The organism is Paenibacillus sp. JGP012, assembly GCF_014203995.1.
Lineage (GTDB): Bacteria > Bacillota > Bacilli > Paenibacillales > Paenibacillaceae > Paenibacillus > Paenibacillus silvae.
In genome coordinates, this window is record NZ_JACHKG010000007.1 from 1 (window position 1) to 53,820 (window position 53,820).

Genomic DNA, 53,820 nt, shown 5'->3' on the forward strand with positions numbered 1-53,820 from the left:
TTGCCAGGGCAACCTGCTTGAAGGTCTGCAAACCTTTCATCGGCAGCACCATACGCACCAGGCTCGTTGGATTTATGAGCAGGGACGGATGGGAGCTTCTTTTGAATGGGTCCAGCAGCAACTACGATTAGCCTAAACTTTGTTATTCTACTGTAAATAAATTGGAAGCAGTTTTTGGCAAGTACAGTATATAAGTTGAACTAAAAAATTTACACAATCCACTACGATTACAGAACAACCTTCCAATCGCTGTTATCCCCAGATTTTTTTGATTCCCTTTTTAAAGGGGAAAATCCGGTGATAAAGGCGACCGCTTCGCTTCTCCAGGTTTTTTCTGTCCTCTCCGTTCTCGTGTAAATGAATAGTTAACTTATCTATAAGTAACGTAATCCAAAGCGAACCGCTATTCATATTAATGCTGGTCACGGTACTCTTGCGGTGTCACGCCGAATTGCCGTTTGAACACTTTGATAAAATACGCCGGGTCCATATAGCCGATCTCCAGGCTGATCTCATATACTTTCTTGGTGGTTGTGACCAGCTTGTGGCAGGCCCGATCCATACGCAGGCGGGCGATATATTCACTGATGCCTTCACCAGTCTCGATCTTGTAAATCTTGGACAGATGCGTTGGATGCAGGTTCACATGATCTGCAAGCACACGTAAAGATACATCCAGATGAAGGTTTTTATCGGTAAACTCCTGGATCTTTTTCACGTACTCTGACCGGGTATCTTTGACCTCGTTGGACGTGCCTTCCTTGAGTTTGGCGAGTACGCCGAGCGACCATTTGCGCAGCTTGCCGATGGTGGAGAAAACTTCGCCGCTCTGTAGCTGCTCAATATCACTGCCCATTAGAACTGCCAGGGTGAGCTTGTTCCGATGAGCCAGGTTCGTGAAAGCAGCGGTGATGAGAAAACCGGCCTCCATACAGTGTTCCCATGATTCAGACCATTTCTCATCCAGTTCGGCGCAGACAGCGAGTATTTTGTCCTCAGCTGCATCCCATTGGCCGCTTTCGAGCAGTTGAATGAAGGTAGGCGGAGTGTACAGCACATCCAGCGGCCCTTGTGCCGCAGGTGCCTCGACATCCGTCACCCGCATGACGAATTCATGCTCATCCCCGACGATCTGGCGGAAATAGGCGGAAGCCTGACGAAAGCGATCGTAGATCTGTTCCGGGAAGGTGAACCACTCGGTCATGACGATGGAGAGGGAGCCTTTCAGAAACTGTTTTACTTTGGATTGAAGCTGAATCGAGAGCTTTTCCAGAATGGTTTCTTTTCCAATATCGCCGTTCGTCTCTTTCAATTGCAGTAAAAACACAACATACCCGTGATCTTCCTTCACACCCCACACGTGCATAAACTCACCCATAATCTCCTCCGCCATGTTGATAATGGCATATTCGATCAGGGTCTGATCATGGCTGTCGTAGTGGCCGAACTCCTCCTCCATACGAACCAGCATCAGCGCGGCATCTCCGGTGTGGAAGGGCAGGTCATAGTTGTCCAGTTTACGTTCCCATTCGCTGGCGGAGAACCGACGTCCTTGTAATGTCTCCAACAAAAGGCGTCCTCGCAAATGCGGCAAATTCTCGCGCAGGGTAAACTGCGTCCGTGATAGGGAGCTGACAAGCGCCCATTCATTGTTCAACTGATCGATGGCTTTCTGCACCGCGCCGATCAGTTCGTCATCGGTTGGTGGTTTGAGCAGGTAGTCTACGGCTTCATACTGGATGGCTTTCTTGGCATAATCAAATTCGGAGTAGCCGGATAAGAGGATGCATTTTATTTTTTTGTCCCGGACGCGGATGCGTTCTATGAGTTCTATACCTGTCATTTCCGGCATCTGAATGTCCGAGATCACGATATCAATCGGATGGGTTTCAATGAGTTGCAGGGCTTCGCGAGCAGAGTATGCCCGGTGAACCTGTTCGATCCCGAGCGTATGCCAGGGTTTGGTCATGGACAGGTTATCGACCCAGTGTGCTTCGTCGTCTACGATGATCATTTGCATGGTTGTTTTGTCTCCTTAACGTTGGTTGAACAAAGACGTCTGTACACTTGCCACTCCGACGCCAGAATAAGCTTAGGATCGCTGTATCCCGGATTATTTATTGAATGACTTTAATAAATGTGTAAATTCGGTGATAAAGGCGACACTTCGTTTCTACAGGTTTTTTCTGTCCTCTGCGTTATCGTGTACGTGGTCTTGTTCAAAAATTAATCGATAGATCATGTGGTGAACAGGCCGCTTCGGTATTGAAGGTTTCTTTCGATCGCTGTTCAAGCCCCATTTTCCGGATTGGATTATTGGAATGTCAAAATGGTGCTTGAAAGGCGAACACTTCGTTTCTCCAGAATTCCTTCAATCCTCCGCTAAAGTTCACATAAAAAGGGTGAAAAAAGGATGAAGACTTTACTCTAACGTAAAGCCCTCTTAATAAATCTTCAGACAGATGCATGAAGTTTTTCTATCAACTTAGACAACTACGGGTAGTATCAACTCTTACCATTATCTCCTCGTTCCTTGTCCACATCCTTGCTCGGGATTTCCCAGACAATTTCGGTTCGGAAGCCACCGAGTGGAGATGGGCCGAACAGGAGATAGGAATGGTTGCCAAAGGTGTGGATCATACGCTGATACGTATTCCAGAGCCCGCAGCCGACTTCCTCTTGCAGTGGCTCCAGCATCTCCTGATTCAACGCTTCATACTGCTCCGGCGTAAGGCCGGGACCGTCGTCATCGATATAGATTTTGCCAAAGCCATTCGCACTTTCCCCGGTAATTCGAATCTCCCCCGATGTATACGACTTTCCAATCCCATGGATCACCGAGTTCTCCACCATCGGCTGCAGCATTAATCGCGGCACCGACTGTGAAAGCATATGCTCCGGAATATCAATGTGATATTCGATACGGCCATTGCGCAGCTTCTGAATATCCAGATAGTTGATCAGCAGCTTGATTTCTTCCTGCAATGAAGAGGTTTCCCGTTCCATCCGGGTGGTGTAGCGATAATATGCACTCAGGTTATGCGCCATGGACACGACGGCTTGCTCGTCCTTCATCTGTGCCATGTTGATGATATAACCGAGACAGTTATATAGAAAATGCGGGTTAATCTGTGCCTGGAGCTGCTTCAACGTCGCTTCTCTGGCCCGGATTTTTTCCTGAAACACATTTTCAATCAAATCCTGAATCTGGTGGGACATGTCGTTGAAACGGTGAAACAGAAACGAAAACTCATTCTGGTTGTTACTGTGCAAACGCACCGAGTAATCACCTTGCTGCACGCGGCGCAGACCTTTGATCAGCTTCTGGATCGGGTACTGCACATTGCGATAAAGCAGAATGGAAGCGGAAATACCTACAACGAGCAGCAAAATCATGCAGACATAGAACAGATTCTGGCTCAGCGAGATTGGCTGCAAAATCTGATATAGCGGCACGACATCCACCAGATGCCAGTCCAGATACGTGGATTTGACGGTGCTGACAAGATAGTTTTTGCCGCCCAGCTCCACGACATCCTGTGTTGTATCTTCGAGCGAGTGATTATCCAGATAATTGATCAGTTCGCCGGATAACTGCTTGTCAGCGGTGCGGTTCAGGATCGGGGCGTTGCCTTTGTGGTACAAGATCGGATCGCCCTGGCCGCCTGCTTTGTACGTGTCGAGCATATTCTGAATGTTCTCGTAGCTGAAGCTGGCTTCAATGACCAGATTGCTGCCTGTGAGCATGCCCGGCTGTGCCAATGAATCCGTATAGAACCAGTAAAAGGATTGCATGGCGTCTTTCGCGTCGGTGGAATGATCCCCGTAGGTCCATTGTCCGCTCATGTTTTTTTTCAAATACGCCTCGTCATAGCCGGTATCCCGGTTGTAGTTCGCAATAACCTCTTTGTTCTGCTGGGAGTACACCGCGTAGCGGGTTGGCCAGAGATCGGTTACGCCCGTCTGGAGTGTCATTTTCTCCTGAATGATGTACCGCGTCTGCATCTGGTCGTACTTATCCTGCCACAGATTCAGACCGTTGAAGGCACGCACATTCGGATCACGCGAGAGAATAAGGCTGAAATCCATCATCTGATTAATGCGGGAATCGATCTGACTGGACAGGAACGTGAGCTGCTTGGTGTTCGATACCTGCAGTTCTTTGCTGACGACGTCGTAGGTGACGTTGTTCGAATAGGTGTACATGATCAGAATCGGGATGAACAGAATGACGATTAACAGGTTGATTTTGGCGAAAAGGCTGAAGCGGGATCGGATTCCTTTTTGAAAAACGTTAAAGCGCTCCCATGTATACATAAAAAGTCTCCTCTATATTCACATCTAACTATATTGATGGCCCTTTTTCTCACACGTTAACGGAGAGGACAGAAAAAACCTGGAAAAGCGAAGCGCTCGCCTTTATCACCGGATTTTCCCTTTAAAAAGGGAATCAAAAAATCTGGGGATAACAGCGATTGAAAGGTTATTCTGTCTTCGGAGTGGTTCGTGTAAATAACACGATTAGTTCACCAATATAGATCAAACTAACAAAACCCTATCGACCCTAACAATGTTATATAGTCAGACCCCGGAATGGCTTGATACTATTTATATCAGAGAAGCCCAAGACACACAAAAACTTTTTTTGGGAACAGGAGAAGGTTCATATGGAGGCTAAAATGGAGGGTCAACGGCTCCCGCAGGCGGATGTGGGACGTAAGCTGGAACAGAAGAGAAAAAAACGTTACAAACAGCCGTGGGTACTGCACTTCATGGTGCTGCCAGCGGCCATTATGGTCTTTATTTTTTCATACATTCCGATGTCGGGTATTCTAATGGCATTTCAGGATTACAAGCCCGCGTTGGGCTTCAGTGGTTCGGAGTGGGTGGGACTGAAGCATTTCGAGTATATGTGGACCAATGATTATTTCCTGCAAATTACGTGGAACACGCTATTCTTTGCCTGCTCAAAGATCATCATGAACCTGATCATTCCGTTTATCTTTGCGCTATTGCTTAATGAGGTACGGAAGATGGCATTGAAACGTACGATTCAGACACTGGTGTATCTGCCACACTTCTTGTCCTGGGTAACGCTGTCCGGTATTCTGATCGACATTCTGGCGCAAACGGGCATTTTGAATCAGTTTCTGGTGTCGGTGTTTGGCATCAAACCGATTTTCTTCCTCGGGGATGGCAACTGGTTCAGGTTCACCGTCATTATCAGTGATGTGTGGAAAGAGTTTGGTTTTAACACGATCATCTTCCTCGCGGCACTGGCGGGCATTAACCCGTCTCTGTATGAAGCAGCCGAAGTGGATGGAGCGGGGCGCTGGAAGCAGACGATGTATATCACCATTCCGGCTCTCATTCCCATCGGGATCGTTATTGCTACACTGGCGCTGGGCAACGTGCTGAACGCCAACTTTGACCAAATCTTCAACTTGTACAGCCCATTAATCTATCAACAAGCGGATATCATCGATACGTTTGTGTATCGCGAAGGTCTGCTGAGCGGACAGTTCAGCTTTGCTACGGCGGTCAATCTGTTCAAATCGGTTATCAGTCTGATCCTCATCGTGATCTCGTACCGACTGGCGTACCGTTTTGCCGGATACCGAATTTTCTAAGAAAGGATGATGATGAACCATGTATCATAAAACGCTGCCATATCGCATTTTCAGCATCTTCAACAATGTGTTTCTGACCATCCTTTCGGTGCTCTGCTTGCTGCCGCTGTATCACTTGTTAATGGTATCACTGAGTTCGTCCGCTCCTGCGAATGCGGGGCTCGTGACATTCTGGCCGATTGGGTTTACGTTCGAAGCGTACGCCAAGACGTTTGATAACGCCAACTTTCTGTCCTCGCTGTGGGTATCCGTGGAGCGGACGGTGCTGGGTACAGGGCTTGCGCTGATCGTTAACACACTTGCGGCGTATGCACTATCCAAGGAAACACGTGTGTTCCGTGCACGGAATATCTACCTGTGGTATTTTGTCATCACGATGCTGTTCAGTGGGGGGCTTATTCCGGGGTATATCCTCATTCTGAAACTGGGCCTGATGAATACATTGTGGGCATTGATCTTGCCGGGGCTGGTGGCGGTGTTCAACATCATTCTGCTGCTGAATTTCTTCCGCACGGTGCCGAAGGATCTGGAAGAGGCTGCATTTATCGATGGCGCAGGTCATTTCCAGTCGTTTATCAAAATTTATCTGCCCGTGTCCGTGCCGGTTATTGCTACCGTTTCCCTGTTTATGATGGTGGGGCACTGGAATGCATATTTCGATGGCATCATCTATATCCGTGATTCGGAAAAGCTGCCGCTGGCGACGTTTATGCAGACGATCATCGTGCAGGCCGATATGACCAAGCTTGATCCCGAAGCGATTGCGAACCTGTCCCAACGAACCATCCGGGCGTCGCAAATTTTCATCAGCGCACTGCCGATCTTGCTGGTGTATCCGTTCCTCCAACGTTACTTTGTAAGCGGGATAGTTGTGGGGGCTGTGAAGGAGTAGGGTGTATGAGTAATTAGTAAGGTAATAACACGATTGTAAAAGGAAGCTGCCAACCTGGGGAAGGCCAGGGAGGTGGCTTCTTTTTTCATTGAATGTCATATTTGATAGTGGTTGCTTAGGGTACTTCAAAATCGTTGGTTAACGAGGTCGTAAACTGTGTAAACATATAATTTTTTAAAAGATAAGTGTTATATTGTCGCCATAAATCATGCAAGTGCAACAAAAATCTAGGCACTAGTATGTTGTCAATGTATGTCTTCTTTGCGTTTTAAAATAAATATTCTTATGCAACTGTAGATTATTACTATAATATTCATCAATAATAGACCTAAGTATCCATCCGTAAATTTGGTTCTCTCAATCCACTTGTTCACTAGCTCTCCAGTAAGAGCTTGTTTCGCTAAATAATTATTGATATCATTTTGATTTATCTCATCGATGTATATAAGTGGGAACTCCACGCTATTGGAGGAAGCTAGCGGCAGATAAAATTCTACCCATTTCTGCCCTGTCCATCGATCATATTTATAGTTAAAATTTACACTAGATTGGGTTTCAAGATTGTCCCATCTAAGAAAACCTAAAATGAGCAGAATAAAAAGTGTAACAACGCTAACAATTATCTTCTTATTTTTCAATATAATTCACATCCTTATTATGCACTAAGTATATCCATTCATATTATTCAGATACACTTAGTGCTAATGAGCCTGTATATCCTACGTACTTACTCCATAGAATTATTTAGTTCCTCTTTAATTTCTTCAACGAACTCTGTTGCATCTGTATTTTTGAATCCTTTAAGCATTTTAGATTCTGTGCTGGAACTAACAATTCCGTTATCAACTTGCCATACACCATCATTAAAATTGTAGGACCAATAGAAGTTATCTGATGTCCGGTTTAACATTAGAACAACTTCATTATTCGTTTTTAATTTATCAGTACTTTCTTTTCTCTGTAAGTATATTATTTCATTCTCAATTAAGTTTCCTGAAATGACTTCTTCAACTTTAACTTTCACCGGAGTAACTAAATATGAAGTATCAACTTTTGGATTATAAATACCAGTTTCTCGGCGTACTTCGGGTAACTCTTCGATTACAATTCCTTTCACGATCAACTCAGGAATTGATAATTCCTCAGCAATAGAGTCACTTTGTATAGTAGCACCTAAATGATTATGGACATCGTGTGTATGTAATGATGAGGAATAAACATAACCAAAACCAATACTAGACGAAATACAAAATAATGAAATTAGAATTTTTTTCATTTTTTCCACTCCTATTTATATACTCTATTAAAATCATTAATGTCCGTTGACGTTGGTGTCGTAGAAAAATTACTTTCATGCCACATGCTTGTTCTCATGACTGAAGTTGCACCGATTAAGCTGTTATGGTGAATGGTTAGAGCGTGGCCAATTTCATGAGCAATAACACCTCTTCTTCTATCTTGCTTTGTAGATGATAAAAGCCCTCCAGTATCCTTACCTGTATTTATATAAATAGCAGCATAATCAATACTATTAGATGAAGTACAATTATTTGTTAATAAACTAGTAGCACAAGCATACGCACCATCAAATGGTTGTGTCCATCCATACGTATTTGATCCCCAGCCATTATTATTCCATGTTTGTGCACTAACTGCTCTAATATCAACATTAGATGAAGCAAACGAAGCTGAAGATAGGTTTATGTTTGCACTTGTGTTCTTCCATCTATTAATTCCTTCTGTTATATCTGTAGAAGTGTAATCTCCACCGGCAGCGTATTCAGTACTAATTTTCAGATTCAATTTCCCTGATTTAATAAAAGAACTCTTCCACATATACGCTTCCATTTGAGCAAAAACATTTGAACTAATAAAAAAAGTAATAAAGCAAGCTAGCAATAGACCGATTGCAAATTTCAAATTATTCTTCATAATAACAAACCTCCATTTTGTAAATTACTGGCCAATTTTTACATACTATCACACTTCATATGAATTTAACATACTTAAATGTTAAAATTTATATTTATTAGAATATTAATGTTTTTTAGATCTAGTTTGCTGTATTTTATTTTTTGTGAATATGATGATGTGTTCATTTTGATCATAATTTTCTAGGTTCATGTATAGTGCAGTGTTTAGCATAAAGTTAAGGAGGGAAGAGAGCGGATGATTTCAGATTCAAATTCCTGGTCTGTATGTATATCTAGCGATGTTGAATTGAACTTTCTGGTTTATGTCGCGAGAGCGTACAGCATCTGTGATGAATACTTCGATAAGCACGGTGCGTGGCCTAACAGACAGGTTGTATTACCAGATCAGCTTCATCAGGAGCTTGAGACACAATGGCATGATTTCTGGAATGGCAGTATTCAACAAAAAGCGGAAGCGAAGATTCGGCAAAAGGCTGCATTAGAGTCTCAAACACCGGATCTAGCTGTGTCTCATACCATGTTTGCACACCTTAACCATAACTATGTATCTCCTTTTGTTCTGGAGCCTCCCGATTTCGCAGCCATCCAGCACCATGGGTTGAGGGAAGCTTTGACAGTACAATGGCCGTCCTTCATCCAATGGTGGAACATGCCTGCAGGCGGACAGGCTGCGATGCACTACTGGGAACACATCACGGATGTAATTCGTTATGTTCGAGAGTTCGAGATCGAAGCGGGCAGACCTATTCAGTCCTTCCATTTAGATGTGGAGCTAATCTATAACGGCCCATGTAAGCCGATTGAGGTTACGGACGAATACGTCATTATGCCGATCAGAACGGCTTACTTAATGAAGCCGGACTGGTGGAACGAACGCTTCAAAGAGAGGTATTGAGAGCGGCAGTTTTACTATGGCCTAATTACAGGGTTTGCAGTTAACTCTAAATCAGGAGGGAATCAAATGGAATTCAGAAAGATTACTTGGCATAATTTTATTGAATGTATCGAACTTAAAGTCTCTCCAGAACAGCAACAATTCATCTCTTCGAATCAGCATGCACTTGCAGAAGCGTACATAGCCTCGGATGAGGGGCAGATCATCATTACCTTTGCGGTATACAAGGAAGAACGAATGGTCGGATTTATTTCGATGTATTATGACGATGGGGACGGGAATTTCGATTACAGCAGCTATGGTATTTTCAAAATGATGATCGATCATCGGTACCAGGGCCAGGGATACGGCAGAGAAATGGTAGAGAAAGCGGTAGCGTATGCACAATCAGCCCCTCGCGGAAAAGCCAAAGTGGTAGAGTTGACGTATAAACCAGAAAATGTGGCAGCCAAGAAAATCTACGACTCGCTTGGTTTTCGTCTTACGGGTGATGTACTAGCGTGTGGTGAGGTACAGGCGACACTAACGTTGTAGCAGACAGGCATGTACCAATTAACAACAGTTTATAATAAAAAACTTGTTAGAATTAATGAGGAGGGAAGGTATGAAATGGCATGAAGTCCAGCAGATATTTCCGAATCAATTCGTGAAATTTGAAATCCTCCATTCAGAAGAGTCAGAGAGCCAAGAAGTAAGATTAAATGGTTAAGAGACAACTGAATAATTAACAATGGACGATCACCTACTGTGAGCATCCATTGTTAATTAATGATCTAAATCAAAGTTACTCATTCGTAATATTTATCGTTTTATCAGTGATCGTTTTTCCATCACTCCCTAATGCTTGAACCACTAGACGATTGTGTAATGACTTACCCGCAATATTCCATGTTATTTTCCAACCATCGCTCCCACTGGTATCATACCCAATTAGTTCTCTTTCTCCCCACGTCTCTGTCCCGGTTGGAACGGACCAGAAAAGAAGTGTTTCCGCGTTGGTTGCCTCTACAGTGACCGTCAAATCAGAACTGTTTGCAGGGACTACGACCCAACCTTCTTTTTCAGGGAAGTTAGTCTTAATACTCGTTATCACAGGTGCAGACTCTTTTCTTAGGACATTTTCAGTCTCAAGATTTTTTCCAGAGTCTTCTGAAGTACATGCAGTGAGAAGAAGAAGGAAAAAAAGAAGCAGGTAAAATGCTTTTTTTTGTCATAATTATCACCTCCTTCTATAATTTTCAATGAATAATCTATATTATAGAAAAAACTGAATTAAAATTCCAAAAAAACGCCAAACTTTACGTTTGACGTTTTTAAACTGAAGTATATGATTAATAGTTCCCAGTTTGGATGTATCCACTACTTTTATCAGAAAAACTGTAATAATAGCTTAGTATAGTGTAGTAGTCATACTCTGGGTAATTTTGTGCAATATATTGTGTGCCCCATTGACTTAACACTCCACCCCAAGCTGTACCAATAACCCCTTCTGATCCTGCTCTATACTGAGCGTCAAAAACTTTACCAATTGTATAGCTTCACTGAACTAACAATCTATATTAACGGAAAGAAAAAGGATTGGATTAATAATATAGTGTACTGGAACGAAGCTCGTTGCCTACACGATGCTGCCCTGCTATAATTCCCGTATATCGACTGCATTGGGGGTTATGACGTGGCAATATGGATGATGCCGGATTGCTCGTTCGCTAGAAAGCCTTACGCAAAGCCTGAATAGGGGCGGACTTTGTGTAGGGCGCGACAAAATGAGATCGTATGCCCTGGAAAAGCAACATCAACATAATGGTTCAACCCGCAGGCTTTGCACCTTATTTGCTTGACCACTATAAATAAGGGGCTGAAGGCCATGCAAACACCATTTATTCATAATCATCAATATAACTACATTTATAAACAAGCCGAATTTCTGCTGAAAACGCTGCGCTCGGTCGTGGACCCCAAAGTATTGGATACGGTCCGCTACACCGTCAGTACGAATGCCGTAGGCATCTTCGAGGATCTGACGCTGGAACAGAAGCAGCTGCTGGAGCAGCTATCCACGTATGCGACGCCGCATGACGTGCAGACCTACTTGAATCAGCTTGAGGAATATCTGATTCCATATCCGCAGGTCACAGCTAAGCAGATTCAAAAGCTGTTTCCCAAGGCCAAAAAGCTCAAGCTGCCCGATCTGGAATCCATCGACTACGCACACACAACCTACCTGAGATGGATCGACATAGCGACAAGCCGCTTGTTCATCGTCTACCCACTTGAAGGCAAGTTCCTTGGGATCGAGGGACGAATCACGCCTACGAACAAGAAGGGGTACTGTATGTTCTGTCATCGCCATCAGGAGCTTGGATTTTTCAACGTGAAGACGAAGGCACACTCGGCGGACAATTTTGCATCGGTTGGTCAGTATGTGTGTATGGATGATAAGGCGTGCAACGAGAGCATTACGGATACTAGCATGCTGGAGAAATTCTTGCTTGCAGCTGTAAAATAAAGCAGAAGAGTCGTGTACAGCGAATATAGCGAAACCAAAGTAGTATCGTAAAACAGCACAAAATACAGATCGTAAAGCAACACAAAACACACACAAGGTCGCTCAGTTGAGCGGCCTTTTTTGGTGTGTGATGCGGAGATTTTCACTTACCATAACCGCTCATGCAAGGCGGGAACGGGTGGTTTATTTTTCAAAAGGCGGAGCGGCAAGTAAGGTGTTTAGTTTTTTTTATTGTGAAAGTCACGAATGCACCCTAAGTATTTAGGTTGTTAGTGACTTGGCAGAATGGCTGGCATAGTTAACGCCCAACTCGTATGCCTGATTCAGCAGTTCCTGATAATGCTCCGGCGGGGCATCAACGGTATTGTACAGAAACTCAACCTTTGAATTAGCCACGCCGCAGTAATCGGCGATTCCGATATTAAGCAGATTACGAATTGAATCACCGTAGCCCCGTTTGTTCATCTGTTCTTCGGTCACACCGGCAAGGGCAATCCACAAAATTTGCTCATGATGCAGCTTGTTCGTGCCATAGGCAAAACTGTTGTTCATGACACGGTCAATGTAACCTTTCAGCATTGCAGGCAGATGCCACCACCATAGGGGGAAGACAAAAGCAATGGCATCGTGTTTCCTGAGCCGCGTGATCTCGGCTTCAATCTGAGGAGAGAAGCGCTGAATTTCTTGCGTATAGTCAGGTTCATCTTCTGCGCGTAGAATCGGATCGAAACCTATCTCATGTAAATCCACGATTTCTGCTTGATGCCCCGCTTCTGCCAGTCCTTGAATAAAACGATCGGTGACCTGAAAGGTCAGAGAATCTTTACGGGAATGGGATACGACAACTAAAACGTTCATTAACAATCACAGCCTTTCTGGAGCGTGGTTAGGTAGCCATGTCTCCTTGGATGATGCTATTATAAACAGGGTTGAGAACATCTGGAAGTACGCACTTTGATGTTCTATAGGGAGATGAAAGTGCCCTAAGAACATGAATGTACCTTGATTGGAAGACCGCAATATGTCCTCGGCATGCAGATGAAAGGTGCAGGAAGGTTGTTCTAGTCAAGAAATGTCGGTGTACATTATGTTGGTTCAACGGATAGGGAATATGGAGGAATGCGCGGTGACGGAACAAGACAAGACAAAAACGGGTGCGAATGCTCCCAAGAAATATAGGGTTGGCGTTGAAGCAGCTTTGGAAGTGATGGGTGGGAAGTGGAAGCCGCTCATTATTTATCATTTATTCACAGGGCGCAAACGGACCTCGGAGCTGCGGCGGCTGATCCCGGACATTACACAGAAAATGCTGACGACCCAGCTTAGAGGATTGGAAAAAGACGAGATTGTACAGCGCAAAGTTTACTCCGAAGTGCCTCCCAAGGTGGAGTATGAGCTTACGGAATACGGATGGGGACTCAAGCCTGCGCTGGATCTTCTGTGCTATTGGGGGGAAGAGCATCTGGACAAAGTGTATGGAGATCGGTCGAAGGTGCTGGAGGACTTTACAGCTTCAGAAACGTGAAGAACGGGAGGGCAAAACAAATGGACGATACCGTAAATGCTCAAGGCGTAAACCAAGCGAATCAAACGAATCAAGCGGATCAATTAGGCCATTCTCACCAAAATACGCAAGCCATTAAGGCTGCACAAGCTGATCAGTCCACAAAGGATACTCCGGCACACTCAACCGATCCATCTAAACAGACCGTGCCGATCCGTTGTGAAGGAGTTGCTGCTGTGCTGATGAAAAAGTATCTGGACCAGTACCATGTGCTGATGCTCAAGCGAGCTGGCCGGATGCTGCATAACGAATGGTGTTATATCGGTGGCGGTATAGAGTATGGTGAGAAGGCATGGGAAGCCGCGCTTCGCGAAATCCGGGAGGAAACGGGCATCACGGAGGTACGTTTATATAGTTCGAATCAGTTCGAGCAGTTCTATTCACCGACAGAGGATTATATTTATATGGCTCCTGTCTTTGTAGGGTATGTGCGTGAGGATCAGCCTGTCCAGTTAAATCATGAGCATAGCGAGCACCGTTGGATGACGTTTGAAGAAGCGAAGCAGCACGCAGCCTTGCCCGGCATTGATGATATTCTGGACTTTGTCGAAAAGCATTTTGCCAAAAAGGCTCCTTCCAAGTGGTTGAAGATTAATGGAGATTGAATAGAGTAGGAGGGATATCTCATCACATTTAATACGTTTTATCCAAGAGCATTGTTAAACTTGATGTGTATGCTGATGATTGAGGTCATTTTATCCAGAAGTGTTTTTTTTAGTGGAAATGGTGTATTAAAATACTTTGGTTTATTCTTATTTGTTTATATTTTAGTTTATATTGTTTTTCTCATTCGGCGTGTGCTGTTCTCCAAACCGAACATTACGCTGGAAGCAGATCATGTGATCTCTACCAAACTACAGAAATACGACGCGTCTCAGATTGAATGCATTTATATGAATTACAGACGAATCGGGTTTAAACTCTATGGCAAACGGATTGTGCCAATGGATTTATGCTTTTATTTTAAGAGAGATCAAGAGACTGCAGGCGTAGAAGCCGTCCATGAATGGGCCGCGCGGAACGACAAAGAGATAAAGCATAAATTTTTCCAAACCTTGGCGTAGCAGAATACGTCTGTTGAATATAAGCAGTGTTTAGACTGGAGATTCTGGAGGAATGGCGATGAAAACCATAGAGCAATTTCTAACCAGCGATTGGTATCAAAATAGGATAGCTGAACTCGTTCAGCTTAAACCTCAGGTGAAATTTGTTGAACATGCCAGTTATGAAGCACCTATCCTGATGGATTCTTTTAGAGAATGGAAGTATGTTCTGGAGGGCTCTGAGGGCAATGTTCCAACGGAAGAGGAATGTGTACAGTGGATTATGGGGCAGATCGCCGAGGATAAGGCGTCCATTATGTCATATGTGGTTGCCAGGTTAACGTTTAGTGAAGAGTTGCATGATGATCCGGATGGAGAATTCGCAGCGGGCGAGGAACTGGAAGCAGGGGATCGGTCGGAAGTGGTGGAGATTTTGGGATTCACAAGATCAGTCGTCGCCCACACGGTCATCGAATATGATATGGTCAAAAATCATCCGAAGCAGTTAACGGCGTATTTTAAACGGACACATATCCCTGGTGCAGCCAAATTTGCATCACAGATTAAAAAGCTGTACGAGCAGGAGAGGTGCCTATGAAAATTTTAACAAAAGAGTGGTACGAGACTTGTCAGCAGACAGGGCTTCATTTTGGCATGAGAGTACATAAAGGAGCGGCTTCACTGGACGAAGCTCTTTATGAGCGGCTGTATAAACGGAAGGAAAAAGAGCATGTAAAGCTCCAGCGCGATGTATACAATACCGATCCACGTTTCATGCTGGAGCATGATGGTCAGGTCATGACCCGGGTAGACAAAGCATTTAGCGGGGAAGAGGTGACGGAGGAAGATCAACTTGTGTATCAGATGCCTCCCGAAGAGCGTGCCCATATCGAGAAGCTGATTGCCGAGTACGATGCTCGTCCTGATTTTGATGAGAAGCAGTGTAAAGAAGACTACAAGGAAGCCATGGAATGGAATTACAAGAACCATGCGGAGCGCTTGCCCGCGGAGATTGTAGAGCAGATTGCGGATATTCGTGTATTCTCCTTGGGTTATTGCACACGCGAGGTCAAGCAGCAGCTCAAGAAAAAGAGTGAAGAAAATATGAAAGAGATGGAACGTGTATTGCAGGAGTACCGGGAGGACGTAGAGAAGCAGGGGATTCCAGTTGATGTTCGCCGTCAGTTGCAATTTCATGATTGTATTGTGACAACGTTGTTGAACGGCGATGATCTTGTTCTGCAGTTCGACTCAAGAGGCGGCTTTACTGAATTCAGTAAACTAACGCTGAAAGCAGCCAAAATTCTCAAGCAAGAAGGCGCGGTTGTCGGCAAATACTGGCTCTATGAAGAGCTCTACCAAATCGACAATGAATATGAGTTGCATGTTTTGTTAAACGGAGAACCAATGTCGGAATTAATTGTACGCTGCACTGATATTGTTGCCGAGATAGAGTAATCCGAAATGTGATCAGCATGGTGTTTACCTTTTGTGTTTCGGCTGCGTTTATTGTAATTCTTGTATGTAAGAAAAGAGGTCATACCTGTTCAGAGGAGGTATGATCTCTTTTCCAATTAAAGGTTGTTATTCTATTCCCAATTCCATATCTCTACCCGATTCAAATGGAAATGATGAAATTCCGGATTTTTAGCGATTTTTTGCAGTTCACGTACAGGCCCCGTTACAACGGCACCGTATACTTGCACACCGTTCTTTTTCAAGTAGGCCAGACGCCTCTGATCCAGCTCCACTCCGCTGTAATCGAGATGGCTGGACATCCATTCCAGATCAGAAAGCATGAATTCGATTTGTTCCTTCATGGTTCCTTGTGACTGCTCTTGCTCTTTGGATTCTGTAGGAAAATAGTTAAACCATCTGCCACTATCGTCTTTGATTTCATAGAGTGGTTTCAAGCTAAGATGTGGGATATTGTAGTCAAACATGCCTGCTCTCGAATAGGAAAGATTTTTCTCCTTCAATTCACCTGAATAGATGGGCATGGCCGTTACGCCGATATCGTATTTGGACAGAAGCTGCATCAGTTGCTCGGGAGATTTCAGATTCTTCAAAGAGATGGACATTTCGGCAACATGACCGTCATCCAGATTACGAAGCTGCTTGAGACTGCCATTTTCCTCAGAGTCATCAGATGAAGGCTTGCCATCCACCAAAGCGTAGGGAAGGTAGAACGGGCCAATATTATTGCCATTCAGATACGCACCTGTATTGGTGATCTTATAGCTGAATTTCCCCGTAATACTGAGCTCGGCTTGAATCTCGCCAGTAATCACTTCCCATGAGCCAACGAGACGATACACTTTAAGATTTGTCTTTTGTGTTAGAAAGGGAGTCACTTCAAACGGTAATTGAATTTTTTTTTCCACGCGAAGTCCGTCACCGTTCATCTCCACCACCGAAATGATGGATCGCATGAACTCATTACGTACCTTGGATTGATCAAAATAAATATGCAGAACCGAGATATAAACATGATAGAGCATAAATAAGAGAAACAGAGCTCCCCCTGCATTGAGAAACAGCTTTAACCTTGTTTTCCATATCATTCGTTTGAACTGCTTATGACTCCATTCAGGGCGTTGGTTTTCATAATCATCTTGATGGAGCGCATGCAGATCATCTGGTACATCTGGTTTGGACATTATTCATTCTCTCCTTTCATCTGTCTCATCTCTTCTCTAAAACGTGCTCTGGCGCGGAACAGGGAAACTTTAACCTGGCTCATCGTCATATCCAGAATTTCGCAAAGTTCCTTGTAAGAAAGCTCATTCATCTCGCGAAGCAGCAGTACAGTTCGATACTGTTCGGGAAGTTTCTTTATTACCTTCTCAATGAGCTTCATTTGTTCATGAGCAACGAGTACCTCCTCGGGCGAACGGTATGTATTTTCTATACATTGTTTCTCCAGTTCCCTATTCATCTCCATTTCCCCGCGATGCTTTCGATACCAATCAATAAATAAATGCCGGGCTACTTTGTACAACCATGCTCTGGCATAGTCAGCATGTTCCGTTTTCATGGATATCATAGCTCTGTAAAAGGTTTCCTGAACTAACTCCTCGGCGATTTCCTGTGATCCACACATTCGATAAAGATAGAGATACAGGGAGGATTGGTACTGTTTGAATAGTTCTGCATATAAATCACTCCTCATTCCAGGTTTCATCCTCCTTCACTAAGACAACGGGTGGATTTGAAAAATGTTACAATAAAATTAAAAGATTAGGAATTACATGCATTGCATTGCGCTTATGTCAGATATATGAGCTAATAGTCAGCAAGGAGATGATTATGGAATTGTTTACAGCATTAATCTGGATTCTCGTAAGTATTATTTTCATTCTGTTAATTGTCGGGATCGCGCGTTATGCTGTGGACTCGTCTCAAACGTCAGGAAAACTGGATACGCTGATGAAGGAAGTACGTGACCTGCGAGCCGAAGTCAGGAGACTTGAGCAGTCCAAGCAGCACAGCCAACATATTATTGATGAAAAGGTGTAACGGTAGAAAATGCATATGTTGATTGGACAGTAGGCTCGGACCATAACTTGAGCGGGAGTGAATGAATATGATGTATGCAAATGGAGACATTCAAGCTGTTTTTATTGACAGAGATGGCACCATCGGAGGTACGGGACATTTTATTCATCCGAGAGATTTTCAGTTGTATCCGAATGCACAGGAAGCGATTATGCTCTTAAAGCAAAACGGAATGAAGGTATTTGCCCTTACCAACCAACATCGAATTTCACGCGGACAAGCGACAGTTCAGGAATTTGAGCAGCAGTTTCAGGAATATGGCTTCGATCAGGCCTATATTTGCTCTCATGAGGAAGAATGCAGCTGTCGAAAACCTAAACCAGGCATGCTGCTTCAGGCCGCAGCGCAGCATGGTTTGGATCTGACGAAGTGCATCGTTATTGGTGACGTAGGCGAGACGGATATGCTTGCTGCTCATGCTGTAGGAGCGACCAAGATTATGGTGAGAACAGGCTGGGGCGAATCTTCATTAACGAGATTCAGAGATAAATGGGCGGAGACTGAGCCGGAATATATTGCCGCAGATATTTTGGAAGCAGTACATTGGATTGTTGGAAATAAAGGGTAAATTGTACAGCCGGTTTATTGCACATGTTACAATGAAAAATGGACCGAGTTTGAGGTTAGGAGTGGTTGTATGATCGCCAGAACATGGCATGGAGCGGTGCCGCTGGAGAATAAGGAAGCTTTTCTCGAATATGAGTATGAAACAGGGGTAAAAGATACGTTGGCGGTAGAAGGAAATCGCGGAGCGTATTTAAAAGTGGTAGAGCAGGGGGCCTATGCTCATTTTTTCCTGTGCACGATGTGGGAGGATATGGAGTCGATGATGGCATTTGCCGGGCCTGAACCTACTATTGCAGTAACGTATCCCAAGGATGACGAGTTAGGCTTGATCTCCGATCCAATCGTAATTATACAGGAAGTGACCAGTGCGGATAATCCGTTCGAGAAGGGCTAGATATCAGCCTATGATTTCAGAGTATAAAAGAAAACAGGAGTATATATGCATAATAACAACCAACACATGCAAGATATCAACAAGCTGTTTCAGGAACATCGGATTGATGAAGCAATTGTAGAAGCTGAAATGATGTCGGGCACGACGGCAGGACGGGTGCTCAGGCTGCGTGCAAGCTCGGGTGAGCAGTATATTTTGAAGTGGGATGATCCAGAACAAATCCACATTGCCCGGCAGTTTCTGGAGACGTACAGTGATGTACGGCTGCTGCCTAGCCTTCTCTTTACTGGCTCGGACAGCACCTGTTTTGTATACAGCTATATGACGGGTGAAACTCATTACAATCGGGGACCAAAGAAGATCTGGTTAACCCGGCTGGTCAAAGAACTGTTTAATACATATGTGCGTGTGGCAGATACAGCGTCATGGGGAAGAATGGAGCTTCCGCGCAGGACGTGGAGGGAATTCAACCTGATTAGTATTGAAGAGGCCAGAGAGAATCTGGGTGACGTGCTTGGCACGGAAGATTATGATCTGGTTCAAATTCTCGTCAATCGTCTGTTTCAGAAGCATGAGGACGCGAGGTTTCTTTTGCATGGGGATACAGGGGTTCATAATTTTGTGTTTGAGCAAAAGGAATTGATCGGGGTTATCGATCCGTCTCCCATGGTGGGCCCGGTTCTTTATGATTTTCTGTACGCCTTTTGTTCCTCGCCCGATGACCTTGACCCGGCGTTGTTGTGGGATGTATTCGAGCAGTTAGAGCATGTCGACATGCATCAATCCAGATTGATGGAGGAAGCGATGGTTCATTTATACTGCCGGATCGGGCTTAGTAACAAACATCATCCGCAAGACCTGCCAGAGTATCTCCGAGCGTGGAATGAGTGGAGACAGCACATAATGCACACAGCACAGGAGTGGGATGAATGATAGCATGGTTATTCGATTATTATCCGCCAAACAACACGATTGAGTTCAGAAGCTCAGATGACCTGCCCCGATAGCTTGTCGCTTTGCACTTTTTTCTGAAAGCACTGGTTAATGATCGTATTCTCACGGCTGATTAATTGTTGGGACAAAAGGGAGAGTTGCAGGCTTATATTGGACTAGAGTAATAGAGGCCGTCAGAGTTAGGTTTACTGTAATAGTACGGTTAATAGTTAGGGTATGGGTTGCGGGATAAGAGTAAGGGTCACATTAAGGAGAATAGTAAAGTAAAAGTAAAAGTAAAAGTAAAAGTTGTGATGTAGAGAGCCTTGGCTTTGTGTCAGGGCTCTTGTCATTGTTTATATTTCTTCATATTTCTTGAATAATACCGATATGGTCAGGCTCAGAAATGAACTACAATTTTAACGAATCTCAGGAAGCTTATTTGCCCTGAATCAGGGGTGTCAGAATTCTAACGATTCCTAGGAAGCTTATTCCATCTAAAAAGCTCAAAATTGCCCTTTTTTCTACGAAAAATAGCTAAATAGCGTTTCTGTGAATCGTTAGAATTTGGGGGAGCCCAAATTCGCCTGAATAAGGCTTCTACAGATCGTTAGCGCACCAGACGCTGCGAGGTTATTGTGGATACTCCTGATGAACTTGGTATTGCGCTTGGCAAATCCTCTGTGAGTGATGACAAGAAAAAGGTGCCTCATCCGTAGCATGGAAAAGAGATTCCATGTGCTAGATGTGTTTTGTTGAAAATTAAACTGGATTTATTGCTCTTTTATCTATAAAATGGAATTATAAAACGAAACTTAGTTTCATCAAATGAAACTAAGTGGGAGGTTGATGAATAAACATGAACTTTCATTTCAACGGCATTGACCATGTTCAGCTGGCAGCCCCTGTCGGCTGTGAGGCAGAGGCTCGGCATTTTTTCCATCAGATATTGGGCTGGACTGAGATTGCAAAGCCTGAACTGCTGCAGAAACGCGGCGGTGTGTGGTTTCAGTGTGGCGATCATCAGGTTCATATTGGTGTGCAGCAGGATTTTGCACCTGCTACCAAGGCTCATCCGGCATTTCATGTACAGAACCTGGAACAGTTGCGTGAGCACCTTCGTCTGCACAACCTTCAAGTTGTTGACGACGAGGCAAGAACGGATGAGGGAGTCCGGCGCTTTTATGTGAATGATCCTTTTGGCAATCGACTGGAATTTCTGGAGTGGATTGCAGTAAAACCAGCATAAACGGCATAGAGCTAACTTTAATGCCAACGCTAACGCTAAGCTAATGCTATGCCAACGCAGCGCTGACATTATCATTACAGCAGCTCAAAAAACAGGACGATCCTATTTACGGGAATCGTCCTGTTTTATTTTTTTTTTATCTGATATGGGCAGGCAATTTGCTTGTGACAAACTTAATGATGGTGATGCGCATGCGCATCGGGTGCATCACCTTTTACGGTGCAGAGGACCGAGGTGTCATGAAGATGTTTTTCAGACTCAACCTGAAGTGTCACATGTTTGATCTCTTTGTGTTCAAGCAGGTGCTCGATTTTCTGCACCAGAATTTCGGACGCATATACATCCATCGTGCCATCCACCACGATATGGGCGGTCAATGCGTTCAGGTTGCTGGTGATCGACCAGACGTGCACATCGTGTACTCCTTTGACGCCTTCTACTTGCTGGATTGTCTGCACCAGATCGTTGACATTCACGTTGGCAGGTGTGCCTTCCATGAGAATGTGCAAAGAAGACTTGGTGACATAATACCCACTACGCAATACGAGCACCGCCACAATGACACTCGCCAGCGGGTCAGCCCAGCCCCAGCCGAAGAACATCATCAGGAGAGCAGCGGCGATCGCGCCGATGGAACCCAGCATGTCACTGATGACATGCAAGTATGCCCCCCGCATGTTCAGGTTGCCCTCCGTATCACTGCCGCGCATCATAATCCAGGCAACCAGAATGTTCACAAGCAATCCGATTGTACTGATAATCAGCATGCCCATCGTTGCAACCTCAGGCGGGTTGATGAAGCGCCCAATGGCCTCGTAGAAAATGTAAAGCGCAATAGCAATTAACGTAACGCCGTTTAACGTTGCTGCCAGAATCTCAAAGCGTCTATAACCGTAGGTTTTGCCTGCATTGACGGCTTTTTCCCCGAATGTGAACGCGAGTAAAGCAATTCCGAGTGCGATGGAGTCCGAGAGCATATGGCCTGCATCGGAGATGAGTGCCAGGCTGTTGGTGATGAATCCTCCGAAGGCCTCTACGATCATGTAAAAGGTAATGATAATGAAGGAAAAGAGCAGTACCTTTTTGTTATTGGTGCCATGTGCGTGATTGTGTCCATGGTCGTGCCCATGATTGTGACTATGTTGGTGTCCTGACATTGAAAATCCTCTCCTTGGGAGCCTTGCTCCGTTATGTAAGTAGCCTGTTGCAGTTGAGTGAGACATGTTTGTTACGTGTTGCAAGTTTTAAATGCGTGGGGTTCTGTTGCAGGTTGTTGTAACAATCACTTTATATGATATATCTTGTTGTCCTGAATAGAGTTATGTTACATGTTTCAATGCTACTGCTGTTTGTCCCCGATAAACAACTGTTTTTATTTAATATGAACATATGAACAATTACTCATATGTTATGTGTTTATTATAATTCCGTCCTACAGTAGTGTCAACCCAATTTGAGGAAATGTAAACATGGATCGGTACAGACAAATGATACTGGCAGCTGCACTGGCAAATTGCTTTCTGTTTGTGCTACCATCGGGGCAGGATGATTATAGAAGGGCGGACAACGAGATGAAACATCTGCTGTTGGCAGACGATGATGCCAATATTCGTGCACTGCTACGCCATGTGATGACGAAGGAGGGATACCGGGTTCATGAAGCACAGGATGGTATCGAGGCGGTCAAAATCATACAGGAGACACCCATTGATCTGGCGATTCTGGATGTCATGATGCCAGGCATGGACGGACTCGAACTGTGTGATTACATTCGTCAGCATTACGACATTCCTATTATATTGCTGACCGCAAGGGATCAGCTGGCGGACAAGAAAGAAGGGTACCTGCGGGGTACGGATGAATACGTGACCAAACCGTTTGAGCCGGAGGAAATGGTGTATCGGGTCAAAGCTTTGTTTCGCAGATATCATCGTACCTCCAGTGATATGATTCGCATGAACCGGATTGTGATTGACCGCAACAATGTGGAGGTGAGCGACGGGGAGTCGATTTTATTTTTACCGATGAAGGAGTTTGAATTATTGTCCCAGCTTGCCCAGTTTCCAGGGCGTCTGTTCTCGCGGGATGAGCTCATCCGACTTGTCTGGGGAGCGGATTATGAAGGGGACGACCGAACTGTGGATGTACATATCAAGCGGCTGCGTGACCGGTTTACAGATTATGCGGACGATTTTGTGATTCAGACGGTGCGGGGCATCGGATACAAGATCGAGGTGAAAGCGCATTGAGAACGTTGTACGTTCGGATATTTCTCATTACGGTGGCGGTGATTATCGTCAGTAGTATGCTTGGGTTCTTTTTCTCCAACATTTACTACCACGCGAAGCTTAAAGACTTTAACGATGAGAAGCTGGTCGGGATTGCCATGGATATGAAAGAATTTGCCGAAGAGCAGTCCAAGCCTGATACGGTGGAGCGATATCTTCACAACGCAGCGGCATTAGGTTACGAAATCTATGTCACCGACGGTCAAGGTTCCGATCAGTTCTACGGACGTGAATTCCGCGAAAAGGATCTCGATCCACAGGCCGTTCGTCAGGTACTGGGCGGTAAGGTGTATCATGGCGTGGCCGAGTTTCCGAGCCAACCATTTATTACGGGATTTTTCGATAATCAATTAAGCAATACGGTGGGGGTTCCGCTGCAAGTGGGTGATGCTCGTTATGCCATGTTCATGCGTCCCGATGTTATTTTGCAATTTGGAGAACTGCGGATTTTCTTTGCACTCATTGGGGCATTAACGGTGGGTATCAGTGTCCTGATCTTTCTGTTCAGCACGCGTTATCTGGTGAATCCGATTGAACGTCTGTCCGAAGCGACAAAACGCATTGCGCAAGGCAATTATAACCTGAAATTAAATACAGCAAGACGTGATGAGATCGGGCAGCTGGCCCAGCATTTTATGACAATGAGTCGTGAATTGGAGCGGGTGGATCAGGCGCGTCAGCAGTTTGTATCCAACGTATCTCATGAGATTCAATCACCCTTAACCTCTATTCAGGGATTTGCGCAGTTGGTGGCGGATCGGGAATTACCGGAACAGGAACGCGAGCACTATGCGTCTATTATCGAAGAAGAGAGCCGGCATCTGTCCCTGCTAAGTAAACAGCTGCTGCTGTTATCTTCGCTTGAACAGGGACATGAAGACCTGACTCGAACGACTTTTTCGCTGAGAGCTCAATTCCGTCAGGCTGTTCAAGTGCTGCAGTGGCAGCTGGAGGACAAGGAGCTGCTCCTGCGCATGTCTGTACCTGAGTCTATAACGCTTACGGGCAATGAAGTGCTGCTGATGCAGGTGTGGATGAACCTGCTTGGTAACGCCGTGCAGCATCTACCTAGAGGTCGGAGCATTGAGATTCGAGCCGAGCAGACGGAGACGGCGTGTGTTGTTCATATTCAGGATACGGGGGACGGGATTGCAGCGGAGCATTTGCCGTTCCTGTTTGACCGTTTCTACCGGGTGGATCATGCGCGTGAACGTTCTTCCGGCGGGACTGGTCTGGGCCTTGCGATTGTGCAGAAAATTATTCGTCTTCATCACGGCACAGTTGAAGTGTCCAGTTCAGCCGAAGGCACGGTATTTACGTTAACTCTTCCGCAGATGTAATGAGTTATTCATTTTCCGTTCATTTTCACCTCCTATACTTGGGTTATCAAGAGGGAGGTCAGAGCATATGTACTTGGCTATACGGGAAATGAGGTTTGCAAAGGGACGTTACGCCTTGATTGCGACAATCATGGTGCTGGTGTCGTTTCTGGTGCTATTTGTAACCGGACTTGCGCAGGGGCTGTCGTATGATAACGCGGCTTCGATTAAAAATATGGCAGCAACCCATTTTGTCCTTGAACAGGATTCGAATCATCGATTCACTCGTTCACAGGTAGGTCAGCAGGAACTGGATGAGGCTCGTGCTGTTGTGGGACAGGGCAATGCCGAGCCGCTTGGGGTCAGAATGACGACGGTCAGCCCGGCAGACGACACCAAAAAGATCGATGTCACACTTTTCATGGTGAATCCGGGCAGCTGGCTTGCGCCGAACGTCACTGAAGGCAAAGCGATCAATGATCAGTCCGCAGGTCAGGTTGTGGTTGATCAGAAGCTGGCGAAATCCGGTGTTACTATAGGCACGGTTCTGGTAGATCAAGCCTCGGGAGCGGAGTGGACAGTCAGTGGTTTTGTGCAAAATGAATCATTCAGTCACGCCCCGGTGGTATTTCTGAATGAGCAAGAATGGCTAACATTGCAAGCAGGGTCACGTACGATGCAGGCAGCATCTGCAATAGGTGGAGCAGACACTGGAACAGGAACAAGCACAAGCGTGGAAGCTGATAACGCGACTGGTACTGGCAATGAAAAAAATGCAACGAACGCAGAAGCTATGGTCGGTACAGGGACTTCTTCTGGTACAGAGCGTGCGCCAGTCTACAATGCGATTGCGGTCAAAGGTACCAATGATCAGGTGAGCGGTCTAAGTGCTGCATTGCCAAAGACAGAGATCATCACCAAATCGGACGCGGTATCCGCCATTCCCGGTTACAAGGAAGAGCAGGGCTCATTACTAATGATGATTGCTTTCCTGTATGTCATCTCGGCATTTGTGCTTGCGGTATTTTTCTATGTCATTACGATTCAGAAAACCAGTCAATTTGGCATTTTAAAAGCGATTGGTACACGAAACGGTTATTTGACAGGCAGCGTGTCGCTACAGGTGTTGCTGTTGTCCGTGGGCAGTCTGGTGATTAGCGTTCTGCTTGTTCGACTGTTTGAATCTGTTCTTCCAGCATCCATGCCATTTCAATTAGGAATATCCACGCTTGCATTAACCTGTGCGTTATTCATCCTGATGTCGATGGCGGGTTCGTTGTTCTCGGTGTGGAAGGTGACCAAAATTGATGCACTTGATGCGATTGGGAGGACGGCAGCATGAGAAACAGACTGGAATTACAAGGCGTTACACAGACATTCGATGACGGCGGAAGCCGGCGTATGATTCTGGATCAGCTCGATTTGCAGGTTGCAGAAGGGGAACTTGTCGCCGTGATGGGACCTTCGGGTTCAGGCAAAAGCACGTTTTTGTCCATTGCAGGCGCATTGCTGGAACCAACGGAAGGGGAGGTGCTGCTGGACGGCACTTCGATTATGGGCAAAAGTAAAACGGACATCTCGGATGTGCGGCTGCGCCAGCTTGGATTTATTTTTCAAAGTGCGAATCTCATTCCTTACCTGAAGGTGGAGGAGCAATTATTAGTAGTAGCGAAGCTTGCAGGGATGGATAAAAGCAAAGCCGAGCGCCGTGCAGATGAACTGCTGAAGACGGTGGGATTGTCCCATCGGCGGAAAGCTTACACCGACAAGCTGTCCGGCGGGGAACGCCAGCGCGTTGCCATTGCGCGGGCGCTGATGAATGATCCTGCCGTGCTGCTTGCGGATGAACCGACGGCCAGCCTGGATGCGGAGCGCGGGCTGGATATTGTAGGCACGATTGCACGGCTCGTCAAGGAGCAGGGCAAGAGTGCGGTAATGGTTACGCATGATGAGCGGATTTTGCCGCTTTGCAGCCGGGTTCTTTTTTTGGAAAAGGGAAAGCTGGTTCAGCACTAGAGACGTTTGAAGTATGATTCGAGGAGATACATGGCTCATTATTGATATTGAACGTGTGAACGGAAGGTCCATATTCCCGGCAGGGATTGGCCTTCTTTTTGTGTTTTAGATTATAATTGGAAGCGTATGGAGTATGCACTTGAACCGGATCACTACATAATATCAGACATCGGGAATTAAACTCGGAGAGGATTGGATACAGATGAGTGGCATAGATGCAGAACAATTTCCAGCCCTGAGCACGTCGATCCACTGGGGTATTGTGGAGGCTGAGTTTCGGCTAGGCGAGCAAGTGGACGAGACACTGGTGAGCAATGTAAGCATTATTCCGTTTGTCGGGGAACAGTGTGTTGTGTTTCAACTGGATAACGGATTGTGGGAACTGCCCGGAGGCACGCTGGAAGCAAGCGAGCAATATATGCATGGATTGAAACGTGAATTAATGGAAGAGTTAGGAGCAGAGCTGCGCAGCTATAAGGTTTTTGGGCAGTTCCACTGCACCTCTAGTGCGCTTGAGCCGTATCGTCCTCACATTCCGCATCCACATTTCGTTAGAGTCATTGGTTACGGTGATGTGGAATTGGTCGGTGATCCGCTCAATCCCGAGGATGGGGAGCAGGTGGTGTCGGTTGAGGTAGTTAATATCGTTGAAGCGGTACGGCGTTTCCGGGAGCAGAACCGGCATGATATTGCTGAAATGTATCAGCTGGCTTATGAGCTGCGTGAAGCAGATCGACGCTGATTCAAATTCAGATGCAACATTTACATAAGGAGGGCTCCACATGGTTCGTGATGAGATTAATCGGATACTGGATGTGCTGCCGGAAAATGAGCTGAATGTGGCTCGTTCATATATTGAAATGGTGCACCGCAAATATATGTATCGGAAAAAGCTCGGGGACAAGGGAGTTCAAGTGACTGAGTCTTGCGAGGAATCCGAGGAAATTACTCAGCGCTGGGATGAGGTGTTTGCACATCATCTGGATGATATTTTAAAAGAAGTCATCCACTACAGCCAGTACAAATGGCATAGCATAGAGAGGAGGGAGCTTCGTGCAGGAACTTTTTAAAGAGTTGATCAAAAATGAAGTAAAACCTTTGTTTGCCCGTCAGAGTTATACCAAAAAAGCTCTGAATTTTCGGAGAGTCGAAGGCGATCTTATTTACGAATTCAACTTTCAGAAGTCCCAAGCCAATACAGCCAATCACGTTCGCTTTTATATTAACTGCATGATTCATTCCAAGGAGCTGGCGGAGCTGCAGTCTAAGATATCGGGCGGTAAAACGATGGGGGAGCAGGCTCATTGGAGCTGCAGGATTGAAGAGATTGTCCCATCTGCTCCAGACCGCTACTCGTTGACACCTGACACTGACCTGGTCACCTTTTCAAAAGAATTGTTGGCCCATCTGGAAGAAGCTATGGAATATATGCGGAACATAACCAGCGCCAGGGATATTGTGGAATATTATATGAAAAGAACAGCACTGCATTTAAGTGAAGAAACCTTTCATTACCTGCTGCAAAATGATGATACGACGACTGCTCAGAAATATCTACAGCAGCTGCAGGCCGAATACGGATCCGAAAATCGCTGGGCGATCTTTGAGAAGAAGTATGCAGCCATCTTTGCTAATTACGAATTGTAGTACATCCTTCAGGATGAATAGTAAACTGGTACTACTTTATATAACGTTTGCTCGGTCTAAGGAGGAAAGCCCGTATGACAAATGCTAAAGGAACACGTCGAACCTGTGATAAGGGACATACGTTTTATAAAAAAAGTGACTGCGCCGCCTGCCCCACGTGTGAATCCGAACGGAAACCAAAAGAGGGATTTATGAGCTTGCTGTCTGCTCCGGTAAGACGTGCACTTGAATCAGAAGGGATTACGACATTACCAAAACTTGCCGAGTACACGGAAAAAGAGATTCTGAAGCTGCACGGGATCGGGCCGTCTTCCATGCCCATACTGCGTAAATCACTGGAGGAAGAGGGATTGTCTTTTAAGGCATGATCTTAAGCTTTTTTTGATCGTTTCCCTCATTCCTCAGCTCATTGGAGGCTACTCTATAACAGATAACAGCTCTTCCATCGTTACCTGATACAGCAAGTTCCCCTCACTAAGCAGCAGGCGATCCTGCCGAAAATCCTGACGTGCCTGCTGGAATGGGCGGTTTTCTTCGTTCAGCAATGTAACCTCCGTTCCCTCGGTGAGGCTACCAGGCTTATGCATTTTTTTGAAAATAAATGTTAGATGCTTCCCGTACCCGGCTTCAAACAGGAAGTGATATCCATCCTTACAGAAACCCGAGGAACCTGATATATTCGGATTTAGGAAGTTCGTTCGAGTAGACTCCGGTTCAACCCCTCCTGAAATACAGCCAAGGGTAAAGTCAGTATAATAGAAAACCAGACTTCCTGTTCGTTGATCACATTGAGCGCATAACAATCGGCAATGTCAGCGGCTGTATTTTTATAGAGCGTATTCCCGTATGCATCCCAAGCCAGCAATCCACTCTCCCCAACAGGCTGTTCCCAGCCATTGTTCCCAAATATCCCTTCATCGAAGTAACTCGTCCAGATCGTTCCACGCTCCGTCACCTGCACGCTCTCAATCCCATCGCCAAGCAAAAATTCACGAATCGTTGTGCCCTCCATATCACAGACCTTGGCATTCAGATCAAATTGATTGTTTCCGTAATAGGTGCAGCGCGCACCAACGAGCAGCAGATGTTCTTGCAATGGCTGTACGTAATGGTAGTGATACTGTTGTTCCCCGATGACGACATCCTGGACATATTGATCCGATACGATCAGCACTTTGTACGTGTAAGGCTTGTTTAATTTGGTTTGCACAAACATACCTTGTTTTCGCTCAGGGACTTGATTGATAAGCAGTATATATGCAAGGCCGTCGTGTCCCAACTGCACGGAGACAATATCAAAACCTTCGGTATAACCGGATATATCGGCAAAAGGCAGTAACGTTAATTTTGGATCAGGCATGGCTATATCCTCCTTCAATATTAAAAGCAATCGTAAAGCAGCATCTTCGACTGCTGTGGTTACGTTGAATTATGACATGACCAGACTGAACGGAACATGGTGTAAGTATAACGAACCCGATCATGAGGAGGAGGAAAAAATGAGTATGCCTGATTTGTTCAATGTAGTACAATAAGGAATCTGTGTAAATTTTTATAAAGGGATTAAATGGCTTTCAAGTAAGAATAGAAAGAAACGTATAGAGTATTTATACATATGGAATCGGATAGCGGCGGTTAAAAAAACAACATGAGAGAAGGACGTGTTAGAAGTGCAACATGAACCTCGACAAGAAACATTTCAAGAATCAATGAGAGAATATCGTCCACTGGGTGTGTCTGGACTTGGAGGCTGGCTGATCCTAATCCAGATTGGGTTGTGGTTCACATTAGTGATGCTCCTTGCACAGATTAGCCAGTCTGTTTTACCCATTCTAAACACAGAGACATGGGAGATTCTCACTTCGAAAGATTCAGGTTATTATCACCCACTTTGGGGTCCAATGATTATTTTTGAGGCCATTTACAACATATTGTTTCTATTATTCACGGTGTATGTCATCGTTGCTTTTTATCGTAAAAACGCAATTCTTCCACGTCTGATGATTATTTTTTACAGTCTTAGCCTTGCAGTAGTCATCGTGGATTCACTGCTGCTCTCTCAGATTCCGATGGCGAAAGAACTGGCAGACGGAAGCTCTATTCGGGACATTGCAAGATCCGCCATTGCTTGTGCGATCTGGATTCCGTATTTTATCAAGTCTGAACGTGTGCAGAATACATTTGTTCGTTAAATGATGTCGCAGGAAATGGCCGAGCTTGGATCATAAAGATCTGAAATCGGTTATTTCTATTAGCTATTCAGGGGTTATAACCTATTAGAGATGAGACAGCGAAGGGTGACGGTACACATTGAAGATTTTTCTGGTGCGACATGGTGCAGATGAAGAAGGCTATCGCGGCGGCTGGAGTCAGCGCGGCCTCACCGAAGCGGGCGTTAATCAGTCTATAATACTGGGTAAATATTTGTATGAGCATGCAGAGCAATATGCTATTCAAACGGTTATCAGCAGTGATCTCCCTCGTGCAGTTCAGACGAGTAAGGAGATCGAAGCAGCATTGAATATTCTAGGCATGCACACAACCGATTGGCGTGAGATGAACAATGGTGAACTGGCAGGCATGCTGCATGCGGAAGCTGAAGAGAGATACCCGGGCATTTATTTTAATACGTTAGAGATGCATACTGCCTTTCCGGGCGGCGAAAGTCCGAATCATTTTTATACGAGAATAAGAAACGCATTTGAGAATCTATGTATTGAACTTGAAGCGAAAATGATGAAATCTAATGTTCTCCTGGTCACACACGGAGGGGTGATTAATATCCTCTATTATGTTCTATTGAACAGGGAGTGGAGTAATACGTCCAGTTTTTATCCCATCGACAACACGAGCATACATACTCTTGAGAGGCAGCAGAACGGCTGGAGTGTATTAGAAATGAACAGAATTTCTCATCTGAGATCGTAAAGCGGCAACAGTGGGGATAATCGCTATCGCTAGTTTTTATCCGTTTGAGAGTACAGGGGTAGAATGGTAGCATGTAGTAAAAGGTATGCAGAAATAAACCGAGGGAATAGGGAGGTAGTGAAATGATGAGCGACCAAGTTGAAGAGCTGTTTCATCAATTAAAGTCATTATCGGGGCCGTTCCCGGCCTGGGATTTAAAGCAGTTGCCTAACCGGCCAGGAGAGTTATTTTTGGACTGGTTGAGACTGGCTGTGGAGAGCAACGTAAAGGAGCCCCATGCGATGACCCTTTCAACAGTGGACCAACATGGTTATCCAGATGCGAGAGTGTTAATTTTAAAAAACATTATTCAGGATACGTTTTATTTTGCTTCCAGTTCAACCAGTCGGAAAGGCCAGCAGTTGAACGATAACCCAAGGGTGGCACTTACTTTATACTGGCCTTCATTAGGAAGACAAATCCGGATCAGGGGGACGGCCCAGGATCAGGGAAACGAAGCGGGAGCTGCGGACTTCCGAAAACGCAAACCTGGAGCCAGAGCGGTCGCCATGACACAGCGTCAGAGTGAGATATTAGCTAGTGAGCACGATTTGAATCGTTCCATTGAACTTCAGGAGAAATTTCTCCAGAATAATCCCGATTTTGCAGAGCCTCATTGGCGTTTATATGCCGTGCACGCACAGGAAGTGGAGTTCTGGCAAGGGGATACAGATCGCAAACATATCCGTGTTCAATATACGTATCAAGACGAACAGTGGCACAAGAACAGATTATGGCCTTGAATTATAGACATAACTCCTCAACGTACATAATGTCATATCCTCTTCTACGGGTGCTTCGCTATAATTTTCAGGTTATCAGCAAGTTGAAACTGAAATGCAGCAAGCAAGGAATGAGGAGGCATGGTTATGACAAGCAGAAACAAATATAAAGCACTGGAACTGGAGAGTCCCGGCGTCTATGAGCTGGAAGGGCTGGAGGTGGGGGTGACATCCAATTGTAATTATAAATGCGATTACTGCTGCGCCTACAATCGGGATGATGGCGAGTGTATCGGCAGCACGGAGGTGATCCGAATCATCCGTGAGCTTCCACACCTTAAGCGGGTACGCTTGTCAGGCGGCGAGGTGACGCTGAAATACAAGGACTGTCTTGAGATTGTTAGCTACTGTTCTTCACATGGCATGGATACACAGCTGAACACCAATGCAAGTCTGCTGACAGAGGAACGAATCATTGCCCTGCGGGACGCGGGCCTGTCTAATATCCATATCTCATTTAACTATACGGATGCGGAGTCATACGCTGCCTACTACCGTGTGCATCCACGCATGTATGAGCGATTGGAGCAGAACATTCGTCTGTGCACAGAACTGGGTCTGGAGACCGTGCTGGAGACACTGCTGTTTGAAGGCAATCAGGAAAATATGCAGGCCATCAGCGATAAGGTTTATGAGCTGGGTGTGCGCATCCATGAGATACAGAACAGCATCAAGATGCCGCATACCGATTGGAGCCAGATTGTCTCCAAAGCGTCGCTTGTGCAGTCGGTCAAGGCATTAATTGAAAATAAAAAGCCGGATACAACGCTCTATTTTACATGTATGGATCGGTTTGCCGATCAATTGAAGCTGCGCGAGCAGCCGGGGGTATATTTCTCGAACTGTGTGGATGGTACGAAACAGCTGCATCTGCATGGCAATGGAGATATTCTGATCTGTGAGCTGTGCCATCCGGTGGTGATTGGTAACATCTATAAAGGAACGTCGCTCCAGGATATCTATAAGCAACAACCCGCTGCGTTGACAGACTTTCTGGAAAAGCGGCCTTGTCCGGCATATGATGCTTTGTTTACGTAAGAGAATATTACGAACACGGAGGTCTTCTGAATTCCTTGATGGAATCAGAGGGCCTTTTTATATGCGTTGCAATTCCAATTATTTCATCTGTTCTCTTGTGGAATCTCTTTCAGATTCATTTAAGATATCGAGCCTAATATGGTTGTAACAACTTAAATGATGAGGTGAACTTCACATGAAGAAAAAGCTTGATACACTAACCCGGAAAGACCAACATATAACTCCTGTTCCGCGAAAAAAACGCAGGTGGCTTACGATAACCCTCGTAGTGGTACTGACGATTGGAGGAATCCTGTACAGCCTGGCTGACCGATATCTGATCCGACATGTACAGGTCGTTGTTGCGGATGGGAGCTCTACAGCCTCAAGTACAAGTACAACAGCTTTCGGTACAACCACCTCAACAACGACATCAACGGATGTACATGCAACATCGGATGACTGGAATTATACCAGTGATGATCTGAAGGTCCAGATTCAGAAGGTGCATACGGGCTCAGGCTCGGATCAGATTACGTATTATGTGGCTGATGTACAGGCGAAGGATGCGAGCAGTTTGAGAAGTGCACTCGCGGATAACAGCTTTGGAACGAATATTACGGAGGACACATCGGAGATTGCTGCAGCGAACAATGCAATTTTCGCTGTGAATGGAGATTACTACGGATTCCGTGATGATGGTGTTATTATCCGTAACGGGGTGTTGTATCGCGACAGCCCGACAAGGGATGCTCTGGCATTATTTGATGACGGTACGATCAAAACGTACAACGAAAATGATATCTCTTCCTCTGAACTGCTGGCAGAAGGTGTCACCAACACGTTATCTTTTGGACCGATCTTGGTACAAGACGGGGAAATCACCAGTGACTTCAGCCGTGTGAAAATAGACAATAACTTTGGTAACCGCTCGATTCAGGATGCCAACCCTCGAACAGCCATTGGCATGATTGCTCCGAACCATTATGTGTTTGTGGTGGTAGATGGGAGACAGGATGACAGCCGCGGCATGACGCTGGCGGAGCTTGCCCAGACCATGAAAGACCTGGGTGCAACTGAGGCGTATAACCTTGACGGTGGAGGCTCTTCTACGATGTATTTCAGGGGCAGAGTGGTTAACAATCCACTGGGACGTAATCAGGAGCGGGGCGTAAGTGACATTCTGTATTTAACGGAGGGAAAATAACATGACGATCCTCATTCCATCCTATGAACCTGATGTTCGTTTATTAAATCTGGTTTTGCAGCTGCAGACGTTTAAGTTAGGTCCAATTGTCATCGTGGATGATGGTAGTGGACCAGAGTATCGGGGGATTTTCGAGACTGCCGAGGCGTATGGATGCACGGTACTGACTCACGAAGTGAATCAAGGCAAAGGACGGGCGCTCAAAACAGGCTTTCAGCATATTAAAGAGCATGGGCCGCAAGGCGGGGTGGTATGTGCAGATAGTGACGGGCAGCATCTGCCTCATGATATCCGCAGCATTTTCGAGACGCTGCTTACTCAAACCAGTCCCGGAATTGTGCTGGGAAGCCGCCGATTTACAGGTAAGGTTCCCGCACGCAGTCGTTTCGGGAATGCTGTTACACGTTCCGTATTTTCGCTGACCACAGGCAGCAAGGTTTACGATACACAGACGGGATTACGAGGGTTCCCCTATGCAATGCTGGACTGGCTGTGCCAGATTCCAGGAGAACGGTTTGAGTATGAGATGAACATGCTGCTTACCGCGCATAAGGAAGGGTATGAGATTACCGAGGAATTTATTGATACGGTCTATCTGGATCATAATGAGTCATCCCATTTCCGTCCTCTTGCCGACTCGTTCCGGATCTATCTGCCTATTCTGATGTTCAGCACCTCTTCGTTGTTATCGGCTCTGATTGACTTTGGTTTATTATTCATCATGCAGTATTTTACGCATAATCTGTTCCTGTCCGTGGTTGCGGCAAGACTGTGCAGCTCTATGTTCAACTATACGGTGAATCGTAAATATGTTTTCTCCGCAGGTCGAAACTCGAAGGTACGGAAGTCGCTGCCCAAATATTTCTCGCTCGTACTGCTGGTGCTGCTGCTTAACTACGGCCTGTTGTATTTTTACAATGAAAAACTGATCATCCCGCTGCTCGCAGCCAAGATTTTGACTGAAATTTCGATCTTTGTGTTCAGCTACTGGGCACAGCGCAGATTTGTTTATTAACGATTTATGAATCATTAATCCCATATAATGAGAGCAGGATGGAGTGAGCCAGATGGCTCACTCTTTTTCGATTGAAGCAGTTTCCTATTAAGCGGTTTATACGGTACGATGGAGAGAGAGGAACGCGCGTAAAATCGAATAATAAAAAAATGGATCGTTGAAGGAGAGAGCAAATGAAGACAGCATTGTTAATTGTTGATATGCAAGAAAGTATTGTTAGAACCAAGATGGATCAGAAGGCCATAGATCATGCAAGTGAATATATTAATCATGTGGCAAATGTCCTGCGTTCAAATAATCATGTCGTTGTACATGTGCAGGACGTGGAGGGCATGGAGGGAGCCGAACCTGAGTTGTATCGTGTTATTCCCGAGATTGATGTGCAAGACGAGGACCTTATCCTCACCAAAGAGAGTTCCAATGCATTCTGGCACACGAATCTGGAGCAGATGCTCAAAAGCCAGGGCGTAGAACTGCTCATTATTGCAGGGTTTGCGGCAGAAGAATGTGTGCTGTTCACATACCAGGGTGCAATGGAACGTGACTTCAGACCGGTGATGCTCCAGAATGGCATTCTCAGTACACATCCAGATGCAGTGACTGGCACATACAGAGACCGTCATGTGATCTCGTACTCGGTAGTGGATTATCTAATTGGTTAAAGTGCGACATGAACAGGCAGCTTGAATCAAGCTGCTGCATGTAGTTTCTCAAAGGGGCTGGGGATATGGATGTATTCAACGTTGCTTTCTTACTTGTACTCTCTTTGGCAGGTCTGATCTGGGCCATTAAAGGCATGAAGAAAAGCTGCGGCTGATGGTGTTTTTCGGTGTGATTTTAATGCTGGCACCTGTACTCATCCTTGTGGGGTGGATAAGTGGGCTGCCGCTTGTAAGCTCTGCTGCATTTGCAGCTTCCCTGTTTGTTCGGAAAGAGAGCAAAAAAGTATAAGCATATTGGTACGTTGCTAGAAATGATCTGGATAGTAGATGAGCAGGCTCTGTTTCTTCTCTGATCAGGAGGAAAAGCAGAGCTTTTTTGCTTGTTCATTTTCCAATAAATAGCTTATGATGGGGGGAGTAACCAGATGGTTCTCTATGCAAAACTTCTATGCCAAAAATCTCTATGAAAGCATCGATGAAAGAAGGACAGAACATTGACCAGACGTATAATCGTAACCGGCGGGGCTATTATTTGTGATCATGAAGGTAGAATTTTGCTTCAACGGAGATCAGACTACGGAGATTGGGGACTGCCCGGTGGCGGTATGGAAGCCGGAGAGCAGATCGAAGAGACGATGATCAGGGAAGTGAGAGAGGAAACGGGCCTGGAAGTGAATGCTTACGAATTGGCCGCGATATATACGGGAGAAAGAATGAAATATACATACCCTGATGGGAATGAAGTGGTTTTTGTCATGTTTTTGTTTCATGTTACCGCTGATCTGACAGGACGGATGGCTGCGGATCATAGAACGCTATTATTTGAAGACGAACAACGAGAGTCGCTGCAGCTTGTTTTTCACAGTCTGGAGGAGATTGATCTGACAGTCATAAATCAGGTTCAGCAGCCTGTATTTAACGATTTGATTCAAGGTGAAACGACGTTGCTTCGCAGTTGAAACAATAACTTTTATTTGAATAAAAGGAGGGCTTCTGATGCCTTGGCCCATGGTGCATTTTGCAATTGCATCCGAAATCGTATCGCATCCATCTCCATCGCTATTGCTGGGGAGTCTGGCTCCAGACTCCATCCATGTGAGAACGAATGTACGCAGTGAAAAGGCGAAAACTCACCTGATGGCTGAAGAACATGTATTTGCGAGCGATGTGGACTTTCAGCATGTTATCGAATCGAACAGAATCCGGATACTGCAAGAGCCTTCATATTTACAATACATATGTGGTTATATCGCCCATATCTATACCGACCGTGAGTGGACTTATCAGATTTATCCTGCATTTGAAGCTCACCCGAACGGAAAAGATGTTTACACCCATGACGTGAAGAAGCTGGAATTCCGAATCTTGCGGAAATATGCTGGAGCTTCGGGATGGCTGAATCAGCTGAGTTTAGCCAAAGCCTATGATTTTGGTGGTCTGAAGGAGCAGGAGATATATCAATACAGGGGCGTAAAGCTTGATTTTTTCACGAATGATAAGCACGAGCCCGATGATGACATGCATTTGTTAACAATGGATGCTGTATCGGCGTTTATCCAGAGAACCGCTTCGGATTTGAAGTCCAGATTTCAGGAATGGCATGTATACGAAAAGCTGTAATCGTCATGAGACCATAATGCAGGAAGAGAGGATACAGGAATGGAGAATGGCATTAGGCTGGTGCATTATGAAGAGCAGTATGATGAGGCTTTGACCCGTTTTGCGTTGAAAAAGGAACAGATTCACTTTACGGCAATGCCTGTAGAGGTTATAGAAGAGGCGGCTGCTAACCCGGACAAAGACCCGGTTGTCATTTTAGTTCAGGAAGTACCTGCTGGATTTTTTGTTTTACATAAAGGTTCCGAATACGTGGAGCCAGCGGAGCGGGATCGCAAAATTCTTGTTCGTGCGTTGTCCATATCAGTGGAACACCAGGGAAAAGGATATGCACTGGAAGCGATGAAACAGCTGCCTGCTTGGGTCCGTGAGTATCACCCTGAAGTCGAAGAGATTATTCTCGCTGTGAATGAAGAAAACAAGGCCGCGCGGCAGCTGTATTTGAAATCCGGTTTTCTCGATTTTGGGTTAACCAAGCTAGGAAACCGGGGGATACAGCATATTTTGCACTACAGTATGAAATAGGGAGGTACAGGATGGCAGCAATACATAAGGGAAGATATTCCGCTCAGATTGAGGGAGAGTTCGTTGTTTTTATCATCGGGATGAGAATTAATTGGCTGTGGGCTATTCATAAGTGGCTGCCAGTGTTCAATGCAATGGGGCCCATGATCAAAGAGTTATATCAGAACCCGGATACCGGATTTTTGGGTACGGAATTTATGCTGAACTGGCGCGGAGTAACCTTGCTGCAATACTGGCGTTCATATGATGAATTGGAAAAGTACGCGCGCGGCGGATTACATCTGGAGGCATGGAAACGATTCAATACATCCATTGGCTCTGATGGTTCTGTGGGAATATACCATGAGACGTATAAAGCTCAATCCGGTTCGTATGAAACCATCTATGCCAACATGCCGAAGTTTGGACTGGCTAAAGTGTCGAGTCACGTACCCTCAACAGGAGGCATGGCAACATCACGGCGCAGAATGGGCGGAGAGAACGAGCCAGCAGTTGAGACACCACAGAATCCATGAAGCTAGCCCAATAGCAATAAATAAACTGTGTCTAGAAGGGAGCATGTGATGAAGGCTGAGATTAATCAGAAAGATTTGGCTTCGCATGAATTAAGCTGGTTGTGTGTTAAGCCGATGCTAATCTCTGTACGCGGACAGGATATGGTGGCGAAAAGGGAGGTATATTTGCAGCTGAACGAGGGGCAGCAGGCCCTGTATCTGTTTTATGCCTACCATAATCATACGAAGAGTCTGGCAGAGTTTTATTGGTTTTCGGCATATCACATCATTGAACTGCGCAGCTGGAGCGGGATCAGGAAAGGTATGCAGTTTTTTCATTTGCATGAGATGGTGGATGTACTGAATGATATTGAAGTGCTGATTACAGATGCCAAAAAATCTGGAGAAACGTGGAAGGATGTATCGCCAACAGATCTGGATCACGACTTGCAGCTACGGCAGCAAACAGAGATCATATATGCCTCATATCAACAGGCTTCACAGAAGGCCATCATTGCTATGAATGATTGGGTTAGGCAGCATCAGGAGATGCTGCTGGAGATCAAAGAAAATTTGAAATAATGAAGGTGAAGAGGCGTGAATGAAGTTGAGCTGTTGAAGGTATATGGATTGGAGCCAGATCAGAAGCATTGTGAAAGCATTCGTCAGCTTCTGCGTCAGGAGATAGAGGAACCGGAAGGTGAGGATAACGAGGTTCTGAAGCTGCTGTGCATCATGCTGTTTGCAGTGGGAAACGTGGAGGATACGGAGTTGATCTGGCTGGCCAAACGAAAAAATCAGGACACGGGCAGTTATATTGATGTTCAGCTGCTTTGTGGGGCTGGTTTGGCAGAGACTCTCGTTTATCTTGAAAATAAGCAAGGTGATCATGCACACGAGGAATGGCTGTATCTCAAACAATGTGAGCCATATGACTTTGTGGATTTTTCCAAAGACCAATGGCTGGCAGGATACAAAACATTTTATAACGTTTGATACCATGGGAGGGGGCGTATGATGAAGTCGGAAACGGCCGGACAGATCCAGAGACAGCTATGTGCAAAATATAATGCGGACTACGTTCCAAGTGAACCTCACCTGAAGGTTGGAATTTCCTGGAACGTCAAGGAGGGGCGTGAGCCGATTCACGGAATGCGCATCCAGCCCGAAGGCGATACGACCGGGTGGTACATCTGGGCTGAGGAATATTCGGATGCAGATGACTTCTTTGTACCGCTGCATGTTGCACATATGGACGAATGGGACTCGAAAATTAGTCGATATCTCGGACTTGCTCCGGGGTGGAGGTTTCTAATCGCTGAGGATTATGAGGATGTATGGTTTGATGAAGGGCTATTGAATAGATAAATCATCGTATTACCACGCTTGCATATTGCATGGATTGTTCCATGCATCGCGGCGTTTTTTTATGGAAGTGCATGCTCACCTGAACGTTGATTTATTTCATATGTGTGCAAATTCCACATTATGGGTTATGATGTACGCGAGCAAATATTCGGGCGATGAACTGGCAATTGTCAAACTAATGAATGCGCGCATGCGTTATCTATATGAACAAGATGAAGAGGGATATATGAGTCTGTTCACTGCAGAAGCACCCGTCACAGGCAAGCCTGGCTATAAGGTTCGTCACATGATTTCAATGGATAAAATTACGATTACAGAACAGAAGAACATCTATCAGGCAACGGTGAAGGTTAGCGAATTACGACAGGGAGACGAGATGGAGTACAATCAAATGATGGTGTTTTGGAGAAAGAAAGCGGACGGTGATGCTGCGCAATGGATGATTGCGGACATTGATTAAGCTTTGATACGAAAGAAGGTAGAAAGCCCAGATGCAAAAGACATTATTCGAACTGGTAAATGAAGTGCAGGATGAAGTGACGTTTATTGCATTTCTGAGTGCACTCCATAAAGATCGGCAGGCTCATGCGGATGAATGGCAGCAGGATTCAATTGATTCATATTTGGAGGCCGCCGCGGATTGGGGTCAGGAGTCTGTTGACGGATTAATACATTACGAGAAACCGGATAACCCGTGGAAGCGATGTGCACAGATCATGTACATGGGCAAAATTTATGAATAGTTGGTAGAAGGATAACAGCTGAGAAGAATACATAACGGAGGTTTGAGTTAATTATGAATTTTTTAGAATTAGGTCTCATTGTTGTAACCGTGGCGCTGTTTATTGTGAGTGCGATAAGTAGACGGAAATCAGTGATGAGATGGGGAATAGCAAGTCTCCTTCTACTATTGATTCTGTTTCTTCCATCGTTTGTGAACGGATTTCAAAGTGGATTTACTGAGGGATGGACGGCAAGATGACGAATATGGTGAATAGAAACATATCGTACAAGCTAGGACGAGAACGATTTAACTTTCGGGTGGCTGGCATTGTGATGAATGGGGACAAGATTCTTTTGCATCAAGCGAAACAGGATGATTTCTGGAACTTGCCCGGTGGCAAAGCAGAGTTGAACGAATCAACCGAGGAAGCCATTCAGCGAGAGATGGTAGAGGAACTGGGTATATCTGTAGAGGTACAGAGGCTCGCATTCATTTGTGAAGATTTTTATGAATACGATGACATACATATGCATGAGATCGGATTCTATTATGTTATTTCTTTGCCAGAAGCACATTCCTATTATGATGAATCTGAATTCAATGGCTTGGAAAACGACGGTGAATTGACATTTCGCTGGTTCCCTATGCGTGAGCTGGAGCAGATGGAGATTTATCCTGTTTTTCTGAGAAAAGAACTCGCTCATCTACGTGATGCCAGCGGCATCAAACACTTCATTCAACAATAGAGGGATTAGGTAAGTTTAGCGAGACAAGGAGAGCATCATCATGACTATGTTCCAGCCGATTGAGACGAAAAGATTATATTTGAGAGAGTTAACCTTGGCAGATCGAGAGATTGTTTTTCAACATTTTGCTAATCCAAATGTCACGCGATTTATGGATATTGAGCCTTGTCGTGGCATGGAGGAAGCAGAGGAGATCATTCAGTTTCATATACAGAACTCTGGATGCAGATATGGTATTTTCAATAAAATGCATAATCAATTCATTGGTACAGCTGGGTACCACTGCTGGAATCCGAATTCACCCTCCAGTGCGGAGATTGGATTTGATCTATCTCCTTCTTATTGGGGGCAGGGATTGATGCAGGAAGCTCTAGAGGCGATGATTCCGGTAGGGTGGAACGTGATGAATCTGGATTGGGTGGAAGCAACCGTAGAGCAGGAAAATAAGCAATCACAGCGATTGCTGGACAAGTTGGAATTTGTTAAGTCTTTTTTATTACACGTTACATAGGAAATCTACCATTAGTGACTGATCTATATAGTTGAAAATTCATTTACACAAAAACGAAGAGGACAGAAAAAAACTGGAAAAGCGAAGCGATCGCCTTTATTACCGGATTTTTCCTCTTTAGGAAAAGGGAATCAAAAAAATCTGGGGATAACAGCGATTGGAAGGTTATTCTGTTATCGGAGTGGACTGTGTGAAATCATTAGTCAATTTATATCTTAAACGGTCGGGTTGAACTGGATAGGTGGAGTCATGCAATAATTTCATGCGTTATTTATGGCTTGCTGGACAAACATCGTTAATCTGAAAGGAGCTAAACGAACATGGAATTTATTGGACAACAGATTAAAATCACTACTTTGACCGAGCAGGATATGGAATTTATATGCCAATTGGAATGTGATGCAAGCTTGTGGACTTTTGAAGAGAGCGTGGAAACGAGAGAAGAAAATGTAAAGGAGAAGTACCGCAGTCATTTTCCTGTCGAAGGTGAGACACCGTATGCCTATGATTTTGTGATTCGTCGTTTGAATGATGCCAGTGATACACCAATTGGTGTGATGCAGATGTGGAGTTACGTTGATTTTCGCCAAAGCTGGGAGCTGGGGTTCGCTGTGATGCCCGAATTTTCGGGAAAGGGATACGGAAGCGAAGCCGCCCGGTTAATGCTGCAATTTGCATTTGACGAATTAAAGGCACATAAGGTCGTAGGCATGTGTAATGCCGAAAATGTACGCTCGGCTGCTTTAATGCAGCATGTGGGCATGACGAGAGAGGCTGTTTTCAAGGAAGAACTATGGTGGCAGGGCAAGTGGACTGACCAGTTTTTCTTCTCCATTTTGGACAGAGAGTACAGGGCAATGGAAAGCAAAAATAAGGAGGCGTCTCTCTGATGACACAGCGTAAACTGGTTTTACTTAGTGATCTGTATTTTGATTCAAATGGAGAATTGAACGAGCGGATTCAAAGCTTGTTTCAGCAAAAGCAACAGCCTTCTATCGGTTATATTCCATCCAGTTCTGATCCGCAGCGAATCTATGTTGAACATACTCGGCGCTATTATCGTCAGCTCGGTATTGAAGATTTGCAGTATTACGACCTTGATACCGAGTATGAGGAAGGCAGGATTAATTCTCTTTTCCAATGTGATGCGATTCATTTATCGGGTGGCAATACGTTTTATTTCCTAAGTATGCTGCAGAAACGAAATCTGCTTGAGCGGCTGCGTTCCTATGTGAACAGCGGTGGCATACTAATCGGGGTTAGCGCGGGCAGCATTCTGATGACACCATCCATCCGTTTGGCGGGATACGGTGAGGATGCAGATGAGAATGATATCGATTTAACGGATTTACGCGCTCTCGGGCTTGTAAATTTCGAGTTTGCACCACACTGGGACCGTTCGGAAGTCATGCTTCAATCATTCCAAGAATACATACAATTACATCAAACAAAGGTTTATGCTTGTCCGGATGGCGGTGCTGTCATTGTAGAAAATGAATCATTGGAGTTATTCGGCGGTGCGGCTCCGGCTCAATAAAGAGGAGATGATGAACGAATGAGAACTATTCAAGTGTCCCACATTGAAGCTTTTTCTAGCATTCCAGGCAAAGGCAACCCGGCTGGGGTTATTCTCGAGGCGGATCATCTGAGTGAGGCTACGATGCAGCAGATTGCTTATGCCGTTGGTTTTAATGAGACAGTTTTTGTATTGAAGACGGATTCGGCAGATGTGCGGTTACGTTATTTCACACCTGGTCATGAGATTAATCTGTGCGGACATGCGACAATGGCGGCGCTGTACGGGCTGAAGATGAGGGGGTTATTGGAAGGGAAAGACTCCATCACGATTGAAACTAACGTAGGTATACTTCCTGTTCAGTTTGAACAGCATGGCAGTGCATGGTTTATGGAGATGAAGCAGGATCAGCCGAAATTCATACCGTTTCAAGGTGATGTGGAGAGGCTTGCTAAGGCTATAGATTTGACATCGGAGGATTTGGATCTGACGATGCCTGTAGTGTATGGAAGTACAGGCACTTGGACCCTGTTAGTTCCTGTTCGCCGATTGAGTGCTTTTGCCAAAATGAAACCGGATTCTTCTCAGTTCCCTAGTATTCTAGTGGAAAATCCCAAGTCATCATTACATCCCTTCTGTCTGGAAACGCGCGATTCAGATGCCATGATGCATGCAAGACATTTCTCTTCACCGTATTCGGGGACAACGGAAGATCCCGTGACAGGCACTGCATCAGGTGTGATGGGAGCCTACTATTTAACTTATGTGAATCGAGAGATTCAAGAAGCTGATTTTGTAGTGGAGCAGGGGCATGAGGTGGGTAGAGATGGCAAGGTTGAGGTAAGTGTTCGCAGAGAGCAACAAGGAATGGATGTTCGAATCCGTGGAACGGCTGTGTATGTTCAGGAGATGTCTGTAGAAATAGACAGTTAAGGGGATGACAGAAGGAGAGCGAGTTACAAATGAACGAAAAAGCCGTATTGATCAGGCTCGTAAATACATTAGAACAAGAATTAACAGATACGCTGGTAGGTGTGTATTTGCACGGGGCCAAGGCGATGGGATATTTTCATCCGAAGCAAAGATATCGACATCCTGGTGGTATGCGGAAAGGAGAAATCAATGATGAAAGAGTCAAAGCGAATGAAATGGGAGAAACAGCTTGAAAAAGGAAGGGCGTATCATATTTGGATGCGGGGTGTGCTTGGCTGGGGCTTGCCTCTTGCTTTTCTGTACACTTTGGTCATGACGTCCTGGAGGGGCCAAAACCTCACAATGGATCGTGAGTTTTACGGAAACTTATTAACTGCCCTGATACTGTTTCCGGCTGGCGGGATTTGGTATGGAGCCTGGACGTGGAAAATTCTAAAAATGAAAGTTGAGCAAGATAGAAGATAAATCCCTATGCGAACGGAGTGGTACTGATGATAGAGACTCTTCAGGCAGCGCAGGAGCTGGCGGAAAGAGCTGCACGAAAAGCCGGGGAAGTAGCCAGAATGAATTTTGACCGAGTTGCCAACGTAATTGAAAAGGATATTTATGGTGATATGGTCACCGATGTTGACCATGAGGCAGAACGAATCATATGTGAGGCAATCTCGGAGGTTTTCCCGAATCATGAGATTCATAGTGAAGAGCGAGGTCATAACGGGAAGAAAAGTGACTGGTTGTGGATGATCGATCCGCTGGACGGGACAAATAATTATAGTATCGGCTTTCCGGTATTTTCGGTTTCCATTACACTGATATATCGTTCGGAACCCGTGCTGGGTGTAATTTATGAACCGATGGTAGACCGTCTCTTCGTAGCCTCTCAAGCCAAAGGGGCAAGCTGCAATCTGACTCCAATGCATGTGAAAAGCAAAAAAGAGATACAAAAAGGCACAATTGGCTGGATACAAGGGCATCAAGTCCAAAATGAAGAGAACGCGGTGCGTTTGCGGCAGCATCTGGATGTTCATTTTAAAAGAGTAATGAGACTCTGGGCTCCCACATTGCAGTGGTGCATGCTTGCCAAGGGGGACATTGATGGTATCGTGCTGTATAACTCCGAAGGAGACGATTTGTATTCAGGCATACTGATGGTAAAGGAGGCAGGCGCCATTGTGATTGATTTTGAAGGCCGCGAATTCAGAGGTATGTGCTCGGAACCTTATCTGATTGCTTGTCATCCTGACCATCGGGAGTATTTCTTAAATGTCGTGCGAGAAGGGCTGAGGAGATGATTACCGAGCTTAGTTTGTCTCAATTCAGTCAAGTAAAACATATAACGGATGCCTATCGAAATATCGAGGTTAAGGCGGTTGTCTCAGGCATGAACCCGGGGCGAATCTATGTAGATGATGCTGATAACATCAAAGCAGCGCTCATATGGATTCATGGGCAATCCGGTTACCAGCTTGTTGGTGATGCAGAAAGTGAACCCTTTCGAAGTGAATTGCGGACATATATGCAGACACATATCCTGCCCGAGTTGATGGCATTACAGATGACCGAAGTAGAGATCGGTGTTGCTGATGATCGCTGGCAAAATGTGCTTGAGCATATGGCTGGTCCGAGTGAGCTTAATTATGACACACAGCATGTATTCATGATGCATGTAGAGGATGACAGAACAGCTAGTGATACGTGCAATACCCCTTCTGGAGTGCCGATACTTCCAGCGGAGGGAACCCGGGTTTTGCCCATAGAAAAAGCTCTTCTGCAGCAGAGTGTTCTGAACAATCTTTCTTTTGTCACAGATAAGATCAGGCATTTCTGGGGGAAAGTCGATGCTTTTTTTAGAGCATGGTTTAGGCTATGTGTTGGTTCATGAAGATGAAATAGTGAGCATATGCTTCTCTGCTTTTGTTGAAGGGAGCACACATGCCATTGATATTGAGACCCTGGAAGGCCATCGTCAACGAAATTATGCTGCGCTCGCAGCGCAAGCGTATATGAAGCAATGTCATCGCGTGGGTATTCGCCCATATTGGGACTGCATGCCTGATAACACAGGTTCGATCCGTCTGGCACAAAGCATAGGTTTGTCTCTGGATTTTGATTACCTGGTGTATTGGTACACCATTCAATAACAAATAAGTGAGAATTACGATAGGGGGATGGGAAAGTGGATGAAACTTTACAGTCACAGATACAATTTTTAATAGAAATTGACAAGCTGAAGACAATCGAACGAAGAACCAGGATTATTCATGGCGAACGGTTGGAAAATGATGCAGAGCACTCCTGGCATTTAGCGATGATGGCTCTCATTTTGCAAAGTCATTCAAACAAGAATGTTGACATTCTTAAAGTAGTCAAGATGTTACTTGTACATGATCTCGTTGAAATTGATGCTGGTGATACTTTTGCATACGATACTCAAGGAAACACAGATAAATATGAGCGGGAGCTCAAGGCCGCCCATCGACTCTTTGGCATGCTGCCTGAACAACAGGCTGAGGAATTGCTAAACTTGTGGATAGAGTTTGAGAGGAAAGAAACGCAAGAAGCTCAATTTGCTTCCTCTCTGGACCGCCTGCAGCCTATCATCCATAATCACCAGAATGAAGGTGACACATGGCAGAAGTACAATATAACGAGTGAGCAGGTCTTGAACCGAAATGCTGAAATCGCTAATGGCTCTGAAACATTATGGACATACGCACAGCAGCTGGTTCAACACTCGATAGATCAAGGAATTTTGAAGAAATCCTGATGATGAATCATTATTGATTTGTAAATCCATTCAATTACTGGAGGATCAACATGGGGTACATTCTGGAATTGCGAAAACTGGTGGGTACAAGGCCCTTGATTATGGCAGGTTCATGTGTGCTGGTGTTTAATGAACAAGGTCACTTGCTGCTTCAAAGACGAACAGACAGCCTGGATTGGGGCACGATTGGCGGTTCGCTTGAACCGGGGGAATCGCTGGAGGAGGCTGCTGCACGTGAATTATATGAGGAGGCCGGACTGCGGGCAGGGGCTTATAAACTGATCACCGTTTTCTCGGGTCAGGATATGTATTATCGGTATCCGCATGGAGACGAGGTATATAATGTAATGGCTATTTATGAAGCGGCCGGAATTACAGGCAGTCCAACCGTGATGGACGATGAAGGGCTGGAGCTCCGATACTTTGACTTGACTCAGCCGATTCCTGAACTTAATCCGTTCACAAGGTATGTGCTGACCAAAGCAGGATATATTCAAGGTTAGTGATTTAACAAACGTAAGCAGGCTGATGAACATCAAATTAGTAAAGTCAAACAGTCGGAGGCAAGGAACTTTATATTTTTATATGTAACGTCAGAATAAACTGGAAGGGATGAATAATATGTCAAGCATCGGTTATGGTTTCGGGCTTACTTCGCTCTTTTCGATTATTGCAGTTCTGGTGAATTTATTAGTCTATGGACTCGGTGTATATGCATTATTTCTATTTATCAAGCTGGCGAAACGGGGCATTCAGGCGTTGGATATTTATTTACATGAGAAACGCGGAGGGCGTTATTAACCTCTTGTTCCTTCTCCTCTTTAAGTCTAGCACAACATTATCATTTTTCTCTCAGTGATTTACGGATGCTGATTTAGTATGATAATGGTATCTATTGCAAAGAAAGAGGGTTAGACATGCATACATTTTTGCAGCAGCTTAATGAGTTAAACGAGCTTCAGAGAGAATTGGTCAGCCTGCATCCTTTTTTTGCAGAGCATCACCCTGTTGTTGTAGCGGACGAAGCGTTGTTACATATCTATGATTATTCTTCCAAGACCGGGCAATATGAATGGGCGAAGACCGTACCGGATGATTTGTACATTCCTGATGATTGTCTCGCCGCGATGCCTGTACATCATTTGAATGACCGGATGTGTGCGATTGTGACAGCTTCGGTGTTCAAAGACCTTGAGCAGAAGGTTTTTCTGTTCCATGAATATGTACACTGTTCTGTGTATGGGAAATATGAGGAGCGGATTGTGGACCGTCTGCAAATTAAACATAAAATGACTCAATTAAAGCGTGTAACCTGGGAGATTGATTATGAATTTCCGTATGAGGATGAGACCATCGCTGAGCGGATTCACTCGCTGCTGTTAGCGTTGAAAAGCGAGGATTTCCAGCAAATTCAGGCTGCGCGCACAGCGCTGTTCGAGTCTCTTACTGAAGAGCAGGCCGAATATTGGAGCTGGCTGGAGTGGAATGAAGGTTACGCGCGGTATGTCGAGAATCTGATTCGGACGAAATATAATCTGAAACCCAATCATTACGGGGATACAGCACCATATAACCGTCTCGTATTTTACGAGTGCGGCTCGGAATATATTCGTTTGTTAGTCAAAGAGCAGCCAGCGTATCATACAGACCTGGAGCAATTGTTTGACCGGATGCAGATGGAGAGATCGGCAGGTTTCGTTAGCTAGTGAGAGCCTCATGCTTAACCCATTTCTTCGATTGAAAAAAGGAGATCTGACTATGCCACTGCCTATGGTACATCTTAGGATAGCTCAACAGCTTGCGGATGCTCTGCCTGAATCGCTGGATCGGGGAGCATTCTGTCTTGGCAATATCGCACCCGATGCGATTCACATGCGTGAAGGCACGACCAGGGAGGACAAGCAGCACACCCATTTCGATCCTGAAAAAGAAAACCATTATACCGATCGTCTTCAGAAGTTCTACCATGGTTATATTGGTGAGCGTACGGACGAAGGGTGGACGTCCTTTGTGAAGGGATACTTCATGCATGTAATGACCGATTATTACTGGTTCCGCAGTGTGTATCCCGAATTCGTGGAACAAGTGCAGGAGCACGACAAACGCGAGGGTACCACACGCACCAAGGAAGAGCTTACCCGTCTATATTATCAGGAGACGGGCCAGGTTGACTTTCACCTGTTTCGAACGGCAAGCTGGAGTGCAGACACTTGGTCTATACTGAACGCTGCCTCTAGCTATGACATGAGAGATCGTTTAACGGCAGAGGAGATCAGCCGCTGGAGGCATCACACGTATTCTTATTTTCATGGACAGGAGCCGGGCATTATTCCCTTGTTTTTGACAGAAGAGATTGTACAAGCCTTTGCTGCTGCAACAGTGCCGCGTTTATTCGAGTTGTTAACTGTCTGGGAGGCGGTTTAGATGGGGCATTTCGGGAAGTTGATGGTACTCATCCTCGCAGTATTCATGACAGGGTGTGGCGCAAGCGATTCGAATCGTTTGGACGGGAAAGAGGCTCAGCGGCTGGAGCAGGAAGAAGGGATTCCGTCGTTAATTACGTTAACCTGTAATCGAGACCTTGCTTCAAGACCGTGCCGGGATGTGGCGTTTGACCGTTCAGATGAGATTCGGATTGTGACAGAGGCTATATTCAAGGCAGAACGCATGCAGGGCATACTGGATTATGCGGCTGAATACACGATGAGTATTACCAATGCAGATGGCTCAGTAACCGTGTATGATCTGTCACTGGGCTCAGACCCGAAGATGCAAGGACTGCTTGTAAACCAGAAGGATACCACCATAGGGTATACCATTCCTCTTGTAGAAGCGAATCGGCTACGGCAAATCATTCAGCGGCGTATAGATTAATGACAGACTGATGGGCAGGCATAGCTAATGAATGGAGATGGGGAGAAATTGGTGACCATTACACCACTGACAACAGCAGATGTCGAAGGGGCTTACGAAGTATTTGAGACAACAATTCCGGCGGCCTTCAGTCAGGAGGGACTCGGCTCTCTTCTGGAGGACATTTGGAATGAGATCACACATAAGAAATCTAGGGTACAAGCTTTTTTGCAACGAGACTTGAATTCCGAAGCTGCCAATACTCCAATGTTTCTCGTTGCGAGGAACGAGGGTAAGGTGGTGGGCACGATTTCCTATGGACCGTGCGGTGACGCGATTCGTGACTGTACCAATCATCGTTTGGATCAGATTGGAGAGCTGGGCACGCTGTACGTTTTGCCTGAACTGCACGGTCAAGGGATTGCTTCGGCATTGATTGCCGCTTTGGTCACCGAACTTCAGCGGCGAGGGATTACGCAATTTTGTCTGGACAGTGGGTACCGAATTGCTCAGCAGAAGTGGCGGCAGAAGTTCGGAGAGCCGTATGCCGTCGTGAACAATTACTGGGGCGAAGGCGCCGATCATATGGTATGGTTATGTGAAGTGCAGGATTTTACTGTGAAATAAAGTGTTCTGAAAGATGACCCCCTGCACCGGGAACAGGAGTCATCTTTTTTATTGTTATGCAACGTATCTGGATAAGAAAGGACGAATGATAGGGTGACAGAAACGATGGAAACTGCGGCATCCGAGGAATGGAGCTTACCGCAGCAGAAGCTTTCCCCTCATGCTGTAAGTTTGTGGAGAGTCAGTGCGATCATTTACAACGTTATCGGTTTTGTGGTGTTGGCGATCCTGCTTGTGCTGGACTCCGTCTATGACTGGAGACCATGGATCGGCTGGATGCTGTGGGGAATTACCGTGCTATCCCTTGGTTACGCTGTATGGGATATTTTTTTGCAGCCAGTATGGCTGTATCGACATTGGTATTATGGTGTGAGTGCGGAGTTTTTGCAGTTGAAGCATGGTGCTCTGAACAAAGTACATCAGGTGATTCCAATGGCGAAGGTACAATCCGTGACGACAAATCAGGGGCCGCTCATGCGAAAATACGGGTTATATTCCGTGTCCGTGGGTACGATGGGTTCTTCGCATATCATACCGGCTTTGCCAGAAAAAGTGGCGTTTGCGCTGCGGAACCAGATTGCGTCTTATGCCCGGATTAACGAGGTGGATGAATGACGGAGTTAAGACGACATCATGTATTAAGTTTGTTATGGAGTCTGGGTAATCTGATCAAAAGCTCGTTTGCTTTTATTCTGTTTTTGTTCGTGTTTCGAACGGGCACGGTATCGACGTGGGTATTCTATGCCAGAATTATTTTTTATATCGGTATCGCTATCTCGCTTGTGTCGATCATCTGGAAGTGGATTACAACACGTTATTCCGCGGATGAGCAGGCTTTCCACATCTACACTGGAGCACTCAGCCGCACCCGCAGAACGATTCCGTATACGAAAGTGCAAAATGTGAGCCGGCATACGAGCTTTTTTCATCGCTTGTTCGGAGTGACTTCCATTCGTTTTGAAACGGGAATCAAAGGTGAGGAAGCGACGTTTCAACTACAGGTCGTTTCGCTCGCTGAAGCAGAACAGCTTGAGAAGCTTGTTGTCGGTTATCAATCGGAAGTACAGGCGCAGGCGGTAATGGAGGGGCAGGAAAAACAAGTAGAGCAGCAAGCTGGAGACGATTACAGCGCAAGTGCAGAGCGTATGGGTACGAGAACAGAAAGCAATGCAATTGAAGGCTCTAATGCGGCTAATGCAGCTGTGAGTGAAATTTCAAAAGCAGTGACTGAACTTGAAGCGGTCAATACAGGTGACCACGAAGATGTAAGCAGCACTTCTGTACCTGCCGCGAAAGCAGCACGGATTGTGCACTATCGCTCGACTCGCAAAGACGTGCTCAAGGCTTCCTTTACCTCACTCAGCTTTCTGGTGCTGATCCCGATTCTGGGCTCCCTGTATTCAACGGTGAAGGATTTCTTTCCAGACGAAACGGTAACCGAAAGCCTAGTACTATCCTGGCTTCAATCATGGTGGGTGACCAGTCTTATTATCCTGATGCTCATGTTCCTGTCCATCGGACTGGGCATTGTATGGACCTTTGTGAAATATGGAGATTTCCAGATCACTTCAGATGAGAAGCGAATATATATTGCCAAGGGCATGCTGGAGAAGACCGTGTTCTCCATTCAAAAGGATCGTGTGCAAGCTGTGAAAGTTACACAGTCACCGATGAAACGCATGCTCGGTCTGGCCGAAGTGGAACTTACCACTGCAGGCAGCCCGGGTGAGTCTGGTCAGGAGATGAATTCACTCTATCCTTTTCTGCCTGTAAAAGAAGCTTACCGGATCATTGAAGAGATTCTGCCTTCTTATCAGGTGTGTGAAGAGATGGAAAAGCTCCCCCGTACAGCATTGTTGCTGCGTCTGCTCAAGCCCAGCTGGGTCTGGATCATAGCCACCAGTGCGCTGCTCTATTTCAAGCCAGTCCTTTTTGGATTTTCACAGGCTTGGTGGATGCTCTCACTGCTGCTTCTGGCAGGCATTGCCGCCGGACGGGTAATCGATTTTTTTCACACAAGATATGTATTGAACGACCAATTCATCCAGCTTCGCTCAGGTGCGCTCACGTCTACACTCTTTGTCTCCAAACGGGAGAAAATGATTGAAATAAAAATAACCCGTCACCCCTTGCAGCGCAGACTAGGCCTGGCTTCTATTCATACGGTGAATCGTGCCAAACCGGTTATGCATCACCATGTTCACGATCTGCCGAATGAAGCGGCAGCTGAATTCCAGATGTGGTATATGGGGCGTTCAAGAGAGGTACAGACCCGATCGTAATAGAGAGAACTTGAAAACAAGGGATATCCAGATTGTGGATTTTTATGTAAAATGAGATGTGATGAACAAAGCCCTGGAGCATAGGGCGTAAATGAAGGGTGCAGGGGTGATGAAAAAGGGTGTAATCATGATGTTATCTCTAATTCTGCTGGTGGGCGTTTCTTCTTCAGTGTATGCACATCCAGGTCGTCTGGACAATAAGGGCGGACACAATTGTTCTGCGAAATCCATTAAAAAAGGTCTATGCACAGGTTACCATTATCATAAAAAGAAAAAGTGAAGATGTGGCTTCAAACATTCAGGCCGCAATAGGAGGACTAGCAGCATGGAGCATATTAAAGCCGTCATCTTTGACTTGGACAACACCATATTAAACCGGACTTTAACATTTGAAGGCTTCACTCGAAGTATGATTGATACGTACTTTGGCCATCTGGAGTCTACCGGACATATACAGCAGCGAATTATCGAGCTTGATCTGGATGGGTACAAGGATAAAACGCTGCTGTTCAACGAATTATTGCAGGAGCTGCCTTGGGAGGAAAAGCCGCCGCATGAAGAGCTCATGGCGTTCTATAGTAAGGAATATGTGCGTAATTCAGTGCTTATGGACGAGGCGCGGGAAGTCGTACAGTATCTGAGAGGCAAGTATTCCATCGGTTTAATAACCAATGGTCAGACACATATTCAGTATGGAAAAATAGATCAGCTTGGCATTCGGGAGGACTACGATCACATTATTGTATCGGAAGAAGCAGGTGTGAAAAAG

At 45.4% G+C, this 53,820-nt stretch carries 72 protein-coding genes (1 of these 72 only partly in view); 60 read left to right on the top strand and 12 right to left on the bottom strand.

All coding sequences use genetic code 11. The features are described from left to right. Positions 1-412: 412 nt before the first annotated feature. Both HNR77_RS10885 and HNR77_RS10890 read right to left on the bottom strand, forming a co-directional pair. Positions 413-2,020 (bottom strand): response regulator transcription factor, encoded by a 1,608-nt coding sequence (locus tag HNR77_RS10885; protein WP_184183643.1) that lies wholly within the window; start codon positions 2,018-2,020, stop codon positions 413-415. Positions 2,021-2,505: 485 nt separating this feature from the next. Continuing rightward, entirely contained in the window at positions 2,506-4,317 is a 1,812-nt protein-coding gene (locus HNR77_RS10890; protein ID WP_184183645.1) for a sensor histidine kinase, read from the bottom strand. A gap of 455 nt (positions 4,318-4,772) precedes the next feature. Here HNR77_RS10890 and HNR77_RS10895 point away from each other — a divergent pair, with 455 nt between their 5' ends. Beyond that, entirely contained in the window at positions 4,773-5,630 is an 858-nt protein-coding gene (locus tag HNR77_RS10895) for an ABC transporter permease (RefSeq protein WP_186809594.1), read from the top strand. A 19-nt stretch (positions 5,631-5,649) separates the two neighbouring features. Continuing rightward, positions 5,650-6,522, top strand: a complete 873-nt coding sequence (locus HNR77_RS10900) for a carbohydrate ABC transporter permease (protein ID WP_111272565.1) — start codon at positions 5,650-5,652, stop codon at positions 6,520-6,522. 245 nt (positions 6,523-6,767) lie between these two features. Here the strand turns inward: HNR77_RS10900 and HNR77_RS10905 are convergent, their stop codons facing one another. The 3 genes from HNR77_RS10905 to HNR77_RS10915 all read right to left on the bottom strand — a co-directional run bounded on the left by HNR77_RS10905 (position 6,768) and on the right by HNR77_RS10915 (position 8,454). After that, on the bottom strand, positions 6,768-7,160 hold the full coding sequence (locus tag HNR77_RS10905) for a hypothetical protein (protein ID WP_184183648.1): 393 nt from the start codon (positions 7,158-7,160) through the stop codon (positions 6,768-6,770). Between the two features lie 89 nt (positions 7,161-7,249). Continuing rightward, positions 7,250-7,798, bottom strand: coding sequence for a hypothetical protein (locus tag HNR77_RS10910; protein WP_184183651.1), 549 nt, complete (start codon positions 7,796-7,798; stop codon positions 7,250-7,252). An 11-nt stretch (positions 7,799-7,809) separates the two neighbouring features. Continuing rightward, positions 7,810-8,454 (bottom strand): M48 family metalloprotease, encoded by a 645-nt coding sequence (locus HNR77_RS10915; protein ID WP_184183655.1) that lies wholly within the window; start codon positions 8,452-8,454, stop codon positions 7,810-7,812. Positions 8,455-8,691: 237 nt separating this feature from the next. Here HNR77_RS10915 and HNR77_RS10920 point away from each other — a divergent pair, with 237 nt between their 5' ends. Together HNR77_RS10920 and HNR77_RS10925 are read left to right on the top strand one after the other, a co-directional pair. After that, on the top strand, positions 8,692-9,351 hold the full coding sequence (locus tag HNR77_RS10920; protein ID WP_184183658.1) for a hypothetical protein: 660 nt from the start codon (positions 8,692-8,694) through the stop codon (positions 9,349-9,351). Between the two features lie 66 nt (positions 9,352-9,417). Next, positions 9,418-9,885 (top strand): GNAT family N-acetyltransferase, encoded by a 468-nt coding sequence (locus HNR77_RS10925; RefSeq protein WP_184183662.1) that lies wholly within the window; start codon positions 9,418-9,420, stop codon positions 9,883-9,885. A 250-nt stretch (positions 9,886-10,135) separates the two neighbouring features. Here the strand turns inward: HNR77_RS10925 and HNR77_RS10930 are convergent, their stop codons facing one another. Further along, a complete protein-coding gene (locus tag HNR77_RS10930) occupies positions 10,136-10,444 on the bottom strand; it encodes a hypothetical protein (RefSeq protein WP_260410499.1) in 309 nt (102 codons plus the stop codon). Positions 10,445-11,218: 774 nt separating this feature from the next. Here HNR77_RS10930 and HNR77_RS10935 point away from each other — a divergent pair. Continuing rightward, on the top strand, positions 11,219-11,860 hold the full coding sequence (locus HNR77_RS10935; protein WP_184183665.1) for a FusB/FusC family EF-G-binding protein: 642 nt from the start codon (positions 11,219-11,221) through the stop codon (positions 11,858-11,860). Positions 11,861-12,121: 261 nt separating this feature from the next. On the opposite strand, the gene HNR77_RS10940 is transcribed toward HNR77_RS10935, so the two are convergent. Further along, positions 12,122-12,718, bottom strand: a complete 597-nt coding sequence (locus HNR77_RS10940) for an NAD(P)H oxidoreductase (RefSeq protein ID WP_184183668.1) — start codon at positions 12,716-12,718, stop codon at positions 12,122-12,124. A gap of 253 nt (positions 12,719-12,971) precedes the next feature. On the opposite strand from HNR77_RS10940, the gene HNR77_RS10945 reads away from it, so the two are divergent. The 5 genes from HNR77_RS10945 (at position 12,972) to HNR77_RS10965 (ending at position 15,925) form a co-directional block, all read left to right on the top strand. Continuing rightward, positions 12,972-13,385: a winged helix-turn-helix transcriptional regulator gene (locus HNR77_RS10945; protein ID WP_397366650.1), complete on the top strand. Its 414-nt coding sequence runs from the start codon at positions 12,972-12,974 to the stop codon at positions 13,383-13,385. A gap of 20 nt (positions 13,386-13,405) precedes the next feature. After that, positions 13,406-14,029: an NUDIX hydrolase gene (locus HNR77_RS10950; RefSeq protein ID WP_260410500.1), complete on the top strand. Its 624-nt coding sequence runs from the start codon at positions 13,406-13,408 to the stop codon at positions 14,027-14,029. Positions 14,030-14,098: 69 nt separating this feature from the next. Further along, entirely contained in the window at positions 14,099-14,488 is a 390-nt protein-coding gene (locus tag HNR77_RS10955) for a hypothetical protein (protein ID WP_221443806.1), read from the top strand. Between the two features lie 58 nt (positions 14,489-14,546). Beyond that, positions 14,547-15,065 (top strand): hypothetical protein, encoded by a 519-nt coding sequence (locus tag HNR77_RS10960; protein ID WP_184183677.1) that lies wholly within the window; start codon positions 14,547-14,549, stop codon positions 15,063-15,065. Beyond that, a complete protein-coding gene (locus tag HNR77_RS10965) occupies positions 15,062-15,925 on the top strand; it encodes a DUF4085 family protein (protein ID WP_184183679.1) in 864 nt (287 codons plus the stop codon). The genes HNR77_RS10960 and HNR77_RS10965 overlap by 4 nt, the downstream gene beginning before the upstream one ends. A 131-nt stretch (positions 15,926-16,056) precedes the next feature. Here HNR77_RS10965 and HNR77_RS10970 read toward each other — a convergent pair whose 3' ends face one another. Further along, positions 16,057-17,127 (bottom strand): anti sigma factor C-terminal domain-containing protein, encoded by a 1,071-nt coding sequence (locus HNR77_RS10970; RefSeq protein WP_184183682.1) that lies wholly within the window; start codon positions 17,125-17,127, stop codon positions 16,057-16,059. Then, positions 17,127-17,639, bottom strand: a complete 513-nt coding sequence (locus tag HNR77_RS10975; RefSeq protein ID WP_184183685.1) for an RNA polymerase sigma factor — start codon at positions 17,637-17,639, stop codon at positions 17,127-17,129. Before HNR77_RS10975 ends, HNR77_RS10970 begins: the two co-directional genes overlap by 1 nt. Before the next feature lie 137 nt (positions 17,640-17,776). Here HNR77_RS10975 and HNR77_RS10980 point away from each other — a divergent pair, with 137 nt between their 5' ends. The 5 genes from HNR77_RS10980 to HNR77_RS11000 all read left to right on the top strand — a co-directional run bounded on the left by HNR77_RS10980 (position 17,777) and on the right by HNR77_RS11000 (position 21,168). Beyond that, positions 17,777-17,986: a hypothetical protein gene (locus HNR77_RS10980; protein WP_184183688.1), complete on the top strand. Its 210-nt coding sequence runs from the start codon at positions 17,777-17,779 to the stop codon at positions 17,984-17,986. Between the two features lie 67 nt (positions 17,987-18,053). Further along, positions 18,054-18,593 carry an HAD-IIIA family hydrolase gene (locus HNR77_RS10985; RefSeq protein ID WP_184183691.1) on the top strand — a complete coding sequence of 180 codons (540 nt, stop codon included), beginning with the start codon at positions 18,054-18,056 and terminating at the stop codon, positions 18,591-18,593. A gap of 69 nt (positions 18,594-18,662) precedes the next feature. Next, complete coding sequence (locus tag HNR77_RS10990; protein WP_111272548.1) at positions 18,663-18,986, top strand: hypothetical protein; 324 nt, start codon at positions 18,663-18,665, stop codon at positions 18,984-18,986. Positions 18,987-19,052: 66 nt separating this feature from the next. Further along, positions 19,053-19,919 carry an aminoglycoside phosphotransferase family protein gene (locus tag HNR77_RS10995; RefSeq protein WP_260410501.1) on the top strand — a complete coding sequence of 289 codons (867 nt, stop codon included), beginning with the start codon at positions 19,053-19,055 and terminating at the stop codon, positions 19,917-19,919. An 859-nt stretch (positions 19,920-20,778) separates the two neighbouring features. Then, positions 20,779-21,168 (top strand): VOC family protein, encoded by a 390-nt coding sequence (locus HNR77_RS11000; protein ID WP_184183696.1) that lies wholly within the window; start codon positions 20,779-20,781, stop codon positions 21,166-21,168. 173 nt (positions 21,169-21,341) lie between these two features. Here HNR77_RS11000 and HNR77_RS11005 read toward each other — a convergent pair whose 3' ends face one another. Further along, positions 21,342-22,325 carry a cation diffusion facilitator family transporter gene (locus HNR77_RS11005; protein ID WP_184183699.1) on the bottom strand — a complete coding sequence of 328 codons (984 nt, stop codon included), beginning with the start codon at positions 22,323-22,325 and terminating at the stop codon, positions 21,342-21,344. Between the two features lie 414 nt (positions 22,326-22,739). On the opposite strand from HNR77_RS11005, the gene HNR77_RS11010 reads away from it, so the two are divergent. The 8 genes from HNR77_RS11010 (at position 22,740) to HNR77_RS11045 (ending at position 28,806) form a co-directional block, all read left to right on the top strand. After that, positions 22,740-23,417, top strand: coding sequence for a response regulator transcription factor (locus HNR77_RS11010; RefSeq protein ID WP_184184209.1), 678 nt, complete (start codon positions 22,740-22,742; stop codon positions 23,415-23,417). After that, positions 23,414-24,796, top strand: a complete 1,383-nt coding sequence (locus HNR77_RS11015) for a sensor histidine kinase (RefSeq protein WP_184183702.1) — start codon at positions 23,414-23,416, stop codon at positions 24,794-24,796. Before HNR77_RS11010 ends, HNR77_RS11015 begins: the two co-directional genes overlap by 4 nt. 67 nt (positions 24,797-24,863) lie before the next feature. Further along, entirely contained in the window at positions 24,864-26,117 is a 1,254-nt protein-coding gene (locus HNR77_RS11020) for an ABC transporter permease (RefSeq protein ID WP_184183705.1), read from the top strand. Further along, positions 26,114-26,791, top strand: coding sequence for an ABC transporter ATP-binding protein (locus HNR77_RS11025; RefSeq protein WP_184183708.1), 678 nt, complete (start codon positions 26,114-26,116; stop codon positions 26,789-26,791). Before HNR77_RS11020 ends, HNR77_RS11025 begins: the two co-directional genes overlap by 4 nt. A gap of 202 nt (positions 26,792-26,993) precedes the next feature. Further along, on the top strand, positions 26,994-27,533 hold the full coding sequence (locus HNR77_RS11030; protein WP_184183711.1) for an NUDIX hydrolase: 540 nt from the start codon (positions 26,994-26,996) through the stop codon (positions 27,531-27,533). A 40-nt stretch (positions 27,534-27,573) separates the two neighbouring features. Then, entirely contained in the window at positions 27,574-27,861 is a 288-nt protein-coding gene (locus tag HNR77_RS11035) for a hypothetical protein (RefSeq protein WP_184183714.1), read from the top strand. Beyond that, positions 27,845-28,438: a DUF4304 domain-containing protein gene (locus HNR77_RS11040; protein ID WP_184183717.1), complete on the top strand. Its 594-nt coding sequence runs from the start codon at positions 27,845-27,847 to the stop codon at positions 28,436-28,438. Before HNR77_RS11035 ends, HNR77_RS11040 begins: the two co-directional genes overlap by 17 nt. A 74-nt stretch (positions 28,439-28,512) precedes the next feature. Continuing rightward, the gene (locus HNR77_RS11045) at positions 28,513-28,806 is read left to right on the top strand and encodes an RNA polymerase alpha subunit C-terminal domain-containing protein (RefSeq protein ID WP_184183720.1); all 294 of its coding nucleotides are present in this window, start codon (positions 28,513-28,515) and stop codon (positions 28,804-28,806) included. 48 nt (positions 28,807-28,854) lie between these two features. Here the strand turns inward: HNR77_RS11045 and HNR77_RS30285 are convergent, their stop codons facing one another. Both HNR77_RS30285 and HNR77_RS11050 read right to left on the bottom strand, forming a co-directional pair. Continuing rightward, positions 28,855-29,025: a hypothetical protein gene (locus tag HNR77_RS30285; RefSeq protein WP_260410502.1), complete on the bottom strand. Its 171-nt coding sequence runs from the start codon at positions 29,023-29,025 to the stop codon at positions 28,855-28,857. Positions 29,026-29,123: 98 nt separating this feature from the next. Continuing rightward, positions 29,124-29,798 (bottom strand): hypothetical protein, encoded by a 675-nt coding sequence (locus tag HNR77_RS11050; protein WP_260410503.1) that lies wholly within the window; start codon positions 29,796-29,798, stop codon positions 29,124-29,126. Between the two features lie 349 nt (positions 29,799-30,147). On the opposite strand from HNR77_RS11050, the gene HNR77_RS11055 reads away from it, so the two are divergent. The 37 genes from HNR77_RS11055 to HNR77_RS11230 form a co-directional block, all read left to right on the top strand. Further along, positions 30,148-30,630: a DUF2569 domain-containing protein gene (locus HNR77_RS11055; protein WP_184183723.1), complete on the top strand. Its 483-nt coding sequence runs from the start codon at positions 30,148-30,150 to the stop codon at positions 30,628-30,630. Positions 30,631-30,748: 118 nt separating this feature from the next. Then, positions 30,749-31,366: a histidine phosphatase family protein gene (locus tag HNR77_RS11060; protein ID WP_184183726.1), complete on the top strand. Its 618-nt coding sequence runs from the start codon at positions 30,749-30,751 to the stop codon at positions 31,364-31,366. Positions 31,367-31,491: 125 nt separating this feature from the next. Continuing rightward, the gene (locus HNR77_RS11065) at positions 31,492-32,148 is read left to right on the top strand and encodes a pyridoxine/pyridoxamine 5'-phosphate oxidase (protein WP_184183729.1); all 657 of its coding nucleotides are present in this window, start codon (positions 31,492-31,494) and stop codon (positions 32,146-32,148) included. A gap of 126 nt (positions 32,149-32,274) precedes the next feature. Next, the gene (locus HNR77_RS11070; RefSeq protein WP_184183732.1) at positions 32,275-33,225 is read left to right on the top strand and encodes a radical SAM protein; all 951 of its coding nucleotides are present in this window, start codon (positions 32,275-32,277) and stop codon (positions 33,223-33,225) included. Positions 33,226-33,400: 175 nt separating this feature from the next. Beyond that, a complete protein-coding gene (locus HNR77_RS11075) occupies positions 33,401-34,411 on the top strand; it encodes a phosphodiester glycosidase family protein (RefSeq protein ID WP_184183735.1) in 1,011 nt (336 codons plus the stop codon). 1 nt (position 34,412) lies between these two features. Continuing rightward, positions 34,413-35,426: a bifunctional glycosyltransferase family 2/GtrA family protein gene (locus tag HNR77_RS11080; RefSeq protein ID WP_184183738.1), complete on the top strand. Its 1,014-nt coding sequence runs from the start codon at positions 34,413-34,415 to the stop codon at positions 35,424-35,426. Between the two features lie 173 nt (positions 35,427-35,599). Continuing rightward, the gene (locus tag HNR77_RS11085; protein WP_184183741.1) at positions 35,600-36,088 is read left to right on the top strand and encodes a cysteine hydrolase family protein; all 489 of its coding nucleotides are present in this window, start codon (positions 35,600-35,602) and stop codon (positions 36,086-36,088) included. A gap of 494 nt (positions 36,089-36,582) precedes the next feature. Next, complete coding sequence (locus tag HNR77_RS11090) at positions 36,583-37,047, top strand: NUDIX domain-containing protein (RefSeq protein ID WP_184183744.1); 465 nt, start codon at positions 36,583-36,585, stop codon at positions 37,045-37,047. Between the two features lie 37 nt (positions 37,048-37,084). Beyond that, entirely contained in the window at positions 37,085-37,708 is a 624-nt protein-coding gene (locus tag HNR77_RS11095; RefSeq protein WP_184183747.1) for a hypothetical protein, read from the top strand. A 39-nt stretch (positions 37,709-37,747) separates the two neighbouring features. Then, complete coding sequence (locus HNR77_RS11100) at positions 37,748-38,230, top strand: GNAT family N-acetyltransferase (RefSeq protein ID WP_184183750.1); 483 nt, start codon at positions 37,748-37,750, stop codon at positions 38,228-38,230. A gap of 11 nt (positions 38,231-38,241) precedes the next feature. Then, positions 38,242-38,745, top strand: coding sequence for a DUF4188 domain-containing protein (locus HNR77_RS11105; protein ID WP_184183753.1), 504 nt, complete (start codon positions 38,242-38,244; stop codon positions 38,743-38,745). Positions 38,746-38,793: 48 nt separating this feature from the next. Continuing rightward, complete coding sequence (locus tag HNR77_RS11110; RefSeq protein WP_184183756.1) at positions 38,794-39,306, top strand: hypothetical protein; 513 nt, start codon at positions 38,794-38,796, stop codon at positions 39,304-39,306. Positions 39,307-39,321: 15 nt separating this feature from the next. Continuing rightward, a complete protein-coding gene (locus tag HNR77_RS11115; RefSeq protein ID WP_184183759.1) occupies positions 39,322-39,720 on the top strand; it encodes a hypothetical protein in 399 nt (132 codons plus the stop codon). A 21-nt stretch (positions 39,721-39,741) separates the two neighbouring features. Further along, on the top strand, positions 39,742-40,092 hold the full coding sequence (locus HNR77_RS11120) for an immunity protein Imm33 domain-containing protein (RefSeq protein WP_184183762.1): 351 nt from the start codon (positions 39,742-39,744) through the stop codon (positions 40,090-40,092). A 61-nt stretch (positions 40,093-40,153) separates the two neighbouring features. Continuing rightward, on the top strand, positions 40,154-40,552 hold the full coding sequence (locus HNR77_RS11125) for a hypothetical protein (RefSeq protein ID WP_184183765.1): 399 nt from the start codon (positions 40,154-40,156) through the stop codon (positions 40,550-40,552). A gap of 31 nt (positions 40,553-40,583) precedes the next feature. Next, on the top strand, positions 40,584-40,835 hold the full coding sequence (locus HNR77_RS11130; protein WP_184183768.1) for a DUF7660 family protein: 252 nt from the start codon (positions 40,584-40,586) through the stop codon (positions 40,833-40,835). A gap of 235 nt (positions 40,836-41,070) precedes the next feature. Beyond that, the gene (locus HNR77_RS11135; RefSeq protein ID WP_184183771.1) at positions 41,071-41,562 is read left to right on the top strand and encodes an NUDIX hydrolase; all 492 of its coding nucleotides are present in this window, start codon (positions 41,071-41,073) and stop codon (positions 41,560-41,562) included. Positions 41,563-41,602: 40 nt separating this feature from the next. After that, positions 41,603-42,073, top strand: a complete 471-nt coding sequence (locus HNR77_RS11140; RefSeq protein WP_184183774.1) for a GNAT family N-acetyltransferase — start codon at positions 41,603-41,605, stop codon at positions 42,071-42,073. 320 nt (positions 42,074-42,393) lie between these two features. Then, positions 42,394-42,963, top strand: coding sequence for a GNAT family N-acetyltransferase (locus HNR77_RS11145; RefSeq protein ID WP_184183777.1), 570 nt, complete (start codon positions 42,394-42,396; stop codon positions 42,961-42,963). Then, complete coding sequence (locus HNR77_RS11150; protein ID WP_184183780.1) at positions 42,963-43,610, top strand: Type 1 glutamine amidotransferase-like domain-containing protein; 648 nt, start codon at positions 42,963-42,965, stop codon at positions 43,608-43,610. The genes HNR77_RS11145 and HNR77_RS11150 overlap by 1 nt, the downstream gene beginning before the upstream one ends. Positions 43,611-43,628: 18 nt before the next feature. Beyond that, the gene (locus HNR77_RS11155) at positions 43,629-44,522 is read left to right on the top strand and encodes a PhzF family phenazine biosynthesis protein (protein WP_184183783.1); all 894 of its coding nucleotides are present in this window, start codon (positions 43,629-43,631) and stop codon (positions 44,520-44,522) included. Between the two features lie 29 nt (positions 44,523-44,551). Further along, positions 44,552-44,755: a hypothetical protein gene (locus tag HNR77_RS11160; protein WP_184183786.1), complete on the top strand. Its 204-nt coding sequence runs from the start codon at positions 44,552-44,554 to the stop codon at positions 44,753-44,755. Continuing rightward, a complete protein-coding gene (locus HNR77_RS11165) occupies positions 44,733-44,987 on the top strand; it encodes a hypothetical protein (RefSeq protein WP_221443807.1) in 255 nt (84 codons plus the stop codon). The genes HNR77_RS11160 and HNR77_RS11165 overlap by 23 nt, the downstream gene beginning before the upstream one ends. A 26-nt stretch (positions 44,988-45,013) precedes the next feature. Further along, complete coding sequence (locus tag HNR77_RS11170) at positions 45,014-45,814, top strand: inositol monophosphatase family protein (RefSeq protein ID WP_184183792.1); 801 nt, start codon at positions 45,014-45,016, stop codon at positions 45,812-45,814. Beyond that, positions 45,811-46,404 carry a GNAT family N-acetyltransferase gene (locus tag HNR77_RS11175; protein WP_260410505.1) on the top strand — a complete coding sequence of 198 codons (594 nt, stop codon included), beginning with the start codon at positions 45,811-45,813 and terminating at the stop codon, positions 46,402-46,404. Before HNR77_RS11170 ends, HNR77_RS11175 begins: the two co-directional genes overlap by 4 nt. Further along, positions 46,391-46,663, top strand: a complete 273-nt coding sequence (locus HNR77_RS30290) for a GNAT family N-acetyltransferase (RefSeq protein ID WP_311768604.1) — start codon at positions 46,391-46,393, stop codon at positions 46,661-46,663. The genes HNR77_RS11175 and HNR77_RS30290 overlap by 14 nt, the downstream gene beginning before the upstream one ends. Before the next feature lie 35 nt (positions 46,664-46,698). Next, a complete protein-coding gene (locus tag HNR77_RS11180) occupies positions 46,699-47,289 on the top strand; it encodes an HD domain-containing protein (protein WP_184183795.1) in 591 nt (196 codons plus the stop codon). 50 nt (positions 47,290-47,339) lie between these two features. Continuing rightward, positions 47,340-47,792, top strand: a complete 453-nt coding sequence (locus HNR77_RS11185) for an NUDIX hydrolase (protein WP_184183798.1) — start codon at positions 47,340-47,342, stop codon at positions 47,790-47,792. Between the two features lie 118 nt (positions 47,793-47,910). Continuing rightward, positions 47,911-48,090: a hypothetical protein gene (locus tag HNR77_RS11190; protein ID WP_111272433.1), complete on the top strand. Its 180-nt coding sequence runs from the start codon at positions 47,911-47,913 to the stop codon at positions 48,088-48,090. Between the two features lie 116 nt (positions 48,091-48,206). Continuing rightward, positions 48,207-48,995, top strand: a complete 789-nt coding sequence (locus HNR77_RS11195; RefSeq protein ID WP_184183801.1) for a hypothetical protein — start codon at positions 48,207-48,209, stop codon at positions 48,993-48,995. Between the two features lie 52 nt (positions 48,996-49,047). Beyond that, complete coding sequence (locus HNR77_RS11200) at positions 49,048-49,713, top strand: zinc dependent phospholipase C family protein (protein WP_184183805.1); 666 nt, start codon at positions 49,048-49,050, stop codon at positions 49,711-49,713. Continuing rightward, positions 49,714-50,163 carry a hypothetical protein gene (locus HNR77_RS11205; protein WP_184183808.1) on the top strand — a complete coding sequence of 150 codons (450 nt, stop codon included), beginning with the start codon at positions 49,714-49,716 and terminating at the stop codon, positions 50,161-50,163. It begins immediately after the preceding gene. Positions 50,164-50,190: 27 nt separating this feature from the next. After that, positions 50,191-50,769, top strand: coding sequence for a GNAT family N-acetyltransferase (locus HNR77_RS11210; RefSeq protein ID WP_184183811.1), 579 nt, complete (start codon positions 50,191-50,193; stop codon positions 50,767-50,769). Positions 50,770-50,862: 93 nt separating this feature from the next. After that, positions 50,863-51,384, top strand: coding sequence for a PH domain-containing protein (locus HNR77_RS11215; protein ID WP_311768605.1), 522 nt, complete (start codon positions 50,863-50,865; stop codon positions 51,382-51,384). After that, complete coding sequence (locus tag HNR77_RS11220; protein ID WP_184183814.1) at positions 51,381-53,051, top strand: PH domain-containing protein; 1,671 nt, start codon at positions 51,381-51,383, stop codon at positions 53,049-53,051. Before HNR77_RS11215 ends, HNR77_RS11220 begins: the two co-directional genes overlap by 4 nt. A 130-nt stretch (positions 53,052-53,181) precedes the next feature. Then, complete coding sequence (locus HNR77_RS11225) at positions 53,182-53,331, top strand: YHYH domain-containing protein (protein ID WP_260410531.1); 150 nt, start codon at positions 53,182-53,184, stop codon at positions 53,329-53,331. 45 nt (positions 53,332-53,376) lie between these two features. Then, a protein-coding gene (locus HNR77_RS11230) for an HAD family hydrolase (protein WP_184183817.1) crosses the window boundary here: on the top strand, positions 53,377-53,820 show its 5' portion. The gene runs 219 nt beyond the window's last position; only the first 444 of its 663 coding nucleotides appear in the window; its start codon is at positions 53,377-53,379; its stop codon lies off the right edge, out of view.

What these genes read in the sequence shown, in the direction of transcription:
- HNR77_RS10885 (WP_184183643.1), bottom strand. Translation starts at nt 2,020, where the DNA reads ATGCAAATGATCATCGTAGACGACGAAGCACACTGGGTCGATAACCTG.
- HNR77_RS10890 (WP_184183645.1), bottom strand. Translation starts at nt 4,317, where the DNA reads ATGTATACATGGGAGCGCTTTAACGTTTTTCAAAAAGGAATCCGATCC.
- HNR77_RS10895 (WP_186809594.1), top strand. Translation starts at nt 4,773, where the DNA reads ATGGTGCTGCCAGCGGCCATTATGGTCTTTATTTTTTCATACATTCCG.
- HNR77_RS10900 (WP_111272565.1), top strand. Translation starts at nt 5,650, where the DNA reads ATGTATCATAAAACGCTGCCATATCGCATTTTCAGCATCTTCAACAAT.
- HNR77_RS10910 (WP_184183651.1), bottom strand. Translation starts at nt 7,798, where the DNA reads ATGAAAAAAATTCTAATTTCATTATTTTGTATTTCGTCTAGTATTGGT.
- HNR77_RS10915 (WP_184183655.1), bottom strand. Translation starts at nt 8,454, where the DNA reads ATGAAGAATAATTTGAAATTTGCAATCGGTCTATTGCTAGCTTGCTTT.
- HNR77_RS10920 (WP_184183658.1), top strand. Translation starts at nt 8,692, where the DNA reads ATGATTTCAGATTCAAATTCCTGGTCTGTATGTATATCTAGCGATGTT.
- HNR77_RS10925 (WP_184183662.1), top strand. Translation starts at nt 9,418, where the DNA reads ATGGAATTCAGAAAGATTACTTGGCATAATTTTATTGAATGTATCGAA.
- HNR77_RS10935 (WP_184183665.1), top strand. Translation starts at nt 11,219, where the DNA reads ATGCAAACACCATTTATTCATAATCATCAATATAACTACATTTATAAA.
- HNR77_RS10940 (WP_184183668.1), bottom strand. Translation starts at nt 12,718, where the DNA reads ATGAACGTTTTAGTTGTCGTATCCCATTCCCGTAAAGATTCTCTGACC.
- HNR77_RS10945 (WP_397366650.1), top strand. Translation starts at nt 12,972, where the DNA reads ATGGAGGAATGCGCGGTGACGGAACAAGACAAGACAAAAACGGGTGCG.
- HNR77_RS10950 (WP_260410500.1), top strand. Translation starts at nt 13,406, where the DNA reads ATGGACGATACCGTAAATGCTCAAGGCGTAAACCAAGCGAATCAAACG.
- HNR77_RS10955 (WP_221443806.1), top strand. Translation starts at nt 14,099, where the DNA reads ATGCTGATGATTGAGGTCATTTTATCCAGAAGTGTTTTTTTTAGTGGA.
- HNR77_RS10960 (WP_184183677.1), top strand. Translation starts at nt 14,547, where the DNA reads ATGAAAACCATAGAGCAATTTCTAACCAGCGATTGGTATCAAAATAGG.
- HNR77_RS10965 (WP_184183679.1), top strand. Translation starts at nt 15,062, where the DNA reads ATGAAAATTTTAACAAAAGAGTGGTACGAGACTTGTCAGCAGACAGGG.
- HNR77_RS10970 (WP_184183682.1), bottom strand. Translation starts at nt 17,127, where the DNA reads ATGTCCAAACCAGATGTACCAGATGATCTGCATGCGCTCCATCAAGAT.
- HNR77_RS10975 (WP_184183685.1), bottom strand. Translation starts at nt 17,639, where the DNA reads ATGAGGAGTGATTTATATGCAGAACTATTCAAACAGTACCAATCCTCC.
- HNR77_RS10980 (WP_184183688.1), top strand. Translation starts at nt 17,777, where the DNA reads ATGGAATTGTTTACAGCATTAATCTGGATTCTCGTAAGTATTATTTTC.
- HNR77_RS10985 (WP_184183691.1), top strand. Translation starts at nt 18,054, where the DNA reads ATGATGTATGCAAATGGAGACATTCAAGCTGTTTTTATTGACAGAGAT.
- HNR77_RS10990 (WP_111272548.1), top strand. Translation starts at nt 18,663, where the DNA reads ATGATCGCCAGAACATGGCATGGAGCGGTGCCGCTGGAGAATAAGGAA.
- HNR77_RS10995 (WP_260410501.1), top strand. Translation starts at nt 19,053, where the DNA reads ATGCAAGATATCAACAAGCTGTTTCAGGAACATCGGATTGATGAAGCA.
- HNR77_RS11000 (WP_184183696.1), top strand. Translation starts at nt 20,779, where the DNA reads ATGAACTTTCATTTCAACGGCATTGACCATGTTCAGCTGGCAGCCCCT.
- HNR77_RS11005 (WP_184183699.1), bottom strand. Translation starts at nt 22,325, where the DNA reads ATGTCAGGACACCAACATAGTCACAATCATGGGCACGACCATGGACAC.
- HNR77_RS11010 (WP_184184209.1), top strand. Translation starts at nt 22,740, where the DNA reads ATGAAACATCTGCTGTTGGCAGACGATGATGCCAATATTCGTGCACTG.
- HNR77_RS11020 (WP_184183705.1), top strand. Translation starts at nt 24,864, where the DNA reads ATGTACTTGGCTATACGGGAAATGAGGTTTGCAAAGGGACGTTACGCC.
- HNR77_RS11025 (WP_184183708.1), top strand. Translation starts at nt 26,114, where the DNA reads ATGAGAAACAGACTGGAATTACAAGGCGTTACACAGACATTCGATGAC.
- HNR77_RS11030 (WP_184183711.1), top strand. Translation starts at nt 26,994, where the DNA reads ATGAGTGGCATAGATGCAGAACAATTTCCAGCCCTGAGCACGTCGATC.
- HNR77_RS11035 (WP_184183714.1), top strand. Translation starts at nt 27,574, where the DNA reads ATGGTTCGTGATGAGATTAATCGGATACTGGATGTGCTGCCGGAAAAT.
- HNR77_RS11045 (WP_184183720.1), top strand. Translation starts at nt 28,513, where the DNA reads ATGACAAATGCTAAAGGAACACGTCGAACCTGTGATAAGGGACATACG.
- HNR77_RS30285 (WP_260410502.1), bottom strand. Translation starts at nt 29,025, where the DNA reads ATGCATAAGCCTGGTAGCCTCACCGAGGGAACGGAGGTTACATTGCTG.
- HNR77_RS11050 (WP_260410503.1), bottom strand. Translation starts at nt 29,798, where the DNA reads ATGCCTGATCCAAAATTAACGTTACTGCCTTTTGCCGATATATCCGGT.
- HNR77_RS11055 (WP_184183723.1), top strand. Translation starts at nt 30,148, where the DNA reads ATGAGAGAATATCGTCCACTGGGTGTGTCTGGACTTGGAGGCTGGCTG.
- HNR77_RS11065 (WP_184183729.1), top strand. Translation starts at nt 31,492, where the DNA reads ATGAGCGACCAAGTTGAAGAGCTGTTTCATCAATTAAAGTCATTATCG.
- HNR77_RS11070 (WP_184183732.1), top strand. Translation starts at nt 32,275, where the DNA reads ATGACAAGCAGAAACAAATATAAAGCACTGGAACTGGAGAGTCCCGGC.
- HNR77_RS11075 (WP_184183735.1), top strand. Translation starts at nt 33,401, where the DNA reads ATGAAGAAAAAGCTTGATACACTAACCCGGAAAGACCAACATATAACT.
- HNR77_RS11080 (WP_184183738.1), top strand. Translation starts at nt 34,413, where the DNA reads ATGACGATCCTCATTCCATCCTATGAACCTGATGTTCGTTTATTAAAT.
- HNR77_RS11085 (WP_184183741.1), top strand. Translation starts at nt 35,600, where the DNA reads ATGAAGACAGCATTGTTAATTGTTGATATGCAAGAAAGTATTGTTAGA.
- HNR77_RS11095 (WP_184183747.1), top strand. Translation starts at nt 37,085, where the DNA reads ATGCCTTGGCCCATGGTGCATTTTGCAATTGCATCCGAAATCGTATCG.
- HNR77_RS11100 (WP_184183750.1), top strand. Translation starts at nt 37,748, where the DNA reads ATGGAGAATGGCATTAGGCTGGTGCATTATGAAGAGCAGTATGATGAG.
- HNR77_RS11105 (WP_184183753.1), top strand. Translation starts at nt 38,242, where the DNA reads ATGGCAGCAATACATAAGGGAAGATATTCCGCTCAGATTGAGGGAGAG.
- HNR77_RS11110 (WP_184183756.1), top strand. Translation starts at nt 38,794, where the DNA reads ATGAAGGCTGAGATTAATCAGAAAGATTTGGCTTCGCATGAATTAAGC.
- HNR77_RS11120 (WP_184183762.1), top strand. Translation starts at nt 39,742, where the DNA reads ATGAAGTCGGAAACGGCCGGACAGATCCAGAGACAGCTATGTGCAAAA.
- HNR77_RS11125 (WP_184183765.1), top strand. Translation starts at nt 40,154, where the DNA reads ATGGAAGTGCATGCTCACCTGAACGTTGATTTATTTCATATGTGTGCA.
- HNR77_RS11130 (WP_184183768.1), top strand. Translation starts at nt 40,584, where the DNA reads ATGCAAAAGACATTATTCGAACTGGTAAATGAAGTGCAGGATGAAGTG.
- HNR77_RS11135 (WP_184183771.1), top strand. Translation starts at nt 41,071, where the DNA reads ATGACGAATATGGTGAATAGAAACATATCGTACAAGCTAGGACGAGAA.
- HNR77_RS11140 (WP_184183774.1), top strand. Translation starts at nt 41,603, where the DNA reads ATGACTATGTTCCAGCCGATTGAGACGAAAAGATTATATTTGAGAGAG.
- HNR77_RS11145 (WP_184183777.1), top strand. Translation starts at nt 42,394, where the DNA reads ATGGAATTTATTGGACAACAGATTAAAATCACTACTTTGACCGAGCAG.
- HNR77_RS11150 (WP_184183780.1), top strand. Translation starts at nt 42,963, where the DNA reads ATGACACAGCGTAAACTGGTTTTACTTAGTGATCTGTATTTTGATTCA.
- HNR77_RS11155 (WP_184183783.1), top strand. Translation starts at nt 43,629, where the DNA reads ATGAGAACTATTCAAGTGTCCCACATTGAAGCTTTTTCTAGCATTCCA.
- HNR77_RS11160 (WP_184183786.1), top strand. Translation starts at nt 44,552, where the DNA reads ATGAACGAAAAAGCCGTATTGATCAGGCTCGTAAATACATTAGAACAA.
- HNR77_RS11165 (WP_221443807.1), top strand. Translation starts at nt 44,733, where the DNA reads ATGAAATGGGAGAAACAGCTTGAAAAAGGAAGGGCGTATCATATTTGG.
- HNR77_RS11170 (WP_184183792.1), top strand. Translation starts at nt 45,014, where the DNA reads ATGATAGAGACTCTTCAGGCAGCGCAGGAGCTGGCGGAAAGAGCTGCA.
- HNR77_RS11175 (WP_260410505.1), top strand. Translation starts at nt 45,811, where the DNA reads ATGATTACCGAGCTTAGTTTGTCTCAATTCAGTCAAGTAAAACATATA.
- HNR77_RS11185 (WP_184183798.1), top strand. Translation starts at nt 47,340, where the DNA reads ATGGGGTACATTCTGGAATTGCGAAAACTGGTGGGTACAAGGCCCTTG.
- HNR77_RS11190 (WP_111272433.1), top strand. Translation starts at nt 47,911, where the DNA reads ATGTCAAGCATCGGTTATGGTTTCGGGCTTACTTCGCTCTTTTCGATT.
- HNR77_RS11195 (WP_184183801.1), top strand. Translation starts at nt 48,207, where the DNA reads ATGCATACATTTTTGCAGCAGCTTAATGAGTTAAACGAGCTTCAGAGA.
- HNR77_RS11200 (WP_184183805.1), top strand. Translation starts at nt 49,048, where the DNA reads ATGCCACTGCCTATGGTACATCTTAGGATAGCTCAACAGCTTGCGGAT.
- HNR77_RS11205 (WP_184183808.1), top strand. Translation starts at nt 49,714, where the DNA reads ATGGGGCATTTCGGGAAGTTGATGGTACTCATCCTCGCAGTATTCATG.
- HNR77_RS11210 (WP_184183811.1), top strand. Translation starts at nt 50,191, where the DNA reads ATGAATGGAGATGGGGAGAAATTGGTGACCATTACACCACTGACAACA.
- HNR77_RS11220 (WP_184183814.1), top strand. Translation starts at nt 51,381, where the DNA reads ATGACGGAGTTAAGACGACATCATGTATTAAGTTTGTTATGGAGTCTG.
- HNR77_RS11225 (WP_260410531.1), top strand. Translation starts at nt 53,182, where the DNA reads ATGTTATCTCTAATTCTGCTGGTGGGCGTTTCTTCTTCAGTGTATGCA.